Annotated in this window: 44 protein-coding genes (1 of these 44 running past the window's edge); 28 read left to right on the forward strand and 16 right to left on the reverse strand. The window is 58.8% G+C overall.

The features are described 5' to 3' along the window. The first annotated feature begins 387 nt into the window (after window positions 1-387). From OHL21_RS02885 to OHL21_RS02910, 6 genes are all read left to right on the forward strand, one after another. The gene (locus tag OHL21_RS02885) at window positions 388-1,320 is read left to right on the forward strand and encodes a sigma-70 family RNA polymerase sigma factor (RefSeq protein ID WP_263415735.1); all 933 of its coding nucleotides are present in this window, start codon (window positions 388-390) and stop codon (window positions 1,318-1,320) included. A 54-nt stretch (window positions 1,321-1,374) separates the two neighbouring features. Continuing rightward, window positions 1,375-2,457: a zf-HC2 domain-containing protein gene (locus OHL21_RS02890; protein WP_263415736.1), complete on the forward strand. Its 1,083-nt coding sequence runs from the start codon at window positions 1,375-1,377 to the stop codon at window positions 2,455-2,457. 469 nt (window positions 2,458-2,926) lie between these two features. Continuing rightward, window positions 2,927-4,264, forward strand: a complete 1,338-nt coding sequence (locus OHL21_RS02895; RefSeq protein WP_263415737.1) for a TolC family protein — start codon at window positions 2,927-2,929, stop codon at window positions 4,262-4,264. After that, window positions 4,264-5,562, forward strand: coding sequence for an efflux RND transporter periplasmic adaptor subunit (locus OHL21_RS02900; RefSeq protein ID WP_263415738.1), 1,299 nt, complete (start codon window positions 4,264-4,266; stop codon window positions 5,560-5,562). Before OHL21_RS02895 ends, OHL21_RS02900 begins: the two co-directional genes overlap by 1 nt. Beyond that, the gene (locus tag OHL21_RS02905) at window positions 5,559-8,657 is read left to right on the forward strand and encodes an efflux RND transporter permease subunit (RefSeq protein WP_263415739.1); all 3,099 of its coding nucleotides are present in this window, start codon (window positions 5,559-5,561) and stop codon (window positions 8,655-8,657) included. Before OHL21_RS02900 ends, OHL21_RS02905 begins: the two co-directional genes overlap by 4 nt. A 368-nt stretch (window positions 8,658-9,025) precedes the next feature. Continuing rightward, entirely contained in the window at window positions 9,026-9,517 is a 492-nt protein-coding gene (locus OHL21_RS02910; RefSeq protein ID WP_263415740.1) for a TlpA family protein disulfide reductase, read from the forward strand. Window positions 9,518-9,689: 172 nt separating this feature from the next. On the opposite strand, the gene OHL21_RS02915 is transcribed toward OHL21_RS02910, so the two are convergent. Continuing rightward, window positions 9,690-11,618 carry a PAS domain S-box protein gene (locus OHL21_RS02915; protein ID WP_263415741.1) on the reverse strand — a complete coding sequence of 643 codons (1,929 nt, stop codon included), beginning with the start codon at window positions 11,616-11,618 and terminating at the stop codon, window positions 9,690-9,692. A gap of 201 nt (window positions 11,619-11,819) precedes the next feature. Between OHL21_RS02915 and ampH the strand changes: the two genes are divergently transcribed. After that, the gene (ampH, locus tag OHL21_RS02920; RefSeq protein ID WP_263415742.1) at window positions 11,820-13,040 is read left to right on the forward strand and encodes a D-alanyl-D-alanine-carboxypeptidase/endopeptidase AmpH; all 1,221 of its coding nucleotides are present in this window, start codon (window positions 11,820-11,822) and stop codon (window positions 13,038-13,040) included. A 54-nt stretch (window positions 13,041-13,094) separates the two neighbouring features. Further along, window positions 13,095-13,514, forward strand: a complete 420-nt coding sequence (locus OHL21_RS02925) for a hypothetical protein (protein ID WP_263415743.1) — start codon at window positions 13,095-13,097, stop codon at window positions 13,512-13,514. A gap of 574 nt (window positions 13,515-14,088) precedes the next feature. Here OHL21_RS02925 and OHL21_RS02930 read toward each other — a convergent pair. Genes OHL21_RS02930 through OHL21_RS02940 form a run of 3 tightly spaced genes read right to left on the reverse strand, consistent with a single transcriptional unit; the run spans window position 14,089 to window position 15,415 of the window. Further along, a complete protein-coding gene (locus OHL21_RS02930) occupies window positions 14,089-14,337 on the reverse strand; it encodes an anti-sigma factor family protein (protein ID WP_263415744.1) in 249 nt (82 codons plus the stop codon). Beyond that, complete coding sequence (locus OHL21_RS02935) at window positions 14,328-14,951, reverse strand: sigma-70 family RNA polymerase sigma factor (RefSeq protein WP_263415745.1); 624 nt, start codon at window positions 14,949-14,951, stop codon at window positions 14,328-14,330. The genes OHL21_RS02930 and OHL21_RS02935 overlap by 10 nt, the downstream gene beginning before the upstream one ends. A 2-nt stretch (window positions 14,952-14,953) precedes the next feature. Then, entirely contained in the window at window positions 14,954-15,415 is a 462-nt protein-coding gene (locus OHL21_RS02940; RefSeq protein WP_263415746.1) for a DoxX family protein, read from the reverse strand. A gap of 259 nt (window positions 15,416-15,674) precedes the next feature. On the opposite strand from OHL21_RS02940, the gene OHL21_RS02945 reads away from it, so the two are divergent. The 6 genes from OHL21_RS02945 to OHL21_RS02970 all read left to right on the forward strand — a co-directional run bounded on the left by OHL21_RS02945 (window position 15,675) and on the right by OHL21_RS02970 (window position 20,151). Beyond that, window positions 15,675-16,457 carry a DUF1223 domain-containing protein gene (locus OHL21_RS02945; RefSeq protein WP_263415747.1) on the forward strand — a complete coding sequence of 261 codons (783 nt, stop codon included), beginning with the start codon at window positions 15,675-15,677 and terminating at the stop codon, window positions 16,455-16,457. A gap of 136 nt (window positions 16,458-16,593) precedes the next feature. Beyond that, a complete protein-coding gene (locus tag OHL21_RS02950; RefSeq protein ID WP_263415748.1) occupies window positions 16,594-16,884 on the forward strand; it encodes a hypothetical protein in 291 nt (96 codons plus the stop codon). Between the two features lie 70 nt (window positions 16,885-16,954). Continuing rightward, window positions 16,955-17,809 carry an MNIO family bufferin maturase gene (gene bufB, locus OHL21_RS02955; protein WP_263415749.1) on the forward strand — a complete coding sequence of 285 codons (855 nt, stop codon included), beginning with the start codon at window positions 16,955-16,957 and terminating at the stop codon, window positions 17,807-17,809. After that, window positions 17,806-18,663, forward strand: coding sequence for an HvfC/BufC N-terminal domain-containing protein (locus tag OHL21_RS02960; protein WP_263415750.1), 858 nt, complete (start codon window positions 17,806-17,808; stop codon window positions 18,661-18,663). Before bufB ends, OHL21_RS02960 begins: the two co-directional genes overlap by 4 nt. 449 nt (window positions 18,664-19,112) lie before the next feature. Beyond that, entirely contained in the window at window positions 19,113-19,664 is a 552-nt protein-coding gene (locus OHL21_RS02965; protein ID WP_263415751.1) for a hypothetical protein, read from the forward strand. 73 nt (window positions 19,665-19,737) lie between these two features. Further along, window positions 19,738-20,151 (forward strand): nuclear transport factor 2 family protein, encoded by a 414-nt coding sequence (locus tag OHL21_RS02970; protein WP_263415752.1) that lies wholly within the window; start codon window positions 19,738-19,740, stop codon window positions 20,149-20,151. A 337-nt stretch (window positions 20,152-20,488) separates the two neighbouring features. On the opposite strand, the gene OHL21_RS02975 is transcribed toward OHL21_RS02970, so the two are convergent. From OHL21_RS02975 to OHL21_RS02985, 3 genes are read right to left on the reverse strand one after another with little or no spacing between them, the layout of a single operon-like run. Continuing rightward, window positions 20,489-22,201 (reverse strand): TolC family protein, encoded by a 1,713-nt coding sequence (locus tag OHL21_RS02975; RefSeq protein ID WP_263415753.1) that lies wholly within the window; start codon window positions 22,199-22,201, stop codon window positions 20,489-20,491. A 1-nt stretch (window position 22,202) separates the two neighbouring features. After that, window positions 22,203-25,367, reverse strand: a complete 3,165-nt coding sequence (locus OHL21_RS02980) for an efflux RND transporter permease subunit (RefSeq protein ID WP_263415754.1) — start codon at window positions 25,365-25,367, stop codon at window positions 22,203-22,205. A gap of 12 nt (window positions 25,368-25,379) precedes the next feature. Beyond that, complete coding sequence (locus OHL21_RS02985; protein ID WP_263415755.1) at window positions 25,380-26,699, reverse strand: efflux RND transporter periplasmic adaptor subunit; 1,320 nt, start codon at window positions 26,697-26,699, stop codon at window positions 25,380-25,382. Window positions 26,700-26,806: 107 nt separating this feature from the next. Between OHL21_RS02985 and OHL21_RS02990 the strand changes: the two genes are divergently transcribed. Then, on the forward strand, window positions 26,807-27,439 hold the full coding sequence (locus OHL21_RS02990; protein ID WP_263415756.1) for a TetR family transcriptional regulator: 633 nt from the start codon (window positions 26,807-26,809) through the stop codon (window positions 27,437-27,439). A 385-nt stretch (window positions 27,440-27,824) separates the two neighbouring features. Here the strand turns inward: OHL21_RS02990 and OHL21_RS02995 are convergent, their stop codons facing one another. Beyond that, window positions 27,825-28,109, reverse strand: coding sequence for an ArsR/SmtB family transcription factor (locus tag OHL21_RS02995; RefSeq protein ID WP_263415757.1), 285 nt, complete (start codon window positions 28,107-28,109; stop codon window positions 27,825-27,827). 209 nt (window positions 28,110-28,318) lie between these two features. Here OHL21_RS02995 and OHL21_RS03000 point away from each other — a divergent pair, with 209 nt between their 5' ends. From OHL21_RS03000 to OHL21_RS03010, 3 genes are read left to right on the forward strand one after another with little or no spacing between them, the layout of a single operon-like run. Further along, entirely contained in the window at window positions 28,319-31,513 is a 3,195-nt protein-coding gene (locus tag OHL21_RS03000) for an efflux RND transporter permease subunit (RefSeq protein ID WP_263415758.1), read from the forward strand. Further along, window positions 31,510-32,757, forward strand: a complete 1,248-nt coding sequence (locus OHL21_RS03005) for an efflux RND transporter periplasmic adaptor subunit (protein WP_263415759.1) — start codon at window positions 31,510-31,512, stop codon at window positions 32,755-32,757. Before OHL21_RS03000 ends, OHL21_RS03005 begins: the two co-directional genes overlap by 4 nt. Then, a complete protein-coding gene (locus tag OHL21_RS03010) occupies window positions 32,741-34,201 on the forward strand; it encodes an efflux transporter outer membrane subunit (protein WP_263415760.1) in 1,461 nt (486 codons plus the stop codon). Before OHL21_RS03005 ends, OHL21_RS03010 begins: the two co-directional genes overlap by 17 nt. A gap of 558 nt (window positions 34,202-34,759) precedes the next feature. Here the strand turns inward: OHL21_RS03010 and OHL21_RS03015 are convergent. Both OHL21_RS03015 and OHL21_RS03020 read right to left on the reverse strand, forming a co-directional pair. After that, window positions 34,760-36,301: a glycosyl hydrolase family 79 N-terminal domain-containing protein gene (locus OHL21_RS03015; protein ID WP_263415761.1), complete on the reverse strand. Its 1,542-nt coding sequence runs from the start codon at window positions 36,299-36,301 to the stop codon at window positions 34,760-34,762. Window positions 36,302-36,480: 179 nt separating this feature from the next. Beyond that, a complete protein-coding gene (locus tag OHL21_RS03020; protein WP_263415762.1) occupies window positions 36,481-37,212 on the reverse strand; it encodes a TetR/AcrR family transcriptional regulator in 732 nt (243 codons plus the stop codon). A gap of 119 nt (window positions 37,213-37,331) precedes the next feature. Between OHL21_RS03020 and OHL21_RS03025 the strand changes: the two genes are divergently transcribed. Continuing rightward, entirely contained in the window at window positions 37,332-37,700 is a 369-nt protein-coding gene (locus OHL21_RS03025) for a hypothetical protein (protein ID WP_263415763.1), read from the forward strand. Window positions 37,701-37,897: 197 nt separating this feature from the next. After that, a complete protein-coding gene (locus tag OHL21_RS03030) occupies window positions 37,898-39,484 on the forward strand; it encodes a methyl-accepting chemotaxis protein (protein WP_263415764.1) in 1,587 nt (528 codons plus the stop codon). Between the two features lie 368 nt (window positions 39,485-39,852). On the opposite strand, the gene OHL21_RS03035 is transcribed toward OHL21_RS03030, so the two are convergent. Together OHL21_RS03035 and OHL21_RS03040 are read right to left on the reverse strand one after the other, a co-directional pair. Continuing rightward, window positions 39,853-41,223, reverse strand: a complete 1,371-nt coding sequence (locus OHL21_RS03035; RefSeq protein WP_263415765.1) for a sensor histidine kinase — start codon at window positions 41,221-41,223, stop codon at window positions 39,853-39,855. Beyond that, on the reverse strand, window positions 41,223-41,939 hold the full coding sequence (locus OHL21_RS03040; protein ID WP_263415766.1) for a response regulator transcription factor: 717 nt from the start codon (window positions 41,937-41,939) through the stop codon (window positions 41,223-41,225). The genes OHL21_RS03035 and OHL21_RS03040 overlap by 1 nt, the downstream gene beginning before the upstream one ends. 155 nt (window positions 41,940-42,094) lie before the next feature. On the opposite strand from OHL21_RS03040, the gene OHL21_RS03045 reads away from it, so the two are divergent. The 4 genes from OHL21_RS03045 to OHL21_RS03060 are packed head-to-tail and all read left to right on the forward strand — an operon-like array spanning window position 42,095 to window position 51,370. Further along, on the forward strand, window positions 42,095-43,303 hold the full coding sequence (locus OHL21_RS03045) for an efflux RND transporter periplasmic adaptor subunit (protein WP_263415767.1): 1,209 nt from the start codon (window positions 42,095-42,097) through the stop codon (window positions 43,301-43,303). Further along, window positions 43,300-46,749: an efflux RND transporter permease subunit gene (locus tag OHL21_RS03050; protein ID WP_263415768.1), complete on the forward strand. Its 3,450-nt coding sequence runs from the start codon at window positions 43,300-43,302 to the stop codon at window positions 46,747-46,749. The genes OHL21_RS03045 and OHL21_RS03050 overlap by 4 nt, the downstream gene beginning before the upstream one ends. Beyond that, window positions 46,746-49,862 carry an efflux RND transporter permease subunit gene (locus tag OHL21_RS03055; protein WP_263415769.1) on the forward strand — a complete coding sequence of 1,039 codons (3,117 nt, stop codon included), beginning with the start codon at window positions 46,746-46,748 and terminating at the stop codon, window positions 49,860-49,862. The genes OHL21_RS03050 and OHL21_RS03055 overlap by 4 nt, the downstream gene beginning before the upstream one ends. Next, complete coding sequence (locus OHL21_RS03060; RefSeq protein ID WP_263415770.1) at window positions 49,859-51,370, forward strand: efflux transporter outer membrane subunit; 1,512 nt, start codon at window positions 49,859-49,861, stop codon at window positions 51,368-51,370. Before OHL21_RS03055 ends, OHL21_RS03060 begins: the two co-directional genes overlap by 4 nt. A gap of 336 nt (window positions 51,371-51,706) precedes the next feature. Here the strand turns inward: OHL21_RS03060 and OHL21_RS03065 are convergent, their stop codons facing one another. From OHL21_RS03065 to OHL21_RS03075, 3 genes are all read right to left on the reverse strand, one after another. Beyond that, window positions 51,707-52,666, reverse strand: a complete 960-nt coding sequence (locus tag OHL21_RS03065; protein WP_263415771.1) for a GlxA family transcriptional regulator — start codon at window positions 52,664-52,666, stop codon at window positions 51,707-51,709. 83 nt (window positions 52,667-52,749) lie between these two features. Next, window positions 52,750-53,403 carry an HD domain-containing protein gene (locus OHL21_RS03070; RefSeq protein WP_263415772.1) on the reverse strand — a complete coding sequence of 218 codons (654 nt, stop codon included), beginning with the start codon at window positions 53,401-53,403 and terminating at the stop codon, window positions 52,750-52,752. A gap of 286 nt (window positions 53,404-53,689) precedes the next feature. Then, complete coding sequence (locus OHL21_RS03075; protein ID WP_263415773.1) at window positions 53,690-54,340, reverse strand: DUF2306 domain-containing protein; 651 nt, start codon at window positions 54,338-54,340, stop codon at window positions 53,690-53,692. A gap of 65 nt (window positions 54,341-54,405) precedes the next feature. On the opposite strand from OHL21_RS03075, the gene OHL21_RS03080 reads away from it, so the two are divergent. After that, window positions 54,406-55,020: a TetR/AcrR family transcriptional regulator gene (locus OHL21_RS03080; protein ID WP_263415774.1), complete on the forward strand. Its 615-nt coding sequence runs from the start codon at window positions 54,406-54,408 to the stop codon at window positions 55,018-55,020. Window positions 55,021-55,352: 332 nt separating this feature from the next. Here OHL21_RS03080 and OHL21_RS03085 read toward each other — a convergent pair whose 3' ends face one another. After that, window positions 55,353-56,216: an efflux RND transporter permease subunit gene (locus tag OHL21_RS03085; RefSeq protein WP_263415775.1), complete on the reverse strand. Its 864-nt coding sequence runs from the start codon at window positions 56,214-56,216 to the stop codon at window positions 55,353-55,355. On the opposite strand from OHL21_RS03085, the gene OHL21_RS03090 reads away from it, so the two are divergent. The 3 genes from OHL21_RS03090 to OHL21_RS03100 form a co-directional block, all read left to right on the forward strand. Further along, window positions 56,197-56,577 (forward strand): sensor histidine kinase, encoded by a 381-nt coding sequence (locus OHL21_RS03090; protein WP_263415776.1) that lies wholly within the window; start codon window positions 56,197-56,199, stop codon window positions 56,575-56,577. The two genes, OHL21_RS03085 and OHL21_RS03090, sit on opposite strands and share 20 nt — an antisense overlap. After that, window positions 56,574-57,233, forward strand: coding sequence for a response regulator (locus OHL21_RS03095; RefSeq protein WP_263415777.1), 660 nt, complete (start codon window positions 56,574-56,576; stop codon window positions 57,231-57,233). The genes OHL21_RS03090 and OHL21_RS03095 overlap by 4 nt, the downstream gene beginning before the upstream one ends. Before the next feature lie 136 nt (window positions 57,234-57,369). Next, on the forward strand, window positions 57,370-57,671 hold the beginning of the coding sequence (locus OHL21_RS03100; RefSeq protein WP_263415778.1) for a GDSL-type esterase/lipase family protein. 541 nt of this gene lie beyond the right edge of the window; only the first 302 of its 843 coding nucleotides appear in the window; it begins with the start codon at window positions 57,370-57,372; the stop codon falls past the right edge of the window.

A 57,671-nucleotide genomic window follows, 5' to 3' on the forward strand; every position in this document is an offset into this window, starting at 1 on the left:
CCAGATTCCCACCGCCTCCACCACTACCTGAGACAAAAAAATGGCTCACATTCATAAACCTACCGAGCAAAAAGTGTTACCCATCTGCCCGGTCTAAACTGTTACCTATCTTCCAGGCTGCACATGGCCCACAGACGGCGGCTTCAGCCGCTGAGGTCACTCTATCCATCCCGAATCTTCTCCGATACACGCCCTCAGCGGCTGAAGCCGCTTCCTTATTAGGATTAGGCTGGTAATTGGGACGGCTTAAAGCCGTCCCCTTAAGCAAGGCATTCGCACCCTTCCGGTGCGAAATGGTCGCGCTGTGCGCGCTACTTCTATTCCAACGTACGCGCCTTCAACGCCCATTCGCGCGAACCCAACGCCGATTCGATAAAATTTCGACGAATGACTGCACCTCGTCCGGCCAAACTCGAAGCTGTGGAGATGGGACCCGAGACGTGGGAACTATCCGATAAAGTCCTGCGGCGGGTTGAGGTGGTAGTCCGGTCGGAGATGTCGCGTTGGCGGGCGGCTCAGGCAGAAGATATGGAAGACGTCGTCTCCGACGCGGTCGCCTCAATTCTGGCCAAAACCGAAGATCAGAGGGAGCAGGTCGTCGATCCCGAGGCATATGCTGCCGGCATCGCCCGGCGAATGTGCAGCGCGTGGCTGCGGCGACGTCATCCTGCGTTTCACCGGCTGCGGGCGCGCATGCGGTATCAGTTGCGGCAGGATCCCCGGTTCGCCCTCTGGCAGAACGCACAGTTCGAATGGGTCTGCGGCTGGCGCGAAGATGAAGGGAAAGACGCACCGCCTTCCGGTGGGCTGGACGGTTTGGTTGTACCCGGGGATATAGCCACCGGCGAGGCGTTCGCCAGGATCTTCCGGCAGGCGGAGGCTCCTGTGCGGTTCAATGAGCTCGCGCGGTTCTGCGCGGTGTTGTGGGGCGTGCGCGATGAGGCGGAGACAGTAGAAGAGGTGGACATCCCGTCGGACGCGGTCTCACCGGTCGCCGCGATGCAGAGCCGTAGAGAGCTCCAGCGCCTGTGGGCTCAACTGCGTGAACTTCCCTCGCGTCAGGCAGCGGCATTGCTGCTGAATCTGCGCGCCGCAGATGGGGAGTGCGCAACCGCGATGCTGGTGCTGACGGGAACGGCGACGCTTCGCCAGATCGCGGCACTCACGGGAATCGATGCGGAAGAGTTTGCCGCGCTTTGGCGGCGCCTGCCGTTGAGCGATCTGGAGATCGCGGAGCGGATGGGCCTGACCCGGCAACAGGTAATTAATTTGAGGAAATGCGCGCGCGAGAGATTGCGGCGAAGGCTGGCACGGGAATAGTTTCGGTCGACAGTAATAAATGCAGGATTTGGAACCACAGGGAAGATAAGAACCATGAACCATCCTTCGCAAAGCGCGCTCGCGGCCTTCCGCCGTGGCGACCTCGCGCCGTTGGAGTCGCTGGAGGTGAGCGATCACCTGCAGGAGTGCGAGTCGTGCCGCCACGCCGTCGGCCAGCCGGAGATTCCGGAAGATCTGCTGGGCGAGGATGGCGCCGTGCATCTCTCCGAGGATGAGATCGGCCTGGCCGCGATGGGCTTCAGCCACCTGACCCATGATGCAAAGACGCACCTCGAAGAGTGTGCGCAGTGCCGCGATGAGGTGAACAGCGTACTGCAGGCTGCTCCGGCTGCCGCCGCTGTAACCACTCCTATAGCGAAAAAGAAGCCTCTGCTCCCAACCTGGCTTCTGGCGGTTGCCGCGGCGGTGTCATTCGCCGCGGTGTTGATCGGTATTGCCGGACGTCACCGTACGCGCACGGGGGAGACGATTGCCTCGCTGCACGATGCCGGCGGTGAGTTGCAATTGCATGCGGATGGAAGCTTGGGCGTGCCCGGAGGTCTCTCTTCGGAGCAGACGGCGGTGTTGGCGGCAGTCCTGCAGGATCATCGTCTGCCCGCGCCGGGTGTGCCTGCGCTGCAGGCTGCCGCCGAAAGCAAGCTGCGTGGCGCGGCTGATGCAGAGAGCAGCTTTGCTCTGGTTGGCCCAGCCAATGAATATGCTCTGGCGCAGCCGGAGTTCCGCTGGCAGGCACTACCAGGAGCGACTGCGTATCGCGTCGAGATCTACAGCGAAGACTTCCAGCGTGTCGCCGGATCAGGCGTCTTGCAGGCAACTTCGTGGCGACCGGAGAAGCCGCTGGACTCAGGCAAAACCTACACCTGGGTAGTGCGGGCGTCGACACCGAAGGGCGAGGTGCAGGCTCCTCGACCGCCGGCGGCAGAGGCGCGTTTCGTGACGATTCCGCAGGAGACGCAGGCGAAGATCGATGCAGCGAATCCGCAAGCGCATCTGTTATTGGCAGCACTGTATCGCAAGGCCGGTTTGACGCGGCTTGCAATGCAGCAGCTGGAGCAGCTCGCACGAGAGAATCCGAACTCCGACCTGCCCCGCGAACTGGAGAAGAGTTTGCAGTAACCCATGCACCGGTGCCGGGGTCCCCAACGAACTTTTGTTCGTTGGGGTGTTGTCCCTCCGGGACATGGGTATTCGAGCGAAGCTCGAACGGTTTTTGTTTGTCATTTCGCAGCGATAGCCGAGAAATCTGCTTCTCTCATTTTCTTCACCCGGGTGCCACACCTCGGGGGTCCCCGCCAGCTTTGCTGGCTGGGGTGAAAGCCTCACAACGTTAGGGTGGGCAGGAAGCCACCGAATTCTAGAGCGGGCTTTTTGAAGTCCCGGATCTTTTCCTGTCAGACAAAGAAAATAAAGCCTCGGCTCCCACCGTCGCGAACCAAGTCCACCGGAACCCCGCTTTGCAATCGTCCGGGCATCCAGTTGCAGAGCAGTCCATTTTTACTGAGGTTTCATGCGGGACGGAAAAGCCCAAATCCAGTCTGGTAGATCGTTCAGCCCTCATTAAGGTTGTTCCACTAAAGTAGGTGACATGATTCGAGTGTGTCGGGCAGGTGGCTACATGGTCAGTGCCGCCTTGCTGCTTTCTGTAGCGCCGGTAAGTCGGGCACAGGACCCGCAGCCGGAAAAGATCACGCTGACCGAGGCCATTCGCCGAGCACAGGCGAATGAACCGATTTTTGCCGCAGCCGTTGCGGCCGGGCGGTCCGCGAAGATTGACAGCTATCTGGCAAAGGCAGCGCTGCTGCCTTCAGCGACCTATCACAACCAGACGCTTTACACCCAGCCCAATGGCCAGACCAATCAGGGCGGACAGGCCGGAACGCAGGCATCGCCGATCTTCATCGCCAACAATGCTGTGCATGAGTACACCAGTCAGGCCGTAATCAACGAGACCATTGGTCTGAAGGGAATTGCCGACGCTCAGGTAGCGTCTGCCGTTGCGGCTCGCGCGCAGGCAGAAGCGGAGGTTGCGCGCCGCGGTCTGGTAAGTGCAGTCGTGAACCTGTACTACATGGTCTACGTGGCTGCACGAAAGCAGACTCTTATGGAGGAAGCCCTGGCCGAGGCGCAGAACTTCGCTGAGATTACGCAGAAGCGTGAGGCCGGCCGCGAGGTGGCGCGCGCTGATGTGGTGAAGGCACAATTGCAATTGCAGGGCCGTCAGCGCGATATCGCCGATGCGAAGCTCGCCGCGGATAAGGCGCGGCTGGAGCTCGCCGTGCTGCTCTTTCCGGATCCGCGTACACCCTATGTAACGGACGCTCCTCAGAACCCGCCGGAGCTGCCGACGCGTGACGAGGTGAACAAGCTTGCCTCGACCAATAATCCTGAGATCCGCAGTGCGCTCGCTGACCTGGCGGCAGCCAACGCCAGTGTGCGTTCGGCCAGGGCTGGATATCTGCCCGACCTCGGTCTCAACTTCACCTATGGTCTCGACGCTCCACAGTTTGCCAAACATGGTCCGGATGGTGTGCGGAACCTTGGCTACTCCATCAGTGGAACGCTGGATATTCCGGTGTGGGACTGGTTCTCAACGCAGAAGAGGATTCAGCAAAGCCAGATTCAGCGCAACGTCGCGAAGGTCGGTTTGACTTCGGCACAGCGCCGGCTGATCGCGAATCTGGAAGAGAGTTATGCCGAAGCCGCGGCGGCGCGCAATCAGCTGGCGCTGCTGGAGCAAAGCGCACAGACGGCAGCCGAAAGTCTTCGGCTGACACGGCTGCGGTATGCGGCGGGTGAGTCCACGGTGCTGGAGGTCGTCGATGCGCAGAACGCTTTGCTTACCGCTCAGACGGCCCAGGCCGACGGTGTTGTGCGCTATGAGAGCGCATTGTCCGCACTTCAGATCCTGACAGGAACCCTGTAATGAAGAACACGGCACGATTGTTTGAGAACACATCACGAACGCTGGCATGGGCCGGGTGCATTCCGGTGCTGGCGATGACCGTTACCCTGAGCCTTGGCGGTTGTAAGAATAAGGCTGCCGATGCCGAAGCGCAGACTCTGGTGGCGGTAGAAGCAGAGAAGCCGGAAACGGGAGAGATCTCCGAGCGCATCATGGCCGACGCCACGCTTTCACCGCTTTCCCAGGCGGCGATCTCGCCCAAGATCTCCGCGCCGGTAAAGACCTTCTACGTACAGCGTGGATCAAAGGTGAAAGAGGGTCAGTTGCTAGCCGTACTGGAGAACCGTGATCTGGCGGCGCAGGCGCTCGATACCAAGGGACAGTTCACCTCCGCGCAGGCAACCTACGAGATGCAGACTAAGTCGCAGGTGCCCGAGGATGCCGCCAAGGCAGAGCTGGATGTGGCCCAGGCGCAGGCACAGCTCAAGCTGCAACAGGAGATTGTTGCAGCGCGCAAAAAGCTCTTCGAAGAGGGAGCAATTCCGGGCCGCGACTATGACACTGCGGTTGCTGCCTTGGTGCAGTCCCAGGCCGCGTATGACGTCGCGGCCAACCATCTGAACTCGGTGAAGAAGGTAAACCGCACCGCTTCGTTGAAGTCGGCTGAGGGACAGCTTTCGTCGGCGGAGGGCAAGTACCAGGCCGCCGCTGCACAGGTCTCCTACTCGGAGATTCGTAGCCCCATCTCCGGCGTGGTGACCGATCGTCCTCTCTTTCCCGGCGAGACGGTAACCGCGGGTTCTCCGCTGATTACGGTCATGGATACCTCAGCGCTGATCGCCAAGGTGCATCTCGCGCAGATCGTGGTGCAGCGTCTGGCTCTGGGCAATGAAGCGCAGATCATGATTCCGGGTGTGACCGACCCCGTGCCTGCGAAGGTGACGCTTATCAGTCCCGCGGTCGATCCGGGCAGCACAACCGTCGAAGTATGGCTGCGTGTCGACAACGCGGCCGGAAAGTATAAGGCGGGTACGCCGGTACGGGTCGCGATTGCAGGCCGCTCGGTTCCCCAGGCCGTAAAGGTTCCTGTAGCAGCGGTGATCACAGCACAGGATGGTGGGAAATCCGTAATGGTGGTCAAGGCCGACAGCACCGCGCACAAGGTGAAGGTACAGACCGGTATTACCGATGGCGAGGACATACAGATCACGCAGGGCTTGAACGGTTCAGAGACCGTCGTCACCAACGGAGCCTATGCGCTGGAAGAGGGCACCAAGGTAAAGATCGGCAAAGCGGATGAGGGAGACGAGAAGGAATGAGCTCCGAACAGGAAAAGCCGTTCTGGCTTGAGCGGTATCGCTCGTCGATCTTTTTCTTTCTGATCGTGCTGTCGCTGGCCGGTATCTATGCTTCACAGAAGGTGCCGATCAGTGTCTTTCCGGAGACAAACTTTCCGCGTGTCGTAATCGGCGTAGACAACGGCGTCATGCCGGTGGAACAGATGCAGGTCACCATCACCAAGCCAATTGAGGACGCGATGAATGCGGTCCCGGGTCTGGCGACCGTACGTTCCAACACCAGCCGCGGATCGGCTGAGGTGAGCCTGTTCTTCGACTGGAACATGGATATGTTCCGCACGTTGCAACTCGTAGATGCGGCGCTGAGCAAGGTGCGGCAGACACTGCCGGCAACGGCCGTCATTACCACCAATCGTCTGACCTTTGCCACCTTTCCCATCATCGGCTATAGCCTCACCTCCGATACGTTGTCGCAGACCGAGCTGTGGGAGCTGGCAACCTATACGTTGAAGCCGCCGTTGAACCGTGTGGCCGGCGTCAGTATGGTCACGGTGCAGGGCGGTAAGGTGCCGGAGTTCCACATCGTTCCCAACATGGCGCGGCTGCAGGCGACCAACGTCACCATCCTGGATATCGTGAATGCGGTGCAGGCCTCGAACATCGTCGACTCACCTGGACTGTATGAGGAGAACCATCAGCTCATCCTCGGCCTGGTTGGAGCGCAGGCGCATGATGCTGACCAGCTTGGGCGCCTGGTGGTGAAGGCGACTGCCAGCGGAGCCGCAGTGCGTGTGAGCGATGTCGCGACGGTGCAGCCGGGTGTGTTGCCCGTGTATACAACGGTAACGGCCGACAACCGAGCTGCAGTGTTGATGAACATCACGCGGCAGCCTGCGAGCAATACGGTTGCAGTAGCTGATGCTGTGGCTGCACAGGTAGAGCAGTTGAAGAAGAACCTGCCGGCCGGCGTGCAGATGAAGCTCTACTACGACCAGGCAGAGCTGGTGCGCGAGAGCATCCGCAGCGTGCGCGACGCCATCATGATTGGCCTGCTGCTGGCCTGCGTGATTCTGTTCCTCTTCCTTGGAGATTGGAGTTCGTCACTGGTAGCCGGTCTGGTGATTCCGGTGACCGTCGCGATCACGGTGCTGGTGCTGTGGGCCATTGGCCAAAGCTTCAACCTCATGACGCTGGGCGGTCTGGCGGCAGCCATCGGCCTGGTGATCGATGATGCGATCGTGGTGGTGGAGAATATCGTGCTGCACCGCGATACCGGCGAGTCGCGAGCCAGCGCCGCGCGGCTTGCGCTGAAGGAGATCTCCGCTCCGCTGGTGGGCTCCACCATTACGCCCGTCGTCGTTTTTCTCCCACTCGTCTCGGTCACGGGTGTGACGGGAAGCTTCTTCCGCGCTCTCGCTATCACGATGACGGTGGCGCTGCTGACCTCACTGCTCCTGGCTGTTACGTGGACTCCGGCGCTTAGCCTGGCTTTGTTGCGCGATCGTAAGAACGGCCAGGAAGAGAAGCGTCACGAAGAGCATCACGGCAAGCTGATGACGCGTGTCATTGCTGCGCATCACCGTGTGCTGACATGGTCGCTCGCACGTCCTGCGATGCTGTTGGCCATCTGCGGCCTGCTCGTGGTGGGCACGTACGCCGGCTATCGCGCCCTGGGTTCTGACCTGTTGCCGGAGATGGATGAGGGCGGCTTCATCCTGGACTACATCATGCCCGCGGGCAGTTCATTGACCGAGACGAATCGAGTACTGGAGCATGTGAACCGCATCCTGCACTCCATGCCGGAGGTGGAGAGCACCTCACGGCGCACCGGCCTCCAAATGGGATTGGCCGCGGTGACGGAGGCGAACACGGGCGACATGACCGTGAAGCTGAAGAAGAACCGGGACCGCGGCATCGACGAGGTGATTGCCGATGCACGCGCTCAGATCAAGAAGGCTGAGCCGGAGCTGGATGTGGAGTTCATCCAGGTGCTGCAGGACATGATCAACGATCTGTCGAATGCGCCGGAGCCGATCCAGATCAAGCTCTTCTGCGATAACTTCGCCGTGCTGGACGATGTTGCGCCGCGTGTTGGCGACGCCATCAGTAAGATTCCCGGTGTTGTCAGCGTGGAGAATGGCATCGAGAATACGATCAGCGGTTCCGGAACCAACTTTCAGGTCGATCCGGTTGTGGCCGCCCGCCTGGGATTCACGCCGCAGGAGGTTGCTGAAGACGCGACCTCGATCCTCGATGGTGTGAACACGACCGATCCGCTGATCGCGAACGGCAGGCCATACACCATCCGTGTGCGCCTGGGCGACGAGACTCGCAGGTCGCTGGATACGATGCAGAACACGGTCTTCAACAGCGCAACCGGCAAACTGGCCACACTCGGATCGTTGGCGCAGGTGACGCAGCTTCCGCCCCAGAACCAGATCCGGCGCGAGAACCTGCAACGACTCGTCGTGGTGACAGCACAGCTTGAAGGGACAGATCTCGGCAGCGCCATCGCACGCGTGCGGGAGACGGTCGATGCCATGCATCTGCCGTCGTCCGTGCGTATCGAGTACGGCGGAACCTACCAGGAACAGCAGCAGTCGTTCCATCAATTGCTGCAGGTGTTGCTGCTCTCGCTCGCACTGGTCTTCGGTGTGTTGCTGATGGAGTTCCGCAATCTGTATGCGCCGATCGCCATTCTGACTTCTTCCGTTCTATCGATCTCGGGTGTAGTGCTGGCGCTGCTGGTGACGAAGACGACCTTCAATGTCGCCTCGTTCATGGGCTTGATCATGGTCATCGGCATCGTGGCGAAGAACGGCATCCTGCTGCTCGATGCCGACGAACGCTACCGCCGCGAAGGCGGCTCGCCCTATGACGCGATGCTGCACGCGGCACAGCGCCGGCTGCGTCCGATCCTGATGACAGCGACAGCAGCGATCTGTGGCATGCTGCCGCTGGCCTTCGCACTGGGCTCGGGCTCGCAGATGCTGCAGCCGCTGGCGATTTCAGTGATTGGCGGCCTGGTGATCTCGATGCTGTTGAGCTTGATCGTGACACCAGTGGTCTATTACCTGCTAACCGCGCATCGTCATGAAGAGGCAGCGCAGGCTTAGAGTAGCGATACACTGGGTTCCCCATGTCCGGGGGTGGTGTCCCTCGGGGGCATTCGCGCTCCGCGCGAATCGGTGGCGTCTCCGATTAAAGCGCTGAAGGCGCGTTCTATACCAGCCTGGGGCAACGCCCCAGGTATCAGGCCGAAAGGATGAAGAAGGGCTGAAGGCCCGCTCTATAAATCCGTCGCTTCCTTACCCACCCTAACGTTGTGAGGCTTTCACCCCTGCCAGCAAAGCTGGCTGGGGACCCCGATGTGGGGCACCCGGGCTGGGATAGATGGTAAAAGCAGATTTCTCCTCCCTTCGGTCGCTGCGAAATGACAAACGAAAGACATGCCGTGCACCACGACATCTACAATAGACATACGATGAAACTCCTTCGTTTGGCAGTTCTCGCAGCCCTCACATTCGCTTCCGCGCAGCCGTTTTTTGCGGACCCCTTGCCGGTGGGCAAGATGGCTCCCGCACTTTCGGTCGCTTCGGAGTCCGGGCAGACCATCAACCTGTCGCAGTACAAGGGCAAGGTGATTCTGCTCAACTTCTGGGCGACGTGGTGTGCTCCGTGTCGAGTCGAGATGCCGTGGTTCGAAGAGTTTTCGCAGAAGTACAAGGACAAGGGATTTGTAGTCCTTGGTGTCTCCATGGATGAAGGTGGATGGAAGGTTGCCGGGCCGGTCGCCCGCAAACTGAAGGTCACCTATCCCATGGGTGTGAACAAGGGGAAGTCCGCTGCGGCGTATGGCATCACGGATGCCTTGCCAGTTACCTATCTGATCGACCGCACGGGAAAGATCCGTGCAGTGAAACAGGGCTTCGGCAACAAGGAAGACTTCGAGAAGACAATCCAGTCACTTCTGTAGGAACACAAGGAAGAAGGCCGGTCTGCATTGCAGACCGGCTTTTTGTTTTAATACGGTCTATACCATTCGGGTGCCCCACCCTCGCAACGCTAGGGTGTGAAGATTTGTGGCTACCCGCCCACCCTAGCTCCGCGAGGGTGGGGCACCCAGACGGGGAAAGACAAAAGGGACCTCACGCAGGCAACGTGATCTGAAACACGGTGCCAGTCGTCGGCGGCAGAATGCGACTCCGCACGCGGATCGATCCACGATGCTTATCGACGATCTGCTTGGTCACCCACAGGCCAAGACCGGTCCCGAGGTGGCCCTTGGTGCTGAAGAAGGGATCGAAGATCTTATGCTGTGTCTCAAGAGGGATACCGCGTCCGGTATCCAGGAAGAGGATGCTGACATAGGGGCCGTCTTTTCCGGCGCGGCGTGTTGCCCGGATGGTGATCTGGCCGCCGGTATCGAGAGCGTCCAGCGCATTCGCCAGCAGGTTGGAGAAGACCTGTCGCAGCTCGCCGGCAACAGCCTTGACGGTAATGTCGTCCTTCAAGCGGAAGTCGATCATTGCGTGGCGGGTATTGATCTTTCCGCGAAGCAGGTCGATGGACGACTCCAGTAGTTGCGTCACCGAGGTGTCGGACGGAATGTTGGATTCGCGATAGAAGCCAAGTGACTGCCGGGTGATATGCGCAATGCGCTTCAACTCGGCATCGGCCAGTTCCAGCAACTCCCGGGCTTCTTCGGGAAGACCTTCGCTGCGATGCGCCAGGTAGATAAGGTTCGACATCGCTTCGAGAGGGTTGTTGATCTCGTGCGCGATCGAGGCCACCAGCCTGCCCAGTGTCGCCAATTTTTCGCTGCGCAACAGTGCCTCTTCGGCCCGTTTCCGAGCGCTGACATCGCTGGCGGCGCCGAACCACTCGATGATCTCTCCACCTTTGTTGAAGAGCGGAACCGCGCGGGAAAAAGTCCAACCGATGGTTCCATCGGCCTGCAGGACGCGATGCTCCAGTTGGAAGATCTTCTTGTGCTTGATGGCTTGCTGAATCGATGCCCAGACGAAAGCCTGGTCTTCCGGGTGGATGTACTTATCCAGCCAGGTCCTCTCCGGCTCTGCCGTGTCGGCAAGAAAGTCCCGCCCTTGAAGCTGCCGCATCTCCTTCCAGTCTGGACTCATGCGATAGATCACATCGGAGCTTGCCTCAACCAGGGCGCGGAAGCGTTCTTCCATGGCCTGGGTGGCGGCTTCCGCCTCTTTGCGGCGGGTGATATCGATGGCGTACTCAACGATCCGGTTGTCGCCCAGATCACGTCCGGTAAAGAGCATCCATCGCCGGCTGCCGTCCTTCAGCATGTACTCCTTTTCGTACGGGCCAATGCGTCCGGTCTGCTCGAGCTTCTCCATCTGCTCTTCGCTGGCCCTTACCCACTCCGGCGGAGTCATTGTCCGCCAGGTGATGGTACGGGTTTCGATCTCGGCCCTGGAGTAGCCGACCATACGAAGGAAGACATCATTGGCGTCGACGACGGTCCCGGTGTAATCGAAGAAGATAACGCCGACGGCGTCGGTCTCCAGAATGCGCTTTAGGCGGATGTCGGCTGTAGATCGCGCCATCTCCGCCAGCACTTTCGCGGTGGTCTCCAGGCCAATGGTAAGAATGCCGCAGACGCTTCCATCGCGATCGTGAACAGGGCTGTAGGAGAGATTGAACCACCGGTCTTCGGGGACGTCGTTGCGGGTGTAGTGAAAGAGCTGGTCTTCCAGGACGATGCGCTCGCCGTTCCACACACGCTGTGCGAAGGGGGCGTAGATCGTGCTGATCTCAGGAAAGCTCGATAACAGCGGCTGCCCCAGGGCGTGCGGATGATGCGTGCCGACCAGAGGAATATACGCGTCGTTATAGAAAAGAATGAGGTTGCGCCCCCATTGCAGCGTTGCCGGGAAGGCGCAGCCCAGCATCATGTCGATGGCAAAGAGAAGGCCGGCCGGCCACGTGTCAATCGGACCAAGTTCGGTGGAAGACCAATTGAAGGTGCGAATCGCTTCCGCCATGGCGCCACCGGTGAATGGCCATCGAGTTTCGCTCTTTGAGGAACCTTCAGTCTGACTCAACAACGGTTTCGCGCTCCTCGTGCTTTATGGACAAACAGTATAGTGTCATATAACCCTTTGTGAGCGAGAGAGTTCCGGTCATACTCGGCGCTGGAAGCGCAGTGTCTCGCCGGAGACATTTCCCAAAAACCTGGGATTTTCCGTACCGCGGACCATGCCCTTTTTTGTACTCTGCGGTACTCTGCGGATTAGATGGAAATCATGCGTCGCGCACGTCTGCGGTATCTGCTGCCTGTCCTGTTGTCTCTTATCTCGCCTTCCGCTTTTGCAAAGGGAGCGGCCTCGCCGGCGTTGCCCGCCCTTCAGGCTGCCGAGGAGATGGGCCAGGACTTGTTCGTCCTCTCCGGTTCGGTAGGCATGGTGCTGGTAGTGGTGCGTGACGATCAGGTCTTCTTTCATGGCTACGGGGAGACCGCTCCAGGATCGCATCAGCTACCCTCGCAGGATTCGGTGCTGCGGCTCTGCTCGCTGACGAAGATCTTCACGACTGATGTGCTCAGCAAACTTGCGACCGATCGAGTGGTTCGTCTCGACGATCCGTTGCAGCGATATGCCCCGAAGCGGATCGTTGTGCCGACACGCGGTGACTCGCCCATCACGCTGGTTGACCTGGCGACGCATACGGCCGGGTTGTCGCGTGAGATTGCCGGAGCTCCACCCCATACGCCGCACTTTACCTATCCGGACTACAAGACCCGCTGGCGCTGGTTGCCGAAGCAGCGCTTGCACAATGCTCCTGGCTCGTCGGCGCTTTATTCGAATGTAGGCTTCGACCTGCTGAGCGATGCACTGTCGTCCGCGTCCCATAAGCAGTACGCTGCTCTCCTGGCGGAACGTACGCTGAATCCGCTGCACATGGTCAACACTACCTTCTTTCCGACCGAGGCCCAGTGCAGCAAGCTGCTGATCAGCGCGCATGATGAAGGCCCTTGCACCGTGACGGAGAATACCGCGGGCAGCTCCGGTCTCTATTCCACCGCGACCGACATGGCGATCTGGCTGAAATATCTGCTCCGCACTGGAGAGAACGGCATGCCGGTTCAGAACAAGGCTGCGCAGGACACCTATTTCCCGCCGGAGAAGCTTGCCCATCAGATCGGTCTGGACCATGCTGGAAGACCCAGCGGCGTTGGGCTGGGGTGGATTCATCTTCTTCCTGCCGACGATCCATCGCACATCGTCCAGAAGACCGGCGGCGGCGCAGGCTTTCGGACATACATCGCTATCAACCAGGCGCACCATACCGCTGTATTTCTCGCCGCAACCGACGGCCCGGTGGGAACGGGCTTCAATCTCTTCTATGGAGCCAACGATCTGCTGCTCGCCATGGCGGGTCTGCCGCCGTTACCGCCTCCGCCACCGGTTATAAAGAGGGCTGTACACCATGTGGCAAAGCCGGCGCCTCGCCGTCGTAAACGTTAGGCTTGCTCTCTGTCTCATTAGCCAACGGGTACGATAGAGAGGCCGGAGGGACGTGTGTCGGTTGAGATAGAAAAGCAGGCGAAACCGAACTGGCTGGTAACGCTGACCAGCTTTGGTTTTATTGTGCTGCAGAGTGCATGTACGGCTGTCATGGCAATCAGCGGGGTGCGCGTCGTAATCGGCCTCAGTGCTCTGGCCGCCGCAGCCGGAGTGCATCATCCAGCGACCGGCTTTCATCAGGATGCGATCCGCATCCCCATGATGATCATCGCGGTCCTGGGTTCTCTGTTGAATCTCTACGTGATCTGGAGGATCAGATCGCTGCGTAACCGGCCGGCATCACAGTGGCGCATCACACCGCCGACGTCAAAGACACTACGGTCGGAGCGATTCCAGATCGCACTGGCCGTACTTACACTGGCGCTGGTGGCGGCCGAAGCTGCGACGCACCATATCATGCATCACGTACCGTAGAAGCAGTTGCTAGTTGCTGCTTGCAAGTTGGACTGAGAAATTCAATGTAACCCATACACTGGGTGCCCCACCATTGCCCACCAATGGTGGGTAGGTCCGAGCGAAGCTCGAATCGGTGGGAGCCGAGGGCTTCAGCCCTCGGTCTATCGCTCAACATAGAAATGGGCTTTAGCCCTGGGCCTTTCTCCACTCTGTCAGGAAAAGGCCCAGGGCTTAAAGCCAGCCCTTTCAAGGTCTTTGCAAAATGAGAAAAATGCGCCGCCAGATTTACTGACTTGGTTCTTTTGCGCGTTTAGTTGAAGGTTTGGCAAGGGAAATCATTTTGAGTTAATGCTGAGTGATACATCGAAATGCATCTCTCGATCTTTTAATAGCGACGAAGACAAATGAAAGGCGAACAGAAACATATCTTGGCCCCAAAGACCTTGAAAGGGCTGGGGCTTAAAGCCCCTTCATTTTTACGTCCTTATCAACGGGCTGAAGCCCGCTGCTCCCACCCGTCTCAGCCCGCACGGGTGGAGAAGCAGATTTCTCCGCTATCGCTACGGAATGACAAACAAAACGCCCGTCGTCCTCACGAACCCTTCTTCTGCTTGAGCTCTTCTTCCAATCGCTGATGCAACCGCTCACTGAAGCCGACGGGTAGCTCAAAGACGCGGTCATCCGCCGTGAGCACAAGGATATTCCGCGTCGAATCCAGAATCGCCGAGCAGAGCTCGCAGTGTTCGAGATGCTTCTGCACGGTCACACGGATCTCCTCTGAGAGTGTTCCATCGAGGTAGTCGGAGATGTAGGTCCACACGTGTTTGCACTCTATGACCACGCGAACCACCTCCTTTTCGGCTTCGTCACCGACTTCAACTGAGGCGCCAGATACTTCTGCAGCATCAGCCGCGCGCGGTGCAGCCTGACCTTCACCGCAGAGACGCTGATGTTCAGGGCCTCCGCAGTCTCATTGATATTAAGCTCCTCCACATCCCGCAGAAGAAATACTTCGCGATAGATCTCCGGCAGCGTCTCAACGGCTTTTCGCAGCAGATCGCGAATCTCTCCGCGCTCGACGGCCTCGGAAGGAATCTCTCGCCAGTCGCGCAGCAGCGCAGGCGAGACGGCGCCCTCTTCGTCAGGATCTTTGTCCAGGGATTCGGTACGGGCTGCCGTCTGCCGGCGAAGTCGTCCCCGGGCCTCATTCAGCGCGATGCTGATGAGCCAGGTGCTGAACTTGGCGTCGGCCCGAAAGGACGAGAGATGCCGAAAGGCCTTGAGGAAGGCTTCCTGTGCGACATCTTCGGCATCGGTCTCGTTCTTCATATACGAGAGTGCGAGCAGATAGACCGGCCGCTCATAGGGGCGGATCAGATCATGGTAGAGCTGCGTCTCGCCCGCCAGAATGGCGGCGATGAGCTCGGCTTCGCCCTGCTGTTCCTGGAGCGTCATCGCTACTGCCTCGCAAACCTCCTGGCAATGATGGTGTCGATCGCGAACCATCCGGGGCCGAAGATCAGCACCATGACGGAAGCGAAAAGAAACGTATACGGATCGGCGACGTAGAACTTGCCGGGATCGGAGAAGATGGCCAGCAGCGCTTCACGATCCGCAGTCAAGTATGCAACGAACATGTTGCCGGCGAGAAGCAGAGCAATCGGCTGCGACATCAAACCGAGCATCAGCAGAATGCCGCCGCCGAACTCCAGGGTGGAGACAAAATGAGCATTCAGGCCGGGAAATGGAATACCCAGGCTGGTAAAGAAGTCGGTAATGCGCGCAAGATGGTGGAGCTTGCCCCAGCCAGTCTGGGCGAACTGGAAGCCCCAGTAGAGCCTGACGGCCAGCAGCATGGGAGACTGCAGCCGTGAGAGCGGGTCGATGGTGCTGCGATAGAGGCGAAGTAGCGGTTCCATGAACGAATCCTGTGGGGAGGCAGGTCGTACAGCCCGCCCTTTCCGCACCGTTAGAGATGCCGGGATGGAAAAAGTTACAGCAGGTGTGATTTGTAACGTTCCTGCCGCGGCGGGCATCAGATAGACGCCTGGAGCATTTTCCCTGTAGGTGTAGAGTGGGGTTTCCGCATCTATGGGCGTTTTCCGCAATGAAAACGCCGCTGCACTCCTCTCCCGGGCTACCCAGCAACAGGGAAAATGCTCTGATGGAGGTGTTGTTATGTACGCTCGAATCTTTCTTGCCGCCGGCCTTTTCCTTACGCTGCGCGGCGATGCCGCAACCGTTCCACCCCAGAATCAAAAAGTTGCGGTGCTGGAGCTGTTTACCTCGGAAGGTTGCTCCAGCTGTCCTCCAGCGGATGTGCTGCTGCAGCAGGTCCATGGACGGACGACAACGGATGGTCAACTGGTGATCGGCATCAGCGAGCACGTGACCTACTGGAACAGCCTGGGATGGAAGGACCCGTACTCCGCGGAGACCTTTACCACCCGTCAGGAGAAGTATGCCGCGCGGCTGGCGGATGGACAGCCCTATACACCGCAGGCAGTGTTGAACGGCCGTGTCCAGTTGCTTGGCAGTGATGCCCATGCGCTGCAGGATGCGCTGCACCACGAAGCAGCAAAGAAGTCGGTAGACGTCACGGTCTCTTCGGTGAATGTGCAGCCGCAGGCGATCGATCTCCGGTTTGCAGTGCGGGGTCTGGCGCAGGGTTCGGAAAAGGCAAAACCGGTGGAGATCGTTGCGGTGATCACGGACGATACGGACCGCTCCAGCGTGCTTCGCGGCGAGAACTCCGGCCGTTCGCTCACACATGTCTCGGTGGCGCGATTGATGACGACGGTGGCGACGGTTCGCAATGACGGTGAGCAGAGCGTGCGGCTTGCGCTACCGTCGAGCCTGCATCTTGCTCATGGTGCACAGCACCTGGTGCTGCTGGCGCAGGCGCCGCATCAGGAAGAGATTCTTGGAGCCACGAGCGTGGCGCTGAATGTGACACAGTGAAAAATTTCTTCCGCAGCCTGTAACCAAATGCGGTGTGGAGTCTCCAACCAGCGGCAAGGGAAAGCTGACAAACATCCTGAGCCCAATCCCTCCGCGCAGGCTTGAGCCCGGCGCTTATCACGAAAGGAACTTCACGATGAATTACAAGGCAAGCAATCTCGCACTCGCAGCAGCCTTCGCCGGTCTTCTGAGCGGCACCACGGCTCGTTTGAACGCACAGCCCGTATCTGGCCACGAGGCGAGCGTGACCGGCGCAGCAATCGCAGCAGGCGTTGCGATGACGGCACAGGACGATCAGAAGCTGCCCAAGCACTCCTGCAAAGGCAAGAACGACTGTAAAGGCCAGGGCGGCGGCAAGAATGCCGGCAAGAACTCCTGCAAGGGCAAGGGCGACTGCGCCACCGACGGCTCCAAGCCCAAGAACTAACCTCGGAAGCCGGTGAAGATTCGTGAGCCATACAACGAGCCTTCACCGGCGATCTCTTGATGGAGCTGGTATGCCTGCAAATCGCTTCAATGGATATACAGACTACGGCGTCGGCATAGGCCTGCGCGTGCCGCACTACGACCACATCCTCTCGCGCAAGCCCGTGGTCGACTGGTTCGAGATCATCTCAGAGAACTACATGGTCGATGGCGGCAGGCCGCTGCGTATTCTCGATCAGATTCTCGATCAGTACCGTGTGGTGCAGCATGGTGTTTCGATGTACTTCGGTAGTGCACAGCCACCGAACCGCGATCATCTGCGGCGTTTGAAGGACCTGGTGCGGCGCACAGGAACGCCGTGGCTGTCGGATCATCTGTGCTGGGGAAGCGTCGACGGTCGCTATACCCATGACCTGCTGCCGCTGCCTTATACGTGGGAGGCAGTGCGAACCACGGCGGAACGCATCCGCCAGGTGCAGGATTTCCTCGAGATTCCCGTCGCGGTAGAGAACGTCAGTAGCTATGCCGAGTTTCATGAGTCACAGATGACCGAGTGGGAGTTCCTGAATGAGGTGGTCCATGCCGCGGACTGCGGCATCCTGCTCGACGTGAACAATATCTACGTCTCCTCGCGGAACCACGAGTTCGATCCGATGGAGTACGTGAACAGTATTCCGGCGGATCGCGTGGCACAGATTCACATTGCCGGCCACTCGCAGTTTGAGCGCTACACGCTCGACACCCATGACCATCCGGTGCTTGACCCGGTATGGAGCCTCTATGCACGCGCCATTGAGCGCTGCGGTCCGACGGCGACGCTGCTCGAGTGGGATGACAATATTCCGACCTTCGATGAAGTGCATGCGGAGGCGCTGAAGGCGAACCGTTTTCTACAGCCCGCAAAGGTCGAGGAGGCGGTCGCATGACCTTACTGGAGCTGCAGCGCCGCATGGAGCAGGACGTCCGTCGCCCGTTGACCGCAGAGCTTACGATGCAGCTGCGGACCTCAGAAGGCGAGTCGATGGAGGAGATCGCTGCGACATACATCCGCGCGAACAGTGAACTCACTTCATTTGAGCGGCTGGAGATCTACAATCGCCAGTACTGGCTTCGTGTGATCGGCGCTGTTTCGGAGGACTACCCTGCGCTGCAGGCATTGGTGGGCGCCGAGTCCTTCGATGCATTGGTATTGGAATATTTGAAACAGCGCCCTTCCAGCTCGTGGACCCTGCGGGATCTGAGCGCGGATCTGCCACAGTTCCTGAAGCGCTATCCGGAGTTTGCTGGTGAGCAGTATCAACTGGCTGTAGATATCACGCGGCTGGAATGGGTCTATGTCGAAGCCTTCGATGGCGCGCAGATTGAGCCGCTCGCCTCAGATGAGTTAGCCCGGCTTGGGCCAGAGTCGGCGCTGGCGCTCCAGCCGCATCTGCGGCTGCTTGCTGTGGACTATCCCGTGGATGAATTTGTGCTCGCCGTGAAGAAGCTGGAACGGAAAGCCGTAACCAGCGGAGCAGCGCAACTGCGACAGACAAGTATTACGAGCACACTGCCTGAGATGACTCCAGAACAGCGCTATCTGGCCGTGCATCGGTATGACGATGTGGTGTACTACCGCACGCTCGAAGAAGGTGAGTTCCGTTTGCTGGAGGCGCTCCGACAGGGAAAGACGATCGCTGAAGCCGTGGACATTCTTGCCGGAGCAGAACAGCTAACCACTGTGCAGCAAACCTTCGCCCTGGCTGCGGAACTTGGCTGGTTCTGCCACCCAACACTTTAGCAAGTGCCATGCAGGATTATGGATAATGGACATGCATGTTTGATTGGAAGGTTGATGACCGACTTATCCGTATTTATGAACTCGAATCTCGAAACGAAGACCACCGCGAGATCAGCGGAGTTAAGTTCTGTTTAGGGGATTGGTGGGCATTCGGCTCTAGGGTCGTCTTACAGTCAAAGGATGGGATGCGTTGGGTAGATCTAAGCGACGAGTTTAACTCTGCCGAAAGATTCGCAGTGAAAGCATTTGTGGGGTTGGAGAACGAGGCGTTCGTGTTTTCGCAGAGCAGGAGCGGTTTATCATGCCGTTCCCTATATTGTTTTCCGGAGCGTGGATTGCAGCGTTGGAGAACCCTCCCGTCTGTCCCTACATCTTCAGCGTTTGTCATTGCCGCGTGCACTCATGAGCAAGTAATAGTTTGCGTCGACGACGGAAAAGAAAGTCGACTAATGCGGCTGCGTGGAAATCGCACGGAATGGGAGCAACTCCCCGTTTCCTTCCCTGGCGTCGGTTCGTATTTAGAGTTGGCGGAATCGGGTGAAGGTATTTGCGCGCTATGGAGACCACAGCGGACAACAGGATTTCGCGAATCTTCCGGGATTTATGGTACTCGCGACGGTGGGACTACATGGGACAAGATACAAGAGGTAGATACGACGCTCCTGGGTGGGGCATCTAGTTTCGGGCGGCCAACTCTTCTGGGCGGGTCAAATGGCTATATCGCCGAGGGGAATGTAGATGGATTTACAGCCTTTTCCTTGTCAACCCCCGATGAAGTGGCAGCCGTAGCATGCGATCAATTCCAGCAAGCGTTTGTTCTTGAATCGGACGATGAAATACCAGTTCAAACGCTCAGATGGAGAGATGCTTCTTCAAGCTGGAGAAGCTTCAATCTCAGCTTGGCGGACCGGATCGTCGATATAGAGTTCGTCGGGTTTGGTGTGGTTTTGTTGGGGACCAGGAAGTCACTCTATATTTATAGCGTTGAGTTGCTTCAATAAGGCGCAGAGAGACTTCCAGATATATTCAGCTTTAACATCGACCTCGCACCATGATCACAGCAGGAGATCCCCTATGAGCACCGTCATCGCCCCACCCTTTACCGATCCCGAGCAGGCAGCACGCAAAGTACAGCTTGCGGAAGACCTGTGGAACACGCGCGATCCGGAGCGTGTCGCCGCGGCATACACCGAGGACACACACTGGAGAAACCGTGCTGAGTTCCTCGATGGCCGTCAGGCAGTGATCGAGTTCCTAAGGCGGAAGTGGAACCGGGAGCTCGACTACAGGCTCAAGAAAGAACTCTGGGCCTTCCGCGACAACCGTATTGCGGTGAAGTTCTTCTATGAGTGGCACGACGACAGCGGCCAGTGGTTCCGCAGCTACGGCAATGAGCTGTGGGAGTTTGTGCCGTCCGGCCTGATGCAACGGCGCGAAGCCAGCATCAACGACATGCCAATCAAGGAAGCAGATCGCCAGTTGCGATAATGTCTCGTTGCCCCATTCTTTGTCGAAGACAAAGGGTGGGTGTCGCGCTGTGCGCGACCGCTTTTGCTTCTTCCCTCCCCGGGTGCCCCAGCCTCGCAACGCTAGGGTGGGCAGAGAAGTCACGGAATTTATTTTGAGCTAAGAGACATGGTGGGAGCAGCGGGCTTCAGCCCGCTGATAGAGGGCTCCATATAAAAGATGGGCTTTAGCCCGGGGCTTTCCTGCATGTCAGGACAAATGCGCAGGGCTAAGCCCTTTTCTATAAAGCCTATAAGTCCGAGGGCTGAAGCCCACGGCTCCCACCTGGTTCGAGCTTCGCTCGAAGATGAGTTCACGATTACAACTTCTTCGATACCGCAACAATATCAATATTCTGTCGCCGCAACGTATTCGCCGTCGCGCGATCGAAATCCGCTTCAGCCTCGCCCCGATCCGCAGCCGCACGAATCTCGCGCAACTTCGCACTGATCAACTCATTCTGCCGCTGCAGTACGAGGTAAACCGTCGACGTACCCGCCTTGAACTGACGCTGCTCGCTATCGTACTGCTGCTGCGCGAGCATGGCAGCCCGATGAGCCGCGTTCAACACCAGATCGGCATTAACAAGCTGCTGCAGACCATTACGCACATCACTCTCGACCGTCATCTCAAGCTGCTGCTGTTGGGCAATGGTCTGCTTCTTATTCGCGTCGGCAACTGCGGCTTGTGCACGCGCAGTCCGGTTGCCGATGGGCCACGACATCTGAACGCCGATCTTGACGATCGGGAAACGGCCATCGCGAAGATTGCCAAGCGACTGGCCGTAGCCCCCGACGAAGAAAGACGGCACTCCACTGGAACTACTGCCGCTGGAGAGCGAGATTGGCGGCAGGCCGGCGATCGCCGAAAGATCGTTGATGCGCGTGACCAGCGGAGCAAACAAGCTTCCGAAAAGATCGGAGGACTGTGGCACGGTGCGGCCAGAAAGGCCTTGCACGCCAAGCTGCGCCGTCAGATTGATCTGCGGCTTTGACTGTTCGTGCGCGAGCCGGGCATCGAGGCCGCTAACCTGCACACCAATGGCTCCGGCCTTGAGATCGGGACGATCGGCGAGCGCCTGCTGCATCGCCTCTTCCAGTGTGGGAATAGGAGATGACTCCGTAGGACTGCTGGCGGTCTTCAGTGCGACGCTCCACAGCGGATCGCTTCGGTTCGGCAGTATCAGCGCCTTCAACGAGTTCTCCGCCTTGGTGACCTGCTGCTGTGCGTTGAAGACGTTCTGCTGGTAAGTCGACATCTGTGTCTGCGTCTGGATGACGTCGATCGGCGCCTGCGTCCCTTGTTCTACCTGCCGGCGGTTGCTGGCGTCCTGCTGTTCGGCCAGGCGCACCGCCTCGATCTGTACATCCAGATTGCGCAGCGCATAGTCGAGCTCCCAGTAGGCATGAATGGCCTGCGTGGTGGTCTCGATGACCTTCTGGCGGAACTGTTCGTCGCTCTGTTCAATGTTCTTGCGTGTGACCTTAAGCCGTTCGCGGTTTTGATCAAAGAGCAGACCGCCCCACAACGGCTGGGTGAAGTTCGCCGTGGCCGATGTGGTGTAGGTGGGGTTCAGCGTGTTGTAGGTATTGCTGCTGTTGCTTCTAGTAGAAGCGAAGTCGAGCTTGTAGGTCGTGCCCAGCCACGGAGAACTGCCGCTGATCTGCGGATCGGCGTAGAACTCCTTCTGCGTGAGAGCGCCGTTGGTCGCTCCGCCGAGCGATGACGAGACCGGCGTGACCTGGCGCATGGTATGCGCGTTGCCGCCGATGACCGGATCGAAGTATCCCCGGGCTGCCTTCAGGTTAAGTACAGCCTTCCGCTGCGCAAGATGCGAGACCTCGATATCGCGGTTGTTGGCTAATACTGCCTGAATGACGTCGGGCAGCGTTATGGGAGCTTCGCCGGTGATGCCGATGCGTGGAGCAATCTGGAGCGAAACGGCAGGCGGAAGCGGAGGTGACGCCGGCGAGGCCTCCTGTGCAAATGCAGCGGCGGAAGCGAGAGAGAGTGCGATCACAAACTGCTTCATGCTAGACGACCTCATTCGAGGGTGCGAGCACCGTGTTGCGCTTCCACTTGGGAATGCGGACAAAGAGAGAACGCGCCATCCGGGCAGGCTTGCTCCAGATGGGATGCGCGGCAATGTCCTCAAACAACGAGTAGAAGACCGGCACAGCAATGAGCGTCAGCAGAAGGCAGAGCGACTGGCCGCCCACGACCAGTACACCGATGGAACGGTTCGTGGCCGAGCCGGTGCCGCGAGAGATCACCAGCGGCAGCATGCCTGCGACCAGCGCCAGCGTCGTCATCAGAATGGGCCGCAGGCGATCCTGATTAGCTTGCAGAATCGCTTCATACCGAGGCATACCGGCGGCGCGCAGACCGTTGGTGTGATCGATCTGCAGGATGGCGTTTTTCTTTACGATGCCGAAGAGCAGCAGCAGGCCAAGCGCGGAGAAGATGTTGACCGTCTGCCCGGTGAGCAGCAACGACAGGATGCCGAAGGGAACAGCGAGTGGTAGCGTGAGCAGAATGGTCACCGGATGGATGAACGATTCGAACTGGGCAGCCAGCACGATGTACATGAAGATGAAGGTCAGGGCAAAGGCCAGCAGGAAGTAGTAACCGGTACGGCCAAGCTCCTTCGAGGCTCCGGCAAGACCGGTACGGTAATCGGGCTCCATGTGCATCTCAGTCACAGCCTTCTGTAATGAGGCGAGAACCTGCGACTGCGAGTAGCCGGGCAGAATATTACAGCTTACGGTCACCTGCCGCTGCCGTGCGATGCGGTTCACGGAGGATGGACCGGTGGAGTTCTGGGTAGAGACCACCTCGTTCAAGCCGACGTAGCCCAATTGGCGTGTCGAGGGAACCGTAATCTTATTCAACTCTTCGATGCGGCTGCGGAACTGTTCTCCGGCGCGGACTCGCACATCGTACTGTTCATCGCCCGCGTTGAAGGTCGATGCGGTCTCACCGGCGACCAGGGTATTGAGCGCCTGTTCGATGTTATTGACCGAGACACCAAGATCGGCGGCGCGAGCACGGTCGATCTCCAGGCGAACCTCGGGCTTGCCGCTGCGTAGGGAGGAGTCGGCATCGGTCACGCCCGGAATCTTCTTCATCCGCGCCAGCAGCTTGTCAGAGTACTGTGTCAGCTTGTCGAGATCAGGCCCCTGGATGTAGTACTGCACCTGCGCATTGCTGGCTCCGTTGCCGACGGTGGCAACCAGCTCGACGCTGGTGTGCAGGTTGCTGGGAAAGGTGGTCAGCAGCTTACGCGTCTGCTGCATCAGCTCGGTCTGCGAGTTGTGACGATTGGCAACATCCACCAGCTTGACGTAAATACTGGCGCTGTTTACTGCTCCATCGGTTCCGCCGCCTGCAGTCATCAGCGTGCTCTGCACGCCCGGCAGCTTGCGGATCGCCTGGGCAATGGCTTCCGTCTCCTGCGTGGTGGCCGCCAGCGAGCTTCCCTCAGGCGTGCGGATCAACACATTGAACTGCGACTGATCGTCAGCTGGAGTGAAGTCTTTTCCGACGAGGATGAAGAGCGGAATCAGGCTCAGGATGGTGCCGCCGCAGATCATCACGACAGCCTTGCGATGCGCCATCGACCACTCCAGCAGCTGCAGATAGTGGCCGTTGATGTACTGAAAGAAGCGCGAATCCTTCGAGCCCTGCTGTTCGGAGGCGTGATGACTGTCCTTCTTCGCCGGAACCTTGATGAACCTCGAGCAGAGCATCGGCGTCAGCGTGAATGAAACCAGCAGCGAGACCGCGATGGCGAAGGCGGAAGTAAAGCCAAAGGAGCTCATGAAACGGCCGACGATGCCGCCCATGAAGCCGACCGGAAGAAAGACCGCGAGCAACGACAACGTGGTCGCCATGACGGCCAGACCGATCTCACGTGTGCCTTCGATCGCCGCTTCGAAGGGAGACATGCCCTTCTCTTCAATGAAGCGATAGATGTTTTCCAGCACGATGATGGCATCGTCGATCACAATGCCGACCATCAGGGTCAAGGCGAGCATGGTGATCTGGTTCAGCGTGAAGCCCATCGCCTTCATCAACGCGAAGGTCGAGATGATCGAAGTCGGAATAGCGATCGCGGCGATCAGCGTGGTGCGCCAGTTGGCCAGGAAGACGAAGATGATGGCGCAGGCGAAGATACTGCCTTCGATCAGGTGATGCTTGATGGACTGAATCGCTGCCTCAATAAAGATTGATTGGTCCTGTACGACCTGCGTGCGTACGTCCTTGGGAAGTGTCGGTGCAATCTCGGCAAGGCGCTGTTTGACCTCGGTGGCGACCTCGACCGAGTTCGCTCCGGACTGCTTGGAGACGACCAGCATGACAGCCGGTGTGCCGTTCAACCGGCCCGAGGTTCTGGGTTCGGCGTAGCTGTCTTCGGCTGAGCCGACATCGCTAACCTTGACGACATAACCCTGGCGCGGAGCGATGGCGATGTCGTTGAACTGTGTCGCGGTGGTGAGGCGACCCATGGTGCGCACGGTGAACTCACGCGTGCCCGCGTTGAGCGAGCCGCCGGGGAGTTCCAGGTTCTGCTGGCGCACGGCGTTCACCACGTCGGTGATCGTGAGGCTGTAGGCGCGTAAACGCTCGGGATCGACGTTGACGTGGATCTCACGCCGCGCGCCGCCGACCAGCTGCACCTGGCCGACTCCGCTGATGTTCTCAAGCTTCTGCCGCAGCAGCTTGTCGGCGATGAGTGTCAGGTCGCGCAGCGACCGCGGTGCAGAGACTGCAATCTGCAGTACGGGGGCGGCATCAGGATCGAACTTCTGCACGACCGGCGCCTTCGCCGTCTGCGGAAGGTCATTGCGGATGAGGTTGATCTTGTTCTGCACCTCTTCGGCCGCAACGTCACCGTTCTTGTCCAGGTCGAAGGTGATGATGACCTGAGCCTGGCCCTCGGAGGAATTGGATCGCAGCTCATCGATACCGCTGATGGTGTTGACGGCATCTTCGACCTTTTTGCTGATCTCGGTTTCGATCTCTTCCGGTGAGGCTCCCGGATCGGCCACGCTCACAGCGACAGTAGGCACGTCGACTTTGGGCAAAAGATCGACGCCAAGACTGAAGTAGGAGAAGGCGCCCACCACCATGAGCGAGAGAATCAGCATGGTGGCAAAGACAGGCCGGCGAACGCAAAGTTTAGCTAAACCGTGCATGAGAGGAGCTCCTTACCGGCCTGCCTGCACGGTGACGGTAGCGCCGTCGTACAGGTCAGACTGTTTATTGAGGGCGACCACCTCGCCGGCGTTAAGCCCATTGAGGACGCGAAGCAAACCGTTCTCGGTTTCGCCCAGCGTGACAACGCGTAGGTGCGCCTTGCCTCCATCGAGGACAAAGATCTGGTTGGAGTCGGTCGTACGATCGCGGACGACTGCTGCCTTGGGAACGAAGACCGCGTTCTCCATGCCCGGCAGAACGACGCGTGCACTGGCGAACATACCCGGACGCAGCGTGCCGTCACTGTTGGTGAAGCGCGCTTCAAGGATGAAGGAGCGCGAGTCAGGATTGACCGCAGGATTGAGAGCAGAGGTCGTGCCCTGGAAGTCGCGGTCGCCGTAAGCGGCAACGCGGGCTGTGACCGGCATACCCACCTTCAGACCAGCCGCGCTCTTCTCCGGTGTCTGCAACTGCAGCTTGAGTGTGTCCATGCGAACCACCGTGGCGACGGAACTTGAAGTTGTGACGTACTCCCCAATCGCGACCGGCCGTGCGCTGACATAACCATCAAAGGGCGCACGGATGCTTGTATCGGCAAGCGCTTTCTCTGCCTGCCCGACCTGCGCCTGCATGGCTTCCAACGATGCCTGCGAGGAGTTGACGGCCTGGAAGCTCTGGCGTGCCGAGTTCAAGGCGCCTTCGTATTGCTGCCGTGATGCGTTCGCCTCGGCCTCGGCGGTTTCGGCCTGAGTGCGCTGCTTTTCGTAGACACTCTGCGAGACGTCTCCGGTGGCAACAAGATTGGCATAACGCTTGGCATCGGCAGCAGCGAGTCGAGCTTGAGCGGCAGAGGACTCATAGGTGGCCTTTGCCGCAGCGACCTCGGGAACGCGGGAGGCGTCAAAGCTGCCTGGGCCCATCGTATTGCCAAGCCCGATACGCGACTGGGATTGACGCAGTGCCGCTTGTGCTTCGGCAAGCTGCGCCTTGTACTGCGCAAGCTTCAGCTCGGCATCGCGATGGTCAAGCTCGCAGATCACATCGCCGGCCTTGACGAAGGCTCCGACAGAGACTGGCGTACGGATGACACGGCCGGAGACGGCGGGAGCGACATCCGAAGACTCTTCGGCGACGAAGCTGCCCGTCTCAGAGAGAGTGACGGCCACCTGCCTGCCCATAGCCCGGACGGCGCTTACCTGAACTACAGTTGCGGCATTGACGGTGTTGTCTGTTTTCCTGCGAAAGCAGCCGGCAGGCAACAACGTAATCAGCAACAGAGCCGCGAGATTTCTGGATCGGGAGTAAAGGTGGTGCAAACAGTGTGTCGGCATCGGACAGCTTCCGGGTTCGAGATGAATGCTCGATCTGAGTTTAATGGCACACAGTGCCATTGTCAACCTATTGTGCCAGAAATGGCCAGCAAGGTTACAATCGCCGTATGGCAGTTCAGGAAACCTCCACCCGTAACTCGCTGCAGGCAAAGAAACAGGATGTAGTACGCGGCGAGATCTGGAATGCGGCAATCGACCTCTTTTTCGAGCACGGCTTCGACAACGTGCACGTAGATCAGATCGCGGCGAAAGCCGGCGTCTCGCGCCGCACCTTCTTCCGCTACTACGGGTCGAAGGAAGATGTGATGGGCGCGACGGTAAAGCGTTACGGCGAGGCGCTGGCGAGGGCGATCCGCGATCAGAAGGCGGAGCTGAGCTCGCTGGAGGCAGCAAAGGCGGCCATCAAACAGGTGTTAGGGCCCACACTCCATCTGACGGAACGCGTGGTCCAGGTAGCAGAGCGCAGTCCTGCGGCCCGGATGGCACAGTTTCTTCAGGTCCCATTGCTGGAACGGGAAGTCACCTGGGCTTTTGCCAGCCGCTCAAAGCGGATAACCAAGGAATCGGCTCTGGAGAACAGAATCCTGGCGAGCCTTACGATGACCGTAACCGGCATGTGCGTGGAGCTCTGGGTGAAAGATCAGAAGCGCTCCATGCCTGAGATCGTCGACGAAGTCTTCGCCGCGATCGTGCATCTCTTCCGCGCAGAAGAAGACAAGCCTAAGAGCCCGAAACGATAGAGCCGATGCTCTCGATCAACTTGTTGTTTGTCATTCTGTAGCGAGCGGAGAAATCCGCTTCTCTGTCAGTATCTTGCCCCCAGCGGCTAAAGCCGCTTCCTTTGCTTACCCTGGTGCGGGACGGCTGAAGCCGTCCCCTTAAGCAAGGCATTCGCACCTGCGGTGCGAATCGGCGCTCCGCGCAACAGGTCAATACAGTGAAGGAAATCCGCTAACATCCGTTCGCGCGTAGCGCGATGTCTTGCTTAAGGGCACGGCTTCAGCCGTGCTGTATAAAGCCCGCAAGACGTTCGGCTTTAGCCGCTGAGGGCAAATTTATTAGCGCCGATGTACTACATCTCACCGCATATTCTCTTGAGTAAAGCCCACGGCTCCCACCCAAGGACTACTTCCCGCCAAGCTCCGTCAGATACTTCCGGTACGCCGAGATCTTCTCCGGCTGCGACCGGTAATACACGTTCAATCCCTCTTTGCGCGACGTGACCAGGCCGAGATCCGTCAACACCTTCAGATGATGTGAGATCGTTGCCGGCGAGATAGTGTGCCGTTCACAGATCTCGCCGCAGTAGAGCTCATCGCCCTGGGCAATCTGTGCATAGATCGCGAGCCGGTTCGGATCGCCGAGCGCTTTCGCAATCTGTGCCGCTTCTTTATCGGTCAACTTGCCCATATGCAATTAGAGCATTTTCCTGTAGGCGCGATGCAGGGCTTTTGCATCTATGGGCGTTTTCCGCAATGAAAACGCCGCTGCATGCTTCTCCCGGGATACCCAGCAACAGGAAAGATGCTTTAGACGTGCTCCCCACCCAAAACGACGCGCGACTGCAAAAGCTGAATCCAACTAATTCGACGCGCATCAAAATACTCGAAATACGAAAAATGACCTTCGAAAGGGAAGACGACATTATGTGGATCGTCCGCTTTGCTCTCGATCGCCCCTACACCTTCATAGTAGCGTCGATCCTCATTCTGATCATGGGTTTCTCTTCGATTGCGACGACCCCGACCGATATCTTCCCCAATATCGATATCCCGCAGATCACCGTGATCTGGTCTTACTCCGGCCTTCCGGCAAAGGAGATGGAACAGCGCATTACCACCTTCAGCGAGTTCGTCATGGCCGTGGTGAATGACGTAAAAGCCATCGACTCGCAGACCACCAGCGGTGCGGCGGTCATCAAAATATCGTTCCAGCCGCAGGTGCGCATCGATGCGGCGATGTCGCAGGTTGGAGCCGCTGTAAACTCCATCCGCTTCCGTATGCCGCAGGGTGTGAATCCGCCGTGGATCCTTCGCTTTAGCGCCTCGACCGTACCGATCATTCAGCTATCGCTGTCGAGCGACACCCTTTCCGAATCCGAGATCTATGACTACGGTTTGTTCCGTGTCCGCCAGCAGTTGACCAAGGTCCCAGGCACACTTTTGCCTACGCCATACGGCGGTGTGGCCCGTCAGATCATGGTCGATCTCGATCAGAATGCGCTGCTGGCAAAAGGTCTGACGCCGGTCGACATTACGAACGCCATTAATGCACAGAACGTAACGCTGCCATCGGGCACCGCGAAGGTCGAGAACACGGAATACACCGTCAGTACTAACTCCAGCCCGGTCGACGCGCTTTCACTGAATGATGTTCCCATCAAGGAAGTGAACGGCGCCATGGTGTACATGCGCGATGTAGCGCATGTACGTGACGGATGGTCGGTGCAGCAGAACGTTGCGCGTTCGAATGGAAAGCCAGCCGCGCTGCTCACTATTATGAAGACCGGCTCGGTCTCGACGCTCGATATCGTCAAGCAGATCAAGGACGATGTGCTGCCGGCCTCACGCGCCGCCGCTCCTCCGGGATTGAAAATTACGGAGCTCTTCGATCAGTCGATCTTCGTGAAAGCCTCCATCATGGGTGTGCTGCGTGAGGGCATCATTGCAGCGGCTCTCACGGCATTGATGATCCTGCTCTTCCTCGGTAGCTGGCGCAGTACGCTGATTATCGCGGTCTCAATCCCTCTCTCAATCCTCAGCTCCATCATCGTGCTCTCTGCGCTGGGCGAGACGATGAACACGATGACCCTTGGCGGTCTGGCGCTGGCTATCGGCATCCTGGTGGACGATGCGACCGTCACGATCGAAAATATTCATCGCCACATGCACGGCCAGACGTTGCGTGAGGCGGTGCTGATCGGCGCCTCCGAGATTGCGGGACCGACCCTGATCTCCACGCTTACCATCTGCATCGTGTTCGTCTCGGTGGTCTTCCTCACCGGACCGGCGAAGTTCCTCTTTACCCCAATGGCGCTTGCTGTGGTCTTTGCCATGCTCGCTTCTTATGTACTGTCACGTACGCTGGTGCCGGTCCTGGTGAACTATCTCCTGGGAGCGGAGCACAGCTTTGAAGGCCAGACGACCGGCGAGGTGCTGACCGCCGGTGCAGGTGGGTTCTTCCGCCGCATCAACGATCGCTTCAACCAGGGCTACACCTGGCTGCAGCATCGCTATACTGCGGCTCTCGAAAACTTCCTCGCTCATCGTCGCGCCGCGTTGTTTGCCTCCGTGGCGGTCATGTTGTCAGCCTTCGTACTGCTGCCTTTTATCGGCCGTGACTTTTTCCCCAGCGTCGACGCCGGACAGATCAAGCTGCACATCCGCACGCGTCCCGGAACTCGTATCGAGAGCACCAAGGTGGTCTTCAGCCGGGTTGAAGAGGAGATCCGCAAGGTCATTCCCGCGGATGAGACCGAACTGGTGATGGACAACATCGGCCTTACGCCGGAGACCTTCAACTATGCCTTCGGTGATGGCTCGACGATCAGCAGCGCCGACGGTGAGATCCTGATCGCGCTGAATGAGAAGCATCACTCCACCGAGGGCTACATCAAGCGGCTGCGCTCGGAGCTTCCAAAGAAGTTTCCGGACGCGACCTTCTTCTTCCAGCCCGCGGACATGGTGACGCAGATCCTGAACTTCGGTCTGCCCGCGCCGATCGACATTCAGATACAGGGCTATGATCCGGCGAACTACGAGATCGCACGCCGTCTGCGCGAACGGCTGGCAACGGTTCCCGGAGCGGTCGATGTGCACATGCATCAGGTGGTCAATGCGCCTGACCTGCATCTCGATATCGATCGTGTACGCGCCGCGCAGTTCGGGCTGACGCAGCAGGACGTGGCAAACAGCCTGTATATCTCGCTGAGCTCCAGCGCGGCGGTGCAGCCCAACTTCTGGCTCGATCCGAAGATGGGCATCACCTATACCGTTGCCGCGCAGACTCCGCAGTACAGCATCGATTCGGTGAACGCGCTGCAGAACACACCGATCCCGATCCATACGCTCGCCAACCGCACTGAGGTACTACGCAATATGGCGACCCTCAAGCCGGCGATCATGCCGGTGGTGGTCAATCACCATAATGGCGCGCCGGTTTATGACATCTATGCCAACACGCAGAACAGCGATCTGGGTTCGGTGGCGTCGAAGGTCAACCGCATCGTTAAGGAAGAGAGTGCGCATCTGCCGCCCGGCACGAAGATTGTGGTCCGCGGTCAGGTGGAGAGCATGAATGAGGCCTTTACCCGCCTGGGCGTTGGTCTTACCTTCGCCGCTCTTCTGGTCTATCTGCTGATGGTCGTCAACTATCAGAGCTGGCTGGATCCATTCATCATCATCTGCGCTCTGCCCGGAGCCTTCTGCGGAATCGTCTGGGCCTTGTTCCTCACCCAGACCACCTTCAACGTGCCTTCGCTGATGGGCGCCATCATGTCCATCGGTGTGGCAACGGCGAACTCCATTCTGCTGGTCACCTTCGCCAACGAGCTTCGCGTCGGTGGCGAGACAGCGGTAGGAGCCGCCGTAACAGCGGGCTTCACCCGTCTGCGGCCCATCCTGATGACCGCCTGCGCCATGATCATTGGCATGTTGCCGATGGCCCTGGGCATGGGCGAGGGCGGTGAGCAGAACGCTCCTCTGGCCCGCGCCGTCATCGGTGGTCTCAGCATGGCGACGTTCGCAACCCTGTTCTTTGTCCCATTGATGTTCACTCTGATTCACGGAAAGAAACCAGTTCAGGAGGCCGCATGATCAGCACTCAGGAAACTCCCACCCGCGACCGTGTCCAGGCGAAATCCGGAAGTCGAACCAAGGTGATTGGCGCCGGTGCCGCTGTTTTTCTCGCCCTCGCCGCAGTCGGCGCATTGCCCCGCGTTGCAAGTTACCGCGAGGCAATGGCGGCGACAAATGAAGCTCCGGTCACGCATCCCGTTGTGAGCGTGATCCACGCCACCAAAGGCGAGCCGACATCGCAGCTCGTCCTGCCGGGCAACATCGAGCCGCTGTACACCGCGAACCTGTATGCCCGCGTGGACGGCTATCTGGATCGCCGCAACGTCGATATCGGAACGAAGGTCCGCGCCGGCCAGGTGCTGGCAGTGATCTCCTCGCCTGAGATCGATCAGCAGTTGAGCCAGGCGAAGGCGACCCTTGCACAGTCACAGGCGGCTCTCTTGCAGGCGCGTGCTGCCCTTGAGCAGGCAAAAGCGAATGCTGAGCTGGCGCGGTTGACGCGCGAGCGCGATGTTCCATTGGGCGAGCAGCATGCTATCTCCCAGCAGATTGTGGACTCCGCTGTGCAGAATCACAATGCGAGGGTTGCAGATGTCTCCGCGGCCAACGCAAATATCGCCGCGGCTGAAGCCAGCGTGGCTGCGAACCTGGCCAACGTAGCGCGGCTGCAGCAGATGCAGAACTTCGAGCGCATCGTCGCTCCCTTCGATGGTGTGATCACACAGCGCAATGTGGAGCGTGGTGACCTGGTCAGCGCATCGACTCAGACGAAGCCGCTGTTCAGCATCGCGCAGAGCGACACGTTGAGAATCTATGTCGATGTGCCTCAGTCCGAGGCGGTCAATATTCGTGACGGACAGAAGGCGAGCATCGATGTCACCGAGCGTCTGGGACGCGACTACACCGGAACCGTCATCCGCAATGCTTCGGCGCTGAATGATGCCGCGCGAACCATGCGGACGGAGGTACAGGTCGACAATCACGACGCCTCACTTCTGCCTGGTATGTACGCGCAGGTGCACTTCACCCTATCGCAGCAGCACACGTCACTGATCATTCCCACCAGCTCGCTGGTCATCGACCATGCGGGCATGCACGTGGTGACGGTCGATGCCGGACAGAAGGTGCATTTTGTTCCTGTAACCATCGGTAAGGACATGGGCAAAGAGGTGGAGGTCCTTGCCGGACTGAACGGAAGCGAGTCGCTGGTCGCAAGCCCGGGCGATCTGCTCAGTGAGGGCCAACATGTCGAACTCCGCTAAGTCTCTGCTTCGCGGTGCGGGCATTGCCGTACTCGGCGGCATGCTCGCGCTGCTGGTGGCCGGCTGCAAGGTCGGCCCGAACTACAAACGTCCGGATGCCATAGCTCCGCAGAGTTATCGCGGGGCCCTGGCGCCTGAGATTGCAACGCAGTCTGCTGTGTCGCCGGCTTCGCAGGCGTCCATCGCCGAGCAGGACTGGCAAAGCATCTTCATCGATCCTGCATTGCAGGCGCTGATCGCCGAGGGGCTGAAGAACAACCTCGATCTCAAGATCGCGGCACAACGCGTGCTGGAGGCACAGTCAGTCGTCGGCATCGTGCGCTCGCAACAGTTGCCTTCGGTCAATGCAGGCGGTAGCTTCTCCGCACTGCAGCTTCCGCAAGGATTGGCGCCGCAGAATAGCGATGGCACAAAGAACGACTTTATTCGCGGCGGTGGCTTCAGCGCGTCGGCTGCCTGGAACCTCGACTTCTGGGGCTACTATCGCCGCCAGACTGAAGCTGCTCGTGCTGAATTGTTGCAGACGGAGTGGGCGCAGCGTGCGACCCGGACAGCGTTGATCCAGCAGTTGGCGGCTTCGTACTTCCAGCTCCGCAGTCTGGACTCGCAGCTTGAGATCACGAAAAAAACAATCCAGGCACGCGAGGACTCGCTTCGCCTGACGCAGTCGCTGGAGAACTACGGCGCCGGCTCCCGGGCCGACACACGGCAAGCCGAGGAACTGCTGTATACGGCCAAGGCAAATCTGCCTGAGCTCCGTCGTCAGATCGCTGCTCAGGAGAATGCCATCAGCGTCCTTCTGGGACATGCGCCTCAGGATGTCCCGCGAGGGCAGAAGATCGACGATCAGCCGCATCCGGCTCAGATCCCGACCGGTTTGCCATCGGAGCTGCTGGAACGCCGCCCTGATATTCGTCAGGCAGAGGCGACCTTGATGGCAGCGAATGCACGTGTCGGAGTAGCCAAGGCGCAGTTCTTCCCGCAGATCTCGCTGACCAGCATGGGCGGCTCAGCGAGCAATCAACTGCAGAAGATCTTCGATGGTGGCAATGCCTATTGGTATGCCGCCGGTTCGCTCTCGCAGCCGATCTTTGCCGGTGGACGGATTCGCAGCAATTACAAATATTCACAGGCACAGCAGCAGGAGATGGTAGTGCAGTATCAGAAGGCCATTCTGAATGCGCTCAAGGATGTATCGAACTCGCTGACGGCTTACAAGGAGACGCAGAGCCGCAGGGAAGAGCAAACACGTGCCGTGGCTTCTGCGGCAGATGCTGTCCGTCTGGCACGGCTGCGTTACGCCGGCGGCAACACCAGCTACATTGAGGTGTTGGCAACAGACACCGATCTCTACGATGCACAGCTCCAGTTGGCGCAGGCGCAATCGCAGGAGGCGAATTCGCTGGTGCAGTTATATGCAGCACTGGGCGGTGGTTGGAAGTAATTCGGCAGCCCATACATCGGGTACCCCAACACGATGGGTGGGAGTTCGAGCGAAGCTCGAATATCATTTCCGTCCATTCCTCCCGGGTGCCCCACCCCCGCAACGCTAGGATGGGTTCGAAAGCCACGATGGATTTTGAGAAACGGTTCGCGCGTAGCGCGAATGCCCACATAAGGTTCGCGTATCCACCCCAACGAACAAAGTTCGTTGGGGTCCCTGGTATGTGGGCACCCCGCCAGGGCAAACGAATAAGCGCTGAAGGCGCGTTCTATACCAGCCTGGGGCAACGCCCCAGGTAGCGGATAGCGAAATGGTAAGAGGGCTGAAGGCCCGGCCCATATTGCTGCAGCGTCACCGTCTCAATCGTTGCTGCCTTTCGGCTGTTCACCCGAGATGTTGAATTACATCCAATGAACGATAGGGATAGAGTTGAAGGCGCGATTATAGAGCGGGCCTTCAGCCCTTTGTTCTTTCTTAGGTCCGATACCTGGGGCTTCGCCCCAGGCTGGTATAGGGCGCGCCTTCAGCGCTTTTTCTGCTCAACCCATATGACCTGCTCTACCGGCACGCCGCATTTCCCGCATTGCGCACCGTAAAAAACGTGATCGATGCCGGCGGAAGCTTCTGTTCTCCGGCTTTCGTTCGCTCGCCGGTGATCGCAGGCAGTGTTCCATCCTGAGCGGCTTGCAACGGCTTGCCATTCAACATCATGGTCTCGCTCAGCAGTTCCGGAGCTGTGAGCGTATAACGATCAGCAGCAGGCAGCGTGATGGCATGTTCGGCATTCTTATCGATGTTCAAGGCCACTACACTCACGCCACCAGAAGCACCTTTCATGCAATGCGCATAAATGCGCAGGGTGGCATCAGGCGCAGGGCCTGAGTCGAGAACCACAGTTCCCATCAGCCGTTTCCACAACAGGGCAAGCCAGTAGTCAGGACGCGGATTGAGAGTCTCTTCGTTCAACAGGCCATAGTCGCTGGAGGCCAGTGTATTGACCATCACGGTCTGTACATTGCGACGAGCCAGCGAGCCGAGCTGATCGGCGAAGCGGAAGGTATCGATGAACGCTGAGGCCCAAGGGCTTCCACCGCAGCCGGCCTCGCCTGTCTCTGTCAGCCAGATCTGCTTGCCGGGCATATACGTATCACGGAGCTTCGCATAGAAAGCTTCGGTATCGGGGTTGCGATCGAGATAAGCAGGCGTGAGCACCTTCTCCCAGGAAAGGCCCATCTTGCCGACACAGCGGGGTGAAAGCGTGGTGTAGACGTGATAAGAGAACGCGTCAAAGACAGAGCCGGAGTCCTGCAGCATCTTTTCGGTCGAGAGCATCTTCGGCATGGGCATGCCCTCGATCATGGGAACACCTTCGCCAATACTTCCAGGACCAAGATAGATAGTGTCTGGCGATTCTGCTTTCAGGAAGGTACGGAAGGCTTTTACGTCTTTGGCAAAGGCGGCCTCGTCGTAGCCTTTAGGCGCTGCTCCTTGCGCAGCGAAGGTCGGCTCGTTCAGGAACTCAGTCGCAGCGATATGTCCGCCTGCCTTGCGGGTGAAGTCAAAGAAGGCCTTGGCCTGGGCCGTAGTCCAGTCTCCGTTCGCATCGCGTGTCCCATCGCTGATGGCGACCGAAGTCACCAGGTCTGCGCCGACGGCGTGGGCGAAGTCGATCGCGCCCTTCCACTGTGCCCGTGTCATGACGCCCTTGAAGCCCGCCGGCGGTGTGGACATCTGCGGAGCATCATCGTCCTGAAAGTAAGTGCTGTTCCGCCAAGTGCCGCTGACGCGCATGTAGCTGGGCGCAAGCGCACCGGCGAGCTTGCGGAGCTTCGCCCGGCTCAGGTCGATAGGTGGGCGGTACTGGTAAGGATCGGTGCCTGGGGCGGCCGGCGGCTGATCTTTCTTCGGGAAGGGCTTCCAGAAGCGGCCGCCGGTAATCTCGATTGCCTCGACGTTGAAGGAGACATACCGCGGATCGACCTGTGCGACGCGAGGCATCGACTTCGGCTGGAGAACAATCTGGCCGTGGAGAGATGTGCAGGCGCCAGCGAGGGAGACTACAAGGGCACTGCGAACAAGTGTGAGCCGTGGGTGTGACATGGATGAGTGCTCCGGGGACTTCGATGTAGGCAATCACATTAAATGCGTGCTTGCACGGATGTAAATTGGAAGTCGACTTTTTTGTGGGTGACCAGGTTCCCCTCTCTCGTGCCACGATCGTTTCTTTTTTGTTTGTCATTCCGCTCCCTTCGGTCGCTGCGAAATGACAAACAACTGGTCTACGCCCCTGTCGTTTTTTTACGAACAGCCCGTGCTTTCTTCTTGGGCGTACCACTGCGAACCGTATCCGGCGGAAACAGCCCGTCAAAGATCTCCTTGAGCATCAGCCTGGCCTCGCTCTGCGGCAGATGATCCGGCAGGAACTCCATCGCGAGGATCAATGCCGTCTTCACCGCCGGCAGAGCCAGAACCCGGCTGCTGAGTTTGGAGTGTCCAGGCAGTTGGGCAAGGCTGAACTCTTTGGCGAAGTTCCCGGGAGCAAAGATGCGGGTGTAACGTTCCGCCCAGGCAGCGGCCGACTCCGGATGGCGCAGCGCGTAGAGCTTCAGTTCCAGGTCAAGAATGCCGGAGCGTGGTTCGCGCAGGTTGCTGTAGAACTCGCGCAGAGCGGCAAGCTTACCGGCATAGTCTTCTGCCTCGACCTTCGAGAGCAATGTCTGTAGCTCCGCCTTCGCGATCTCGATCTGCTGTTCCTGCACGGCGAAGAAAAGCTGTTCTTTGGTCTTGTACTGCGCATAGACGGCTCCGCGGGTTCGGCCCGACAGCTGGGCGATCTCATCGATCTGTGCCCGCTCGTATCCGTCCCGCGCAAAGATCTGTTCGGCCGCCTTCAGCAGGGCATCGCGGGTGGCCTTGCTTTTAATGGCGTGTTTGGTCAGTGGTCTGTCGTGCTTCATCACCAACGATGGTACGTGAGGCGGCGGAACTGCCTCAAAGCCTGCCAGGAGCATGGGAAAGAGCCCTCCAAGGGAGAAAAGAATTTTGCTGGACAGTATTGACGTCCGGCGGTATAGATTAATGCGTGTTCACACGTATGTAATTCATGTGCACCGGAAAGGTCAATCCCTTCATGAGACTCTTCGTCGCCTCGCTCACCCTGCTCTCCACCCTCTCGTTCGCGCAGACCGCTGCCGCCCCCGACGCCAGCGGCAAATGGAAGGTCCACCTGTCGGTCGGCGGCAGTGACAGCGAAATGGAGTGTAATTTCGTTCAGGCGGGAGCAGATCTGTCAGGCAGCTGCAAGGGCGAAGCTGGAGAGGCCAAGGTGACCGGCAAGCTTGATGGCCAGCAGATCAAGTGGTCGCAACCTGGCGACTATAACGGCACCGCGCTTTTGCTGAGCTTTGACGGGAAATTGGATGGCGAGAAGATCTCCGGGAATACGACGGTCGATCCCTTTGGCGTCAGTGGCACGTTTGACGCCACAAAGGCCAAATAACGATTCGTTCTGAATCCAGGTAACCTCCCTCTGCTGCCAGTGCGGCAGAGGGATTTGTTGTGTCCGCTTGCATTCATATATCTGAATGCAGGTAATTTGTGGTGACCTCTTGACGCACCAAGGTAACCCGGCGAAAGCGCTATTGCTTCCTTTGAGCGTGTCGATGAATACGACATAAAGATAAGGAGGTTCGACCCATGAAAGACCTCACAATCAAACAAAAGCTTTTAAGCGCCACAGGCGCTTTGACTCTCCTGGTAGCAGTTCTCGGTGTTGCATTCGTATATCGCGTCAGCACTCTTGGAGACACAATCCAGGAACTTGGCCTGAAAGACGCACAGAAGTTCTATCTCGCAGGTCTTGCAGACGCAGCAGGCTCTGAGATGCTTGCCGCACAACGTGGTGAGCTCGCGCAGGCAGCGTTAGGTAATTGGACTGTAGCCTCCAAGCGTGCAGGGGAGTACGCGGAGCATGAGACTGCGCTTCGGAAATCGCTCAAGTCCGTTCGTGAGATTGGAGTGGGAGGCGCCGGCGCGGCGCTGCTGGATAAGACAGAGTCCACACTCGACCGCATCGACCCCATCTTCGCGCGGTTCAACGCGGCGGTGAATGCGCATGATCTGCAAGCCGCGCAGGACGTAAACCTGAATCAGTTGGTCCAGCCGCTCGAGGAAGTCGATAACATCAGCAAGCAGCTTCTTGAACACCAGAAAGACATCATGGCTGAGGCGAACCAGAAGGCTCATGGTGCGATCGTTGCGTCTGACACCGCCGCCTGGACATTGCTTTTCCTTGCTCTTGGCGTTGCGGGCGTGGTGACGTGGGTAGTCATTCGGCTGGAACGCGAGCTGCGCAAGAACGTGCTCGACCTGAATCAGGGTGCTGAACAGATTGCCTCCGCTGCGTCACAGATCTCGTCGTCCAGCCAGAATCTGGCTCGCGACAGCTCGGAGCAGGCGGCGATGATCGAAGAGACGTCGGCCTCTTCCGAAGAGATCTCATCCATGGCGAAGCGCAACGCGGACAATGCGCGCGCGGCGATGGGAATTGTCGGCACTGCCGTTAGCACCTCCCAGCAGAGCGCCGCGGCTGTGAAGGAGTGCGTCAACGCGATGACCGGCATCAATGAGAGTTCGCAGCAGATTGCGAAGATCATCAGCGTCATCGACAAGATTTCGTTCCAGACCAATATCCTGGCTCTGAATGCAGCGGTAGAAGCGGCCCGTGCCGGTGAGGCTGGAGCAGGCTTCGCAGTGGTCGCCGAAGAGGTGCGCAACCTCGCGCAACGCTCGGCCGAAGCAGCACATGAAACCTCGGCTCTGATCGGAGCAGCACTGACCAATGCCGAAGACGGCCGCCATAAGATCGAATCTCTGGTTCAGGCGGGAAGCAAGTTGGAAGGATCCTTTGCTGAGATCAAGTCGCTGGTCGACCAGATCGGCGATGGGTCTTCGGAGCAGGTTGGCGGCGTGGGTCAGATCGCACATGCCATCTCACGCATGGAGTCGGTCACGCAGAAAAATGCGTCAAATGCTGAGGAGTCTGCCGCAGCCGCTGAGCAGCTGAATGCGCAGTCGGGAGCGCTTCACGAACTGGCTGCCCGGCTTGGGGCTATGGTTGGTCTGCGCACCTCCTCCCGTAGGGAGGTGCAGCGTGGAGCGGAGAGATTTTCGATAAAGCCTGACGCAAAGCCTGTTGCAAAGGCCGCAAAAGCGATGATGCGTCCAGTAGCGGTCCCGATCGCTGCCGGCGGCGGGAACGACGCAAACTTTGTGGAGTTCTAGAGCATTTCCTGTACGTGTAGTGCAGGGCCTCAATATCCATGGGCGTTTTCCGCAATGAAAACGCCGCTGCACTCCTCTTCGGGGATACCCAGCAACAGGGAAAATGCTCTAATTCCACATTTCGCTGCTGCACACACTCCCGGGGAGCCGTCAGGCTCCCCGAATTTTTGTCCATTTTTCGTGTGTCATTTCGCAGTGACCGAGGGGAACGGAGAAATCTGCTTTTCTGCTACAGCGTTCTTTGCATGACTCAAGATCGGGAAAGATATCGCGCCACGCGCGACACTCATTCTTCACTGAAGCGAAGATGAGATAAGAGCAGATTTCTCCGCTTCGCTACGAAATGACAACAAAAAAGGCATCGAGCTTCAATCCACCAGTCTCGGCAGATGAATCGAAATCACCAAACCACCCCCGCGACGATTTGCCGCCGAGATCGTGCCGCCATGAAGGTGCACCGCACGCTCGGCGATAGAGAGTCCCACGCCGAATCCTCCGGTTGAATCACGACGCGCGCTGTCAGTGCGATAGAAGGCACGGAAGAGAAGGGGAAGACTCTCTTCCGGAACTCCGGGGCCGTGATCGGCGATCTCAATGGCGACCACAGGCCGCGATACGGCCGGTCTCCGTTTGTGAGCAGGTTCAAGAACATCGTCAGCCTTGATCGAGATGCTAACCTCCGTATTGGCTGCGGTGAAACGAATCGCATTGCGAACGACGTTTTCTGTCGTTCGCCGCAGCAGCTCGGCATTGCCTTCCACGAAGAGCGATGGGCTTGCTGATTGGAAAAATACACTGCGGCCGCGCGCAGCCGCTTCAAACTGCAGGTCGGGAAGCTGCGATTCGATCAGCTCTACGATGTCGATGCGTTCCTTGGGAGAGATCTCGCGCGTGCTCTCCATCAGCGAGAGTGTCAGCATCTGGCCAATGAGCTCGTTGACACGCTCGGCCTCGACCTCCATGCGATCCAATGAGGAGAGGGGTTGGGGGCTCTCTTCGCGGGCCATCTCCAGCGCCAGGCGGAGCCGTGCCAGCGGCGAACGCAGCTCGTGACTGACATCGCGCACCAGCATCTTCTGTGCCTGGATCAGCGAACTGATGCGGTCGGCCATGGAGTTGAAATCCAGCATCAGGCTGCGGACATCAGCGCCTCCGACACCGCTCCAGGGCCGTCGTTCGACCGGCAGACGCACCGCGAGATCGCCACTGGAGAACTCCCGGAACGCACGCGAAAGAGCACGTACCGGCCGCGTCAGCAGGAGGGCGAAGAGGAAGGTCACCATCATCGAGACCGGCAGTGCCACAAAAGGCATGTGCGGGAACCACGGGCGTCTGATGTAGGGGCCGCGATGCAGAACGACGTACTCTGCTGTTGCAGTGGAGTACGGCGTGGCCGTCACCCACATCGAACCGTCGTGCACACCCTGTACATCCTTTTTTTCTAAGGCTCGACGGATGACTGCAGTCATCTTCTCTGAAATCATGTCGCCGCAAAGGATCTCCCCGTGCACATCGGCGAGCAGGTACTCCTCGCCAACATGTTGAAAGCCCTCGCAGCCGTGGCGTTCATAGGCGCCTACGGCAAGGGCATGGACCTTGGTGGCGTCTGCCTGTGCAAAGGCAAAGATGTTCTCAAGCGATCCGTGTTCCTGGTCGGGATTCAGCGCGGTCGCCACCAGGAAGATACCGATAATCGAGACCCAGAACGCGAGAAACATCTGCAGGAAGAAGGTGCGCATCAGGCCTCAGCTTCCTCGTCCATGATGAACATGTAGCCGCTGTTACGGATGGAGCGGATCTTTCCGCAAAAGCCTGAAAGTTCCTCCAGCTTCTTGCGCAGCCGCGAGATGTTCATATCGACCGCGCGATCGTAGGGGCGGGACTCTCGCTCGAAGAGGGCCATGGAGATATCGTCACGGCTTACCACTTCATCCACGCGGCCCAGAAGATACTGCAGCAGCGTGAACTCGATGTCGGTAAGCGGGATGCGGCGCTCGCGAAAGAAGATCTCACGTTTACGGGCATCGACGCGGAACTCGGAGCTTGCCGAAGAACTGACGGGATCCGCGCTGTGCTGCGAGCGGCGGAGGATAGCCTTCATGCGAGCCATCAGTTCCCGCGGATTGAAAGGCTTGCCCAGATAGTCGTCTGCACCCATCTCAAGACCGACGATACGATCGACCTCTTCGCCTCGCGCTGTGAGCAGAAGCACGCGATACGGCCGGATCTTGTGCAGGCGGCGAAGCACCTCGAACCCTTCAATATCGGGCAGCATCACGTCCAGAATCAGCAGGTCAGGCTCCTCCTCGCGCGCGTGGCGAATACCCTCTTCGCCGGTATGTGCCGTGCTGACGCGCCATCCGTGAGTGGAAAGGTAGTGCTGCAGCATATCGCAGAGCTGGATATCATCGTCCACAATCAATACGGACTCGGCTGCATCGGACTTGCCTGCCACTTCACTTCTCCCTTCCTTACCTCATCCCATATTGTGCTCCACGAAGGCAACCGCGTGCGGCCGGTTACAAACTGTTACGAATCGTGACGATCGTAACGGCAATTTCCCCGTCTTTACAGTTGCGAGACATCTCGCCAAAGGACAGGGAAAGAACCATGGCTGAGTCGGCAACCGCAACCACGACCACTGAGACAGAGGTCCGGCGAAAAAAGAAGCGTCACTGGCTGGCATGGCTGCTGGTCTTTCTTGTCATCGGAGTTTTGCTACTGCCGCTGTTGCATAAACCGGCGCCGCCGCAGTTTGGGGGACCTCCCATGGGCGGCGGGGCCTCGGTGAACGTCGAGCAGGTTCAGCAGGGTCCGATGGATATCTTCCTTGATGCCCTGGGGACTGTCACTCCGCTCCAGACGGTGAATGTCTACAGCCAGGTGAGCGGCCGCGTGCTGTCGGTGAACTACCGTGAAGGCCAGATGGTGGAGAAAGGCCAGTCGCTGGTCGAGATCGATCCGCAGCCAACCGAGGCGCAACTGAAGCAGGCGCAAGGTTCCTTGACGCGTGACACCGCCACCCTGGAGCAGGACCGCATCAACCTGAAGCGCTATCAGGATGCCTACGCGCAGAAGGCCATCCCGCAACAGACCGTCTTTGACCAGGAAGCTGCCGTTCGGCAGGCCGAGGGCACAGTCCAGAATGATGAAGGCCTGGTGCAGTACTACAAGGTGCAGCTCTCGTACTGCCACATCGTGGCGCCGATCAGTGGGCGCATCGGACTTCGTCTGATCGATCCGGGTAACACCATCTTCTCTGGCTCAAGCTCGACGATTGCCACCATCACACAACTGAATCCCATCACGACGGTCTTCTCCATCGCCGAAGATCATATGCCCGCGGTGCAGCGGCAGATCGCGGCGCAGAAGTCCGGCCTGACGGTTGACCTCTATGACCGGTCGCAGGCCAACAAGCTGGCTACGGGTAAGCTGCTGACCTTCGACAACCAGGTGGACACCTCAACCGGGACAGTTCGCCTCCGCGCTGAGTTTGAGAACAAGGACCGTGCGTTGTTCCCGAATCAGTTCGTCAACGCGCGGCTTGAGGTGAATCGCCTGGAGAACGCGAAGATCATCAGCACCGCTGCCGTGCAGTACAACGGCCAGCAGGCCTTTGTGTATACGGTAGACAAGGAAGACAAGGTCCACCTCCAGAACATCACGGTGGTCAACACCGAAGGTGCGAAGTCGGCGATTGAAGGCCTGAACGTCGGGGATCTGGTTGTTACCAGTAACTTCGATCGCATTCAGGACGGTGCACAGGTCAGCATCGCGGGCGCACCGCATGCAAATGCGGGCAAGAGGCCGGCACGATGAGCCTGTCACGGCCTTTCATTCAACGCCCGGTTGCCACCATCCTGTTCATGGTGGCGATCCTCCTGGTGGGAGTTGTGGCCTATCTGCAGTTGCCGATCTCGGCGCTGCCGGAGGTGAACTATCCCACCATCCAGGTGCAGACCTTTTATCCCGGCGCGAGCCCTGACGTGATGTCGTCCACTGTGACGGGGCCGCTGGAGAAACAATTCGGCCAGATCCAGGGACTGACACAGATGACCTCCACCTCCTCGGGCGGAGCATCGGTCATCGTGCTGCAGTTTGCCCTCTCAGAAGATATCGACGTCGCCGAGCAGGAGGTGCAGGCGGCGATCAACGCGGCGAACAGCTATCTGCCGTCTGACCTGCCAATTCCGCCGACGTACAGCAAGACCAATCCCGCGGATGCTCCGGTGCTGACGCTGGCGCTTACCTCGAAGAGCCTGACGCTCTCGCAGGTTGAAGACCTTGCGGATACGCGCCTGGCGCCCAAGATCTCGCAACTCTCCGGCGTGGGCCTGGTTACGATTCAGGGTGGACAGAAGCCCGCCGTGCGCATTCAGGCGAATCCGGCCACGCTGGCGTCATTCGGCCTGACGATGGAGGAGCTGCGGACCGCAATCTCGAATGCCAGCGTCAACGGAGCCAAAGGAACCTTCAACGGGCCGCAGCAGGCCTACACGATTGACGCGAACGACCAGATCACCTCCGCCGAGCAGTACAAGAACATCGTCGTTGCTTACAAGAATGGCAATGCGGTGTTGATGAAGGACGTGGCGAACGTCACCAATGGTGTTGAGAATGCAAAGCTGGCCGCGTGGTCTGGCGAGACGCCCGCGATTATCGTCAACATTCAGCGGCAGTCGAACGCCAACACCATCAAGGTGGTGGACTCTATCCAGGCGCTGCTGCCGCAGTTGAAGTCGAGCCTCCCGGCCTCTGTGCAGGTGAAGACGCTGACCGACCGTACGACCACGGTGCGGGCTTCGGTGGAAGACGTCGAGTTCGAGTTGATGCTCACCATCGTCCTGGTGGTTGCTGTGATCTTCGTCTTCCTGCGTTCGTGGCGGGCGACGATTATCCCAGCGGTTGCGGTTCCTCTTTCGCTTGTCGGCACCTTTGCCGCGATGTATGCGCTGGGGTACAGCCTCAACAACCTGACCCTGATGGCGCTTACCATCTCGACCGGCTTCGTTGTGGACGACGCCATCGTGATGATTGAGAACATCAGCCGCTATCTGGAGGAAGGTATGAGACCGATGGAGGCAGCGCTGAAGGGCGCCTCCGAGATCGGCTTTACGATCCTTTCTCTGACGGTTTCCTTGATTGCGGTTCTAATTCCGCTGCTCTTCATGAGTGATATCACTGGACGGCTCTTCCGCGAATTCGCGGTCACGCTGGCGGTAACGATTGTGATTTCAGCGGTGGTCTCCCTGACGCTGACGCCGATGATGTCTTCGCGTCTGTTGCGGCATACCCCACCGGAAGATGAGGGACGGTTCTATGCGTGGTCGGAGCACGTCTTCGATCGCATCATCGCGTTCTATGGCCGCACTCTGACCTGGGTGCTGGAGCGGCAGCGGACGACGCTCTTCGTTGCGGTGGTGACCGTCGTGACGGCAGGCCTGCTTTATTACTACATCCCCAAGGGGTTCTTCCCGACCCAGGATACTGGTCTGATTCAGGCAATAACGCAGGCGCCTGAGGCGACGAGCTTCGACGCGATGACGCAACGGCAGCAGGCCGTCGCGCGCGTGGCACTGGCCGATTCCGCGGTGAAGTCGGTGGTCTCATTTGTCGGCATCGACGGAACCAACACTACTTTGAACACCGGCCGTCTGCAGATCAATCTGAAGCCGCTGTCGGAGCGTAAGCAGAACGCCACCGAGATCATCCAAAGGCTACGCGAGAAGATGAACAAGGTCACCGGCATCCAGACCTATCTGCAGCCGGTGCAGGACCTGACGGTCGAAGACCGTGTCAGCCGCACGCAGTATCAGTACACCGTCGAAGATCCTGACTCGGAAGAGCTGAGCGCATGGACGGCGAAGCTGGTCGACCGTTTGCGCAAGCTGCCGCAGCTACAGGATGTCGCAACGGATGAGGCTCCAAACGGAAATGCCATGGCGCTTTCGATCGATCGTGTGACCGCATCGCGCCTGGGTGTCTCGCCGCAGACGCTGGACGATACGCTGTACGACGCCTTTGGGCAGCGCCAGGTCACGACGTTGTATTCGCAGACGAACCAGTATCACGTAATCCTCGAGGCGCAATCGCAGTTTCAGAGTTCGCCCCGCGGACTCGACTCCATCTATCTGCAGGGCAGCAGCAGCTCTTCCTCTTCGACCGGCAGCGGTGGTGGATCAGGTTCGGGAAGCACGACGCCGGCCTCCCAACTGACGGCGAGCTCGACCTCGGGCGTGAGTGCTGTGAGTTCGGCTTCGTCATCCTTGGCGACTACCTCCTCGACCTCGCAGCTCAGCAACAGTGCGAGCGCCAACTCACTGGCCGGCGGCGTCGCGAGCTCTGTATTGCAGACCGCATCGACCACTGCGGCCTCAACGGGCACGGCGGCTTCCGGTGGCACCGGCGGCTCAGGCACTGCCGGCACGGCGGCAACTTCGGGTAGCGCTTCAGGCGCAGGAAGCAGTTCCTCTTCGACATCGCGCGCGTTGCCGATTCCGTTGTCGGCGTTTACCTCGGTTGAAAAGAAGTTGACGCCGCTTACAGTCAATCACCAGGGACAGTTCCCGGTTGTAACCATCAGCTTCAATCTGGCGCCAGGTGTCCATCTCAGCCAGGCGGTGGATGCCATTCACAAGGTCGAGAAGGACCTCAATCTGCCGGTGAACGTACAGACCAGGTTCCAGGGCACAGCGGCCTCGTATGAGAACTCGCTGGCGAATGAAGGTCTGCTGGTGCTGGCCGCACTGGTGACGGTCTATATCGTGCTGGGCGTGTTGTATGAGAGCTTTATCCATCCGCTCACCATTCTGTCCACGCTGCCTTCGGCAGGTGTAGGAGCGCTGCTGGCGCTGATGATCTGCCGGCAGGATCTTGGCATTGTTGGCATCATCGGCATCGTGCTGCTGATCGGCATCGTGAAGAAGAACGGCATCATGATCGTAGACTTCGCCATGCAGGCTGAGCGGGAGGAGGGCAAGACTCCCGAGGAAGCCATCTACACGGCATCGCTGCTGCGCTTCCGTCCCATCCTGATGACGACGCTGGCGGCGCTCTTCGGCGGCATTCCGCTGGCTCTGGGGCAGGGCATCGGTGCAGAGCTGCGCCGTCCACTGGGTATCGCGATGGTCGGCGGCCTACTGGTGAGCCAGTTGCTCACGCTGTACACCACGCCGGTCATCTATCTGTGGTTTGACCGCATCAGCCGCAAGCTTCGTCCCAGCAGATCGTACGAGACGGACCTTCCGATGGAGAGTGAGGCATGAATCTCTCGGCTCCAGCGATTCGACGTCCTATTGCAACCATCCTGTTGACGGCGGCGATTGCGATCGCAGGATCACTGGCGTTTCGTGTGTTGCCTGTTTCGCCGCTGCCGCAGATTGATTCGCCGACGATCTCCATCAACGCGAGTCTTCCTGGGGCATCGCCGGAGGTGATGGCGGCGGCCGTGGCCACTCCTTTGGAACGGCAGTTCGGGCACATCGCCGGCATTACCGAGATGGTCAGCCAGAGCTCTACCGGATCGGCAACCATCTCGCTGCAGTTCGAGCTTGGCCGTGACATCAATGCTGCAGCGCGTGATGTGCAGGCGGCCATCAGTGCGGCCCGCACTTACCTGCCGACAAACATGCCCTCGAATCCGACGTACCGCAAGGTCAACTCGGCAGACCGGCCCATCGCCATCCTGGGACTAACCTCGAGCTCTGCCTCGAAGGGAGCGATGTACGACTCCGCCTCGACCATCCTGGCACAGAAGCTCTCGCAGATTCAGGGTGTAGGCCAGGTCACGGTCGGGGGTTCGTCGCTGCCTGCGGTGCGGGTTGAGATCAACCCGATGCAGCTTGAGCACTACGGTTTGAAGCTGAGTGATGTTGCGACCTTCCTGCAGAACCAGAACGCACATACACCGACGGGCAGCATCGCCGATGGCCACACCACCAGCTACATCACGGTCAATGATCAGCTGTCGAAAGCCGCGGACTACAAGCCGCTGATTGTCAGCACGAAGAACGGCGCCGCCGTAAGGCTGGAAGATATCGCCGATGTTGTGGACTCCACCGAGAGCACCCGCTCGGGCGGCTACATCAACGGGAACGATTCCGTTAGCATCATCGTCTTCAAGCAGCCCGGCTCGAACATCATCGATACGGTCGACAAGATCAAGGCGGAGATGCCCGCCATGCAGTTGGCCATCCCGGCATCGCAGCGCCTACAGCTCGTGCTGGACTCCACGACCACCATCCGCGCTTCGCTGCATGACGTCGAGAAGACGATGATGATCTCCATCGTTCTGGTGATCCTGGTGGTCTTCGTCTTCTTGCGGAACTGGCGGGCAACGCTGATCCCGGGCATTGCTGTGCCGGTCTCGCTGATCGGCACCTTTGCCGTGATGTATCTGCTGGGCTACTCGCTGGATAATCTCTCGCTTATGGCGCTGACCATCTCTACCGGCTTTGTGATCGACGACGCCATCGTAGTGATGGAGAACATCACCCGGTACATCGAAGAGGGTATCGAGCCGAAGCAGGCAGCCCTGCTGGGAGCCAAAGAGATCGGCTTCACGGTGCTATCCATCACGGCATCGCTGTTGGCTGTTTTCATCCCCATCCTGATGATGGGCGGCATCATCGGCCGTCTGTTTCGCGAATTTGCCGTGACATTGTCGCTGGCGATTCTGATCTCGATGGTGCTATCGCTTACGACGACGCCCATGCTCTGCTCGCTCCTGCTGAAGCACGAAAAGGACGAGAAGCATGGCAGGCTCTACCGCCTGGTGGAGCGCGCATTTGATGCACTGGTGCGTGGATACGGGCGCAGCCTGCGCTGGGTGATCCGCGATCATGCCTGGCTGATCCTGGGCCTGTTCTGCGTGACGGCTGCGATGAATGTCACGTATCTCACCCGGGTGCAGAAAGGATTTTTCCCGACGCAGGATACCGGCGCGCTGATGGGTGGACTTCGCGGACCGCAGGATGCCTCCTTCGACATGATGGACAAGGCACTGAAGAAAGCCGTCGCTATCGTACGTGCCGATCCGGCGGTGCAGAACGTCGTGGGTTTTACGGGTGGCCAGGGAACGACGAACGGCGGCTTTATGTTTATCGCACTGAAGCCGCTGGAGCAGCGTCACATCAGCGCGGCTGATGTGGTCAATCGCCTGCGGCCGAAGCTTGCAGCGGTGAAAGAAGCTCAGACCTTCCTGATGGCAGCGCAGGATTTGCGCGTTGGCGGGCGCCAGTCGAATGCGCAGTATCAGTACACTCTGCAGGCAGACACGACGGCGGACCTGAAGACCTATGTCCCAAAGCTCTACCTCGCGATGAGGAAGCTGCCGTCGATCACCGATGTCGATACAGACCTGCAGTCCGGAGGACTTGAGGCCTATCTGACCTTCGACCGGTTGACTGCGGCCCGGCTGGGCATTACACCGTCGGATATCGATAATGTGCTGAACTATTCGTTCTCGCAGGCGCAGCCATCGACCATCTACAAGGCGCTGAATCAGTATCACGTCGTGCTGGAAGCGCAGCCGCAGTTTTCACTGAGTCCTGATGCGCTACGCAGTACCTACGTGCAGACCGGCTCCGGTTCTGTACCGATGGCGGCGATTACCAGCTATAAACCGCTGACCGGCCCGCTGTCGGTCAATCACAGCGGTCTCTATCCGTCGTCTACTCTCTCCTTCAACCTGGCGCCCGGATCGTCATTGAGCGATGCGACCGTGCAGATTCATAATCTGGAAAACTCGCTCCATATTCCGACCAGCGTTCACGGAACCTTCTCGGGAACGGCGGAGCAGTACCAGGCCTCGTTGAAGACCGAGCCTCTGCTGATTGCCACTGCAATCTTCGCCATCTACATCGTACTGGGCATGCTCTACGAGAGCTTCATCCACCCCATCACCATCCTGACAACGCTGCCCTCGGCATCACTGGGCGCAGTTATCACGCTGGTGCTCTTCAATGCGGAGCTGGATGTCATCTCGCTGATTGGCATCATCCTGCTGATCGGTATTGTGAAGAAGAATGCGATCATGATGATCGACTTCGCGCTGCAGATGGAGCGCGAGCGCAGCATGGAGACGGAAGACGCCATTCTGGAAGCATGTATGCTGCGCTTCCGGCCTATCCTGATGACCACTGCCGCGGCGTTCTTCGGAGCAGTTCCTCTGGCCTTCGGCACTGGCATCGGCTCGGAGCTACGCCGCCCTCTGGGACTCACCATTCTGGGCGGACTGCTGGTCAGCCAGGTGCTCACTCTGTACACCACACCCGTGATCTACCTCTTCCTCGATCGCCTGCGGAAGCGCTTCTCACGTAAGGCTGTAGCCGGAAGCTCTACCTCTCATCTCACGCCCCAAAGCCAGGAGGCTCAATGAATCCCCCTTTTATTTCCCACTCCTCTCGACTCGCCGGGTTGCGTGATGTCCTCTGCATGGTTGTAATTGCGGCTCTGGTGACCGGTTGCCGCGTGGGACCCAAGTATGTCCGTCCAGATATGCCGACCGCCCCCGCAGTGACTTATAAGGAGAACGCCGCCGGATCGGCCGATGCACAGCTCAATGGATGGAAGCAGGCGAACCCTTCCGATGCCATGATTCGCGGCAAGTGGTGGGAGGTCTTTCAGGACCAGCAACTCAACTCGCTGGAAGAGCGGCTGAATATCAATAACCAGAACATCAAGCAGTACTTTGAAAATTACATGGCGGCGCGCGCGGTGGTACGTAATGCGCGCGCCTCGCTCTTCCCATCCGCAACCATAGGACCCTCGGTCAGCGCGCAAGGGACAGGGACGTCGAGCACGGCGCGTCTCTCGACCAGCTCGTCCAGCCAGAGCTATGAGCTCTCAGGCTCGGCGTCGTGGGAACCAGATCTCTTCGGTTCCATCCGCAGCAATATCAGTGCACAGAAGAATGCGGCCCAGGTTTCGGCGGCGGATCTTGCGAACGAGACATTGAGCGAGCAGGCATCGCTGGCCGAGTACTACTTTGAGATACGTGGTCAGGACTCGCTGCAGGTGCTCTACAACAGCACCATCGAACAGTACAAAGAGTCACTGCGCATGACGCAGAGCCTCTTCCAGACAGGTATCGATTCTGAACAGGACGTCGTTCAGGCGGAGACGACACTGCATACTGCCGAGGCCAATGCAGTGGCTGTGGCAACTACCCGTGCGCAGTATGAGCACGCGATTGCATTGTTGCTGGGCGAATCGGCTTCGAGCTTCAGCCTGCCCGCATCCCCGATTGATGTGCATGTGCCGTACATTCCGACGGGACTGCCATCACAGCTTCTGGAGCGCAGGCCTGACATCGCAGCCGCCGAGCGGACGGTGGCACAGTCGAATGCGGTGATTGGTGTCTACAAGGCAGCGTATTTCCCGACGGTCTCGCTCTCGGGCAGTGGAGGAACGCAGTCTTCGACGATCTCGAACCTGGTGTCGACGAGTGCATTGTTCTGGTCATTGGGTGCGAGCGCGACGGAGACGATTATCGACTTCGGCGCGCGCCGCGCGAATGTCCAGCGGTACGAGGCGCAGTACCGTGCGAATGTTGCAGCCTACAGGCAGACGGTGCTCAACGCGTTCAAAGAGGTAGAGGACTACCTGGTGGCGAGCCGCCAGCTTGCGGAACAGGCAGAAAAGCAGCAGCGTGCGGTGGATTCTTCGTCACACTACCTGAGCCTGGCGGATACGCGTTACAAGACTGGCGTCGATTCTTATCTCAACGTCATCACGGCGCAAACCAGCCTGCTGAGCAATCGCCAGTCGCTGGTGCAGGTCCAGACACAACAGATGACATCGGCGGTACAGTTGATCGCCTCTCTTGGCGGCGGTTGGAACGCACAGGATCTCCCGACAGAAGCAGCCGTGGCAAAGAAGCCATGAGGAGCAAGACATGTGTTACGTCTTTTACCCGTTGAAGCAGGATGAGATTCTACGAACGTGAAACCCATCTATACAGTGCATCCCGTTTCGCACTGCAAGTGCGAATGCCGTGCTTAAGGGGACGGCTTCAGCCGTCCCATGCCGGGCCAGCAAAGAACGCGGCTTTAAGCCGCTGAGGTCATCGCCATCACACGGTGCCTCAGCGGCTAAAGCCGCGATTATTTTTGTAGCTGTTTCGCACGGCTGAAGCCATGCCCTTAACAAGACATTCGCACCTGCGGTGCGAAATGGCTGCGCCATGCGCAACATATTTGCCGCGAGCTATACGGCAAAGCCCTACTTGTTTATCCCCGTACTGCTCCGCCGGAACCGATTCACATACTCACCCGCCGTTACCCCCAGCACGCGAAGGAACGTACGCCGCATCGCATCGGCGGACCTGAAACCACAGGCATCCGCAATCTCCTTCAATCCCATCGACGAACTATCGATCATCTGCTGTGCAGCTTCGACCCGCATGCGGTCGACGAACTGTCCCGGATTCATTCGCGTCTCGCGCAGGCAAACGCGGGTGAAGTTGCGTGCACTCATTCCCATTCGCTCCGCAAGCTTTTCGACAGTGAGGTCTTCGCGCAGATGCTCCAGCATCCAGACCTGCAGTTCACGCAGCGGCTGAGAGGTCACCGCCTGATGCGAAAGCATGTGGCTGTACTGCGATTGCCCGCCCGGCCGCACCAGGAACATGACCAGGAAGCGAGCTACCCGCAGTGCGGCTTCATGGCCGTGGTCTTCTTCGATAAGCGCAAGGCACAGATCGATACCGGCGGTGATGCCGGCGGAGGTATAGATCGGTCCGTCCTTCAGGAAGATGGATTCGGCTTTTACCGTGACCTCAGGAAACTCCTTGGCGAGCCGGTCACAGAAGTTCCAGTGCGTGACAGCGTTTCTACCATTCAGGAGACCGGCTTGGGCGAGTAGGAAGGCCCCGGTGCAGATGGCGGCAACACGTCTTGCTTTGGCGCCCGCTTCGCCGATCCACGCAATGAAGTCTTTGTCGTAGATGCCGTTCTCCGCTCCGGGTCCACCGACAACAATCAGCGTGTCGATCCTTCCGCTGATCTCATGAATGGGGATGGCATTGGTAAGGCCGAAGCCACGATGAGTTGGGAGTGTGTCGCCGTCTCCTGGATGAGCCAGTTGCACCTCATATCCAGGGACATTGCTGAAGACCTCCAGCGGTCCGGCGACATCGAGAATCTGCACCGGGGGAGGACCGACGATCACAACTTTCCTCATACAGCGATTCTAACGAACGCGGTATGAGCTTCCAACCTCACGATAATGCCATCGAGAGGGCCGGCTTAGCAGCAGGCTATAACTTAGCCTCGCCACATGGAGTCGCGGATCACACTGCAGAAGTTGCCACGCTTAAAGTTTGGGTCCTTGTCCGCGAGTACGTCGGCCTTCACGTTGCCGAACGTAGTCTCCGGCTTGTGGTGGATGCCGTCGTAGAAGGCCTGAAGAATGTCTTCTTTGAAGTGCGGTGTGCGTGGAAAGGCGCTGACCACCGCTTCGCGGTCGGCATCAGCAAAGCTGGTGTAGTCGATGCCAAGTACGTCCATCTCAACGCCCGCCGTCACCAGAGCAACGACCGGATGCATGTACTGCGGAATACCGGGTGTGGTGTGCAGCGCAATGGCTGTCCATACCTGATTGATCTCCTGTTCGGGGAGCTTATAGCTGCGCAGAAACTTGCGGGCAGCATTGGCTCCGTCTACCTCAAAGCGGTCGTGAGGGCTGCTGTGGGAAGGCATCAGGCCGATGTCATGGAACATCGCACCCGCATAGAGAAGCTCAGGATCGAAGCTCAATCCGCGGCGCTTACCAGCGAGCGCGCCAAAGAGATAAACGCGGCTGGAGTGATTGAAGAGCAGCGGCGTCTCGGTGTCGCGAATGAAGGTCGTAATCTCTTGCGCGAGTTTGCTGTCGGGGATAGTGATTCCGGAGATGGTGGGCAAGGTGCCGGTGGTCATAATCTGCTACCTCCTGCTCTCAAACCTAGAGCCGGCAAGCGTTGGATGCCACGACATAATCACAGCAATTTCGGACACGGGATAATAGCTAAGTGCTTGGAAGGATGGGTGGGAGCCGTGGGCTTCAGCCCACGGTCTATATGGCTTTTAATGAAGTGGGCTTTAGCCCTGGGCCTTCCTCCTGACGGATGCAAATGCCCAGGGCTAAAAGCCCATCGTTCTAGTTGTCTCAAATCATCGGGCTGAAGCCCGATGCTCCCACCCATCCCAAAAGAAAATGGAGGGATTACTCCGGGAGTACAGGATGTCTTCTCAACCACAACTCAATGACGACCGTATTGATGGAAAAGCCGATCCAAAAGGCGATGCCGAAGAACTGTTGCGGTGTCATATGGGTCAGCCGGCTGGTCGCAAAGAATACGCCCATGACCGGCCGCGTCGTCGCAATCCCCAGCAGGATGCCCATGGCGCGCAGCAGCCATCGGCCTGCCAATGGAAACGCTTTGGAACTCCATAGCAGAAACGACCGTGTCAGGCAGAAGAGATAGAGCGTGTTGAAGAACAACACCGCGGAGCGCTCGATGAGGCCTCCGACCGGATGCCCACTCATCGCATAGGCAGTGATGCCGACGACAAACCCCAGTGCATAGACAGCGACTTCCAGGCCGCGACGCCTTCCAGGTCGGCGACGCAGAACGAGCGGCAGCAACAGCACCAACGCTCCCGCGGGAAGAATATGCGCCAGCGTAAGTGCCTTGCGGCTCATGAACGCTTCTTCCACACTCACCATCATGGGCGGCGCATTGCGAGCCGGCGTCAGGTAGGAGACGACACGGCGCGTCACCACGGCGATGGCGATGACGATGCAGAACCAGAAAAAGATCCGCAGCCATCGTGGAAACCGTGTTGTGGATGAAGACAGGGGCACGGTCGACATGGACAGCACTCTAGTATTTCAATAGACGTATTGTCCAGTTAAATATTAGTCTCTAGAATATCTCCATGCCGCCCCGACGACCGCCGCCCGTGAAACGTCCGTACACGCTTGGGCAGCGCGCGTTGCAATCTGACACGACACGCGAGCGGGTGTTGCGAACGGCGCGAAAGCTGTTGGAGAAGGGTGGCGCGGCCGAGTTCACCATGGAGAATCTCTCGGCGAAGAGCGGCGTCTCGCGGCAGACGCTGAACAACCTCTTTGGCAATAAGGAAGGCATCATCACGGCACTTTTCGATCAGATCGCGCTGGGCGCCGGTATTGAGGAGATGCGTCAGGTGATGCATGGAACCGATGCACGCACTGCAGTGCGTGGGTTTGTGCGTGTGTTTACACGGTTCTGGCGCAACGAACGTGTGCTGATCCGCCGCATACACGGCATCGCCGCCCTCGATCTCGCATTTGGCCAGGCCGTCTTATCCCGGTACGCACGCCGTCGTGGGGCAGCCGAAGTGCTCGCCACCCGTTTTGCAAGCGCGATGGCGCTGCCACCCAGCGAAGCGGCCGCAGCTCTCTACACCTTCACTTCGTTCGAGTTCTTCGACATCTTCGTCTCCGAGGGTATGACGGAGGACGATGCCGTGGAGCAAATGGTGCGCCTGGCAGAGCGGATCTTGATTTAGGGGCGAATTTTTTGATGTTTATACTGCCGGGTGCCCCACCCTCGCAACGCTAGGGTGGGTTTGGAATACCCAAATTTCTTACAAAGAGGCAAGCAGGCAAAAAGTAGCCTGCCGCCCTTCCGCGTCGGCAGGCTAAGCGAAGAGTGCCCGGAGGTCCGAGTTACGGGCTCCTCTTCAAAACCCCGGCCAGAATGATGGTGATGACCAGGAGAAAGAGAAAGGCGAGCAGGCTCGCTCCGATCCTGTAAAGCCACGGAAAGGAGTATTTCGATCTTCGCCGTGAAGAGCGTCTGCGGTTCCTCGCAGACCTGGCTTGATCACTCATCTCGTCGTCAATTCATAAATTCGGTTTCCACCGCGGGCAGTACATCCTCCTCACGTGCGGTCCAGACATAAAGGGTTGGCATCAGGAAGACACTGATGAGCAACGCGGCAATCAATCCGCCGACGATCACGATGGCGAAGGGTCTTTGCGAGTCCGATCCGATGCCTCGCGACATAGCTGCGGGCAGAAGTCCGAGCGTTGCCACCAGCATGGTCATCATGATGGGGCGCAGCCGCAGCACGGCGCCTTCGATGGCCGACTCTTCGACAGACGCTCCGCGCGCACGGAGCTGATTGATGTACTCCAGCATGATGACGCCGGTCTGCACCGAGACTCCAAAGAGAGCCAGGAAGCCCACCCCGGAGGAGACGCTGAAGTGAGTTCCGGTAAGCAGCAGCGCCAGCAGGCCGCCGATGGGCGCCATGGCAACATTCGCCAGAATGAGCATCGCCCACTTGAACGACTTGAACATTGCGTACAGGATGAAAAAGATCAGCATCACCGTGATGGGCAGCACGATCATCAGCCGCTTGTTGGCGCGCTTCTGGCTCTCGTATTCACCGGCCCAGTCGATGTGATATCCCGGCGGAAGCTTAACTTGCTTATTGACTTTGGCAATGGCCTCTTCGACCGTACTGCCAAGGTCGCGGCCACGGACGCTGTACTTCACTGCGATATAGCGCTGCTGGCCTTCGCGATAGATGGCCTCGGCGCCGTCGACCGTCTGCACCTTGGAGAAGATCGCGACTGTCGAACTGCGGCGATCGCCAGATCCGGCGAGCGAGGTTGACCTGATATCGGTGATGGATGACTTTCGAGTGGTGGTAACACCCTGGCTGCAGGAGCAGGATGTGGTTGTACTGTGGGACATCGCCCCGGACCTTCCGCTGGTCTGGGCCGATCGTGCAACCCTGATGCAGGTGCTTCTCAATCTCACGACGAACAGCCTTCGTGCCTTGGCGCAGGTGGTGGATAAAGTGCTCACCATCTCCATTCGCCATGGAGATGGGTGTGTTTTGCTTGAGTTTCTGGACAATGGCTGTGGCGTTGCTCACCCGGAGCGGCTCTTCCATCCCTTCCAGGAGGGTGCGCAGGTGACCGGGCTCGGCCTCTATCTCTCTCGTGCGTTTATGCGGTCCTTCGGTGGTGACCTTCGCTATGAGCCGGTATCGCGCGGTACAGCCTTCGTCATGGAGATCCCCACGGCACAACAGATGGAGCGAACACGATGAACTCGCCGATTCGTATTGTCCTCATCGACGACCACACCCTCTTTCGCGAGAGCCTGGTGCGACTGCTCTCGGCTGAGACAGGGATCGAGGTGGTGGCTCATGGAGGCACATTGGCGGAGGCCCTTGAGCTGTTAAGCAACAACTCCATCGATGTTCTGTTGCTTGACTACGATCTCGGCAACGAGTTCGGAACCGAGCTGCTGCAGGAGCTTCAGCGGAGGCAGATCAGTACCAGGGTGCTGATGGTGACCGCCGGAATGCGAGACAGCGTCATGTTCCGGGCTCTGAATGAGGGACTTGCCGGAGTCGTCTACAAACACAGCGGCACGCGGCAACTGGTGGAAGCGATTCAAAAGGTCGCCGGAGGTGAGATGTGGCTGGAGACCGAAATCGTTCGCTCCCTGATTGCAAACTCTGTTCAAAGCGCAGAGGTGCAGGCTTCCGGGCGTAACCTGACAGACCGCCAGCGCGACGTGCTTCGCTGTGTACTCGATGGGCTTGCGAACAAAGAGATCGCGGCAAAGATGGAGGTCTCAGAGACCAATGTCAAAGCCGTTATCCAGGAGTTATTTCACAAGGCCGGCGTAAGGACGCGCAGCCAACTGGTCCGCATCGCAATTGAGAAATACTCAGACTGGCTGCGAAACGATCCCTAGTTCAGGAATCCGAAGCTGGTGTGCGACATGCGATAGCTCGAAGTTGGATCGCTTCTGCGGACAGAAATGGATGCCGTTGACAACGTCCCATCGGAACCATAGCGTGGTAACGCTAGACTAACGGAAAGGTGACTTCATGCGTACTCTTGCTCTCCTTCTGCTGGGAGTTGTGACCTCGTCTGCCTATGGACAGACTGTGCCCGCACCTGTCGCGGACAATGCTCCTCCCACGGCGACCGGTGTGAACGAGGTCCAGCGCATGGAGCAGGAAGTGCAGCGTGTCGCCGCCGATGTGCAGCGATTGAAGCAGCGCCTGCCGGACTGGGCGGCGATCTCCTGGTATGCGGAGGATGATGCCAGGGTGATGCAACGAACCGATGTGAAGCCGCGGGTTGTGTTCCTTGGAGACTCCATTACGCACAACTGGGGCGGAGCGAA

The organism is Terriglobus albidus (assembly GCF_025685425.1).
GTDB lineage: Bacteria > Acidobacteriota > Terriglobia > Terriglobales > Acidobacteriaceae > Terriglobus > Terriglobus albidus.

Coding starts and splice junctions, on each gene's coding strand:
- OHL21_RS02885 (WP_263415735.1), top strand. CDS start 388: ATGACTGCACCTCGTCCGGCCAAACTCGAAGCTGTGGAGATGGGACCC.
- OHL21_RS02890 (WP_263415736.1), top strand. CDS start 1,375: ATGAACCATCCTTCGCAAAGCGCGCTCGCGGCCTTCCGCCGTGGCGAC.
- OHL21_RS02895 (WP_263415737.1), top strand. CDS start 2,927: ATGATTCGAGTGTGTCGGGCAGGTGGCTACATGGTCAGTGCCGCCTTG.
- OHL21_RS02900 (WP_263415738.1), top strand. CDS start 4,264: ATGAAGAACACGGCACGATTGTTTGAGAACACATCACGAACGCTGGCA.
- OHL21_RS02905 (WP_263415739.1), top strand. CDS start 5,559: ATGAGCTCCGAACAGGAAAAGCCGTTCTGGCTTGAGCGGTATCGCTCG.
- OHL21_RS02910 (WP_263415740.1), top strand. CDS start 9,026: ATGAAACTCCTTCGTTTGGCAGTTCTCGCAGCCCTCACATTCGCTTCC.
- ampH (WP_263415742.1), top strand. CDS start 11,820: ATGCGTCGCGCACGTCTGCGGTATCTGCTGCCTGTCCTGTTGTCTCTT.
- OHL21_RS02935 (WP_263415745.1), bottom strand. CDS start 14,951: ATGACGCTCCAGGAACAGCAGGGCGAAGCCGAGCTCATCGCCGCCATT.
- OHL21_RS02940 (WP_263415746.1), bottom strand. CDS start 15,415: ATGGAACCGCTACTTCGCCTCTATCGCAGCACCATCGACCCGCTCTCA.
- OHL21_RS02945 (WP_263415747.1), top strand. CDS start 15,675: ATGTACGCTCGAATCTTTCTTGCCGCCGGCCTTTTCCTTACGCTGCGC.
- OHL21_RS02950 (WP_263415748.1), top strand. CDS start 16,594: ATGAATTACAAGGCAAGCAATCTCGCACTCGCAGCAGCCTTCGCCGGT.
- bufB (WP_263415749.1), top strand. CDS start 16,955: ATGCCTGCAAATCGCTTCAATGGATATACAGACTACGGCGTCGGCATA.
- OHL21_RS02960 (WP_263415750.1), top strand. CDS start 17,806: ATGACCTTACTGGAGCTGCAGCGCCGCATGGAGCAGGACGTCCGTCGC.
- OHL21_RS02965 (WP_263415751.1), top strand. CDS start 19,113: ATGCGGCTGCGTGGAAATCGCACGGAATGGGAGCAACTCCCCGTTTCC.
- OHL21_RS02970 (WP_263415752.1), top strand. CDS start 19,738: ATGAGCACCGTCATCGCCCCACCCTTTACCGATCCCGAGCAGGCAGCA.
- OHL21_RS02975 (WP_263415753.1), bottom strand. CDS start 22,201: ATGAAGCAGTTTGTGATCGCACTCTCTCTCGCTTCCGCCGCTGCATTT.
- OHL21_RS02980 (WP_263415754.1), bottom strand. CDS start 25,367: ATGCACGGTTTAGCTAAACTTTGCGTTCGCCGGCCTGTCTTTGCCACC.
- OHL21_RS02985 (WP_263415755.1), bottom strand. CDS start 26,699: ATGCCGACACACTGTTTGCACCACCTTTACTCCCGATCCAGAAATCTC.
- OHL21_RS02990 (WP_263415756.1), top strand. CDS start 26,807: ATGGCAGTTCAGGAAACCTCCACCCGTAACTCGCTGCAGGCAAAGAAA.
- OHL21_RS02995 (WP_263415757.1), bottom strand. CDS start 28,109: ATGGGCAAGTTGACCGATAAAGAAGCGGCACAGATTGCGAAAGCGCTC.
- OHL21_RS03000 (WP_263415758.1), top strand. CDS start 28,319: ATGACCTTCGAAAGGGAAGACGACATTATGTGGATCGTCCGCTTTGCT.
- OHL21_RS03005 (WP_263415759.1), top strand. CDS start 31,510: ATGATCAGCACTCAGGAAACTCCCACCCGCGACCGTGTCCAGGCGAAA.
- OHL21_RS03010 (WP_263415760.1), top strand. CDS start 32,741: ATGTCGAACTCCGCTAAGTCTCTGCTTCGCGGTGCGGGCATTGCCGTA.
- OHL21_RS03015 (WP_263415761.1), bottom strand. CDS start 36,301: ATGTCACACCCACGGCTCACACTTGTTCGCAGTGCCCTTGTAGTCTCC.
- OHL21_RS03020 (WP_263415762.1), bottom strand. CDS start 37,212: ATGCTCCTGGCAGGCTTTGAGGCAGTTCCGCCGCCTCACGTACCATCG.
- OHL21_RS03025 (WP_263415763.1), top strand. CDS start 37,332: ATGAGACTCTTCGTCGCCTCGCTCACCCTGCTCTCCACCCTCTCGTTC.
- OHL21_RS03030 (WP_263415764.1), top strand. CDS start 37,898: ATGAAAGACCTCACAATCAAACAAAAGCTTTTAAGCGCCACAGGCGCT.
- OHL21_RS03035 (WP_263415765.1), bottom strand. CDS start 41,223: ATGCGCACCTTCTTCCTGCAGATGTTTCTCGCGTTCTGGGTCTCGATT.
- OHL21_RS03045 (WP_263415767.1), top strand. CDS start 42,095: ATGGCTGAGTCGGCAACCGCAACCACGACCACTGAGACAGAGGTCCGG.
- OHL21_RS03050 (WP_263415768.1), top strand. CDS start 43,300: ATGAGCCTGTCACGGCCTTTCATTCAACGCCCGGTTGCCACCATCCTG.
- OHL21_RS03055 (WP_263415769.1), top strand. CDS start 46,746: ATGAATCTCTCGGCTCCAGCGATTCGACGTCCTATTGCAACCATCCTG.
- OHL21_RS03060 (WP_263415770.1), top strand. CDS start 49,859: ATGAATCCCCCTTTTATTTCCCACTCCTCTCGACTCGCCGGGTTGCGT.
- OHL21_RS03065 (WP_263415771.1), bottom strand. CDS start 52,666: ATGAGGAAAGTTGTGATCGTCGGTCCTCCCCCGGTGCAGATTCTCGAT.
- OHL21_RS03070 (WP_263415772.1), bottom strand. CDS start 53,403: ATGACCACCGGCACCTTGCCCACCATCTCCGGAATCACTATCCCCGAC.
- OHL21_RS03075 (WP_263415773.1), bottom strand. CDS start 54,340: ATGTCGACCGTGCCCCTGTCTTCATCCACAACACGGTTTCCACGATGG.
- OHL21_RS03080 (WP_263415774.1), top strand. CDS start 54,406: ATGCCGCCCCGACGACCGCCGCCCGTGAAACGTCCGTACACGCTTGGG.
- OHL21_RS03085 (WP_263415775.1), bottom strand. CDS start 56,216: ATGTCCCACAGTACAACCACATCCTGCTCCTGCAGCCAGGGTGTTACC.
- OHL21_RS03095 (WP_263415777.1), top strand. CDS start 56,574: ATGAACTCGCCGATTCGTATTGTCCTCATCGACGACCACACCCTCTTT.